Genomic DNA, 42216 nt, shown 5'->3' with positions numbered 1-42216 from the left:
TCGCCATGCTCGGACTCGCCCTGCGCCAACGAGACCGCCGCGAGGCGATCGGCCAGATCATCCGCATCATCGTCGCCGCGCCCGGATCGACGCTCGGCCGCTACCCCGAGGGCAACACCGGGCGAACCCGTGCCGGGCTCATGACGGCAATGCCCCTCTCGGCCGAGATGTCAGCGCTCCTGGCGCAATCGCCCTAGCGGCCATCCTCACGGGAACCGTCGCACCGCCGGGCAGTGCTCTCGCCTGTGCGCGTTAGCGTCTGTCCCGCAGGACCTGGGCCAACTGATCGACGGTGGGCGATCCAGCCAGCCCGGCCGCCGTCGAGTAGATACGGCACGCGAACTCGGCCACCGGTTCCGCCCCAGCGAACGCGTCCGTGCCATCGATCAGGATCGTCGGGGAACCGGCGAACGGCAGCGACGCGGCCTCTGTCTCCGTCTCGATCCGCCGATAGCCGATCTCGACATCGGACAACCCGACGGATTCAGCCGCCGCCCGGACTCGGGTACCCGCGTCCTGCCAGTTCGGGCAGCCATCGAAATACAGAATCTCTACCTTCATACCTATATCCTGCCTCGCCGTGTGGCCTTGGGCCTCAGCTGTTGGGTACCCCCCGTCCCCGGCACGAGCCAGTCCTCGTAGCGACGTCCGGGGAAGATAGGCACGCGTCGCCGCAGCCCATGGTGACAATCACGTCCGCGGCACGCAGGATCTCGTCAGTCCACAGTTTGGGGTGCACCCCCGACGGGATCAGCTCTTGTCGTAGATCTCCCAGAATCGGGTGCGCAGCTGATTCCGGATGCCCTCGTCCAAGTCGTATAGCTGCATGAGGTCGGAAGCGTCCTGGAGTAGGGCGCGGTCGACGTCGCGGGAGATCGATGGCCGGGCACGCTGGAGCTCAAGCTTGTCCTCAGAGCAGGCACTCTTAAGGAATGACGTGATCACCCGTCTCACGACCTCGTCGATCAGGCGATCGTGGTCGGTGTACCCGGGGAGCACCTGGGCGACCGTGCCGGTCGAAGCGCTGTAGGCGAGGACGGATTCCTGGCGGGGGAAGGCGGGAACCGGGGAGATGGTGGAGGCCAGATCGAGCGGGGTCCGGACGGCGGGCCGCGGCGCAGCGGCGACGACTTGATGCGGTGCAGGCCGGGGAGTGGGCTGCGGAGTGATTAGCGCATGTTCGGGTTCGGGTTCGGGTTTGCGATCGACCTTGAGCACCGCGGCGTCGATCGCGGCACCGTCGATGCTGTCGAGCTCGTCCGCGGCCCGGATCAGGTGCCGGCTCACGCCGTGGGGTTTGCCCGCGAGGGTGGGCACCGCAAGCAGCACCACCTGGATGCCGTGGACCTGGGCTTCTTCGACGGCCTCGGCGAGGTCGTCGTCGCCGGAGACGAGGAAGAACACATCGGATGCGCCGTTGCGGGCGTGGGCGACGAGGTCGAGGCCCATGCGCAGGTCCACGCCCTTCTGCTCGCCGTTGACGCCGAAGCGGCCGAGGCGGAGTTTGACCTTGGACAGCTCGCCGATGCGCTCTTGCTGGGTGTCGGGGACGCCGTTGCGGGCGGAGTCGTACCAATGGACTCGCAGGGCCGGCAGGCCGGAGAGTGTTTCGGCGGTGTCGATGAGGGTGCGGATCAGGGGTGGGTATTCGACGTGGATGCCACCGCGCAGGGAGGTGCCGGTGACCCGGGTCGCGGCGGAGGCGAGGAGGTAACCGGCATCGACGTAGAGGGAGCAGGTGGACCGCATGTGCTCACTATTGCACGGGTGTCCGACAGCTATCGGGAGCTCGCGATTTAGCCGGTGGCGGCGCCGGTGCACGGGCCGTGTGGGAGGACGGGGCGGAAGGAGTGGGGCGCTCGGAGTCGGTGTCGTCGGTGGCGAGGTTGGCGATGGTGCGCACCGGCGTGGTCATTGGCAGCCCGTCGACGATCTGCAGGGTGGCAGGCGTGGCGACTATCGATCATCTGGGGTGCACCTCAGACTGACGGATTCGAGCAGGGGAAATATCCGTCAAGTTGAGGCCAAAAATGGAATTTATTGACACTTGCTCGGTGGGCTCTTAGCCTTCAACCTGACAGTTTGGTCGGGTGGAGGGGGTTTGGCGTGCGGGTCGGGTACATCAGGGTCAGCACCGTGGAGCAGAACACCGCCCGGCAGCTCGACGGCGTCGACGTCGAGAAGACGTTCACGGAGAAGGCATCCGGCCGAGATACCGCTCGCCCGGTGCTGGAGCAGATGCTCGGCTTCGTCCGCGACGGTGATGTCGTGATCACGCATTCGATGGACCGGCTTGCGCGCAATCTCGATGATCTGCGTCGGCTGGTCAAGACGCTCACCGACAAGGGGGTGCGGGTCGAGTTCGTCAAGGAGTCGTTGACGTTCACCGGGGAGGACTCGCCGATGGCGATGATGCTGCTGTCCGTGATGGGGGCGTTCGCCGAGTTCGAGAGATCTCTGATCCTGGAGCGGCAGAAGGAGGGGATCGCGAAGGCCAAGCAGCGCGGCGTCTATAAGGGGCGCAAGCCTGCACTCACCGCAGAGCAGGCCGTCGAGCTGGCGGCGCGGGCGAAGGCCGGCGAGTCGAAGACCGCGCTCGCGAAGGCCTACGGGGTCAGCCGGGAGACGGTGTACAACTATCTGAGGTCACAGTTCACTGCACCAATATCGGAGTCGCCAGAATAGCCGAATTCAAGAGCCGGGTAGCGTCATCGCTATGATTCGCAAGCAGACCGCCCAAGTGTTCGGGGTTTCTACAGAGATCCTCAAGGACTCATACGTCGACCGGGGGGCCCTCGATGAGAAGATCAAACAATATTTGAAGCGGGATAATCACATTGCAATACGTGGGGCTTCTAAGAGTGGAAAATCTTGGCTTCGGCAGCGAATTATTGGCGATGCGATCACAGTGCAATGCCGATGGGGAAAGTCTGTCGCAGATATATACCGTGAGGCTCTAGGACAGATTGGGGTGAAGCTGGTCACCAGCGAGAGTAACTCTCGATCCATGGAAGGGACTGTAGAGGGGGAGACAGAATTCGGTGTCGGTCTCATTGGAAAGGTGAAGGTCAAACTAGGTTTGACTAGCACTTTGAGTGGGAGCGATTCTAAGGAATCGTTACGGCAGAACATCAACGATCTCGATTTCATCTGTCAACTAATTAGAGAATCTGGAAAACGCCTTATAGTAGAGGATTTTCATTACCTGGACACAAAAGAACGAACGAAGCTCGCATATGACCTAAAAACTATGTGGGACCTAAGGCTATATGTCGTTATCATTGGAGTTTGGAGCGACAATAATCTACTTTTGAACCTTAATTCTGAATTGACTGGAAGAGTGAGGGAGGTATCAGTAGTCTGGAACAGTGAAGAGCTTGCGAAGATTCTTGAAAAAGGATGCCAAGCGCTTAATTTAGAGCTTTCCGCGGGGGTCCGTGATGAGTTGGTAGAGATCGCATATGGTAATGCTGGAATCTTGCAACGCCTCGTTCTCGATACTTTAGATGACGCGAACATAACCCGACAGAAGTCTGTAAGGCAAGCTGTGCATGACATCAATCATGTGCACAATGCTGCAATGTTTTATGCAGATGAGCTGAACAGTGTGTATCAGACCTTCGCAAGCAGGGTATCATCCGGAATTAGAAGCCGAAAGAACTCGACGGGGATCTACGCCCATATTCTTGCGGTAGCCCTTGAGTCGACAGATGATGACCTGATCGCTGGTGTGCCACGCAGTGAAATACTTAGGGTTTCGAAGGCTCGCGAACCGCGGATTCAGCCTGGGAACCTCAAGCTCGCGCTAGGTAACTTGGAACGACTACAAGTCGACTCTGATGGTCGAGGGCTCGTACTGACTTATTCGGATGGTCGGGTCCGCCTGGTTGATCAACAACTCCTTGTGTATCGGCGTTTTGCAACGGTCCGGTGGCCGTGGGAAGACATGATCGAGGAAGCTGATACCGCTGGCGAGGACTATTCGACCGTGGTCAAGGTAGATGACCTGGCCGGTTGACGCGGGTGTTTAGCGCGGGCTTGTTACCGACCACAGGCTGTCGATGGGTGGGCGACGCCGTCGTTGGGTGACATGGTCCAGAAGATGTTCAGGGAGAAGGGGGTCGGCCGGGGTACTGCCCGCCCGGTGCTTGAGGAGATGCTCGATTTCGTTTGCGACGGTGACACGGTGATCGTGCAGCAGTCCCCCTCGATGGACAGGCTTGCTCAAATCTCGATGATCTGCGCCAGCTGGTCAAGACGCTGACCGGTCAGTTTTCTGGTAGTTCCAGGAGGTCGCGGAAGAAGCTGAGAAGCATCTGGGGGGCCGCATCGTGGTTGGTGAACTCTGCTCCGCCGAAGCGAAAGACTTCGTATCCGGCGAGGCGGAGCTTACGGTCTTCGACCATCATTTGCGCGTACAGGGTGGGAGAAGCCTGTCGGTCGGTTGACGCGTAATGCTGCATTCCGTCCAGCTCAAGGACTATGCGGCGGTTGCCGGGGAGAAGCAGCAGGAAGTCCATTCTCTGCCGGGGAAGCGTTGCGCCGGCTCCCTTCGTGTACGGGTCGTAGTGCAGGTATACCTGCGGGATCAGAGCCGGAACATTGAATCCGTGGGAGCCATACAGGGAACAGTACGTTTTGAACATCAACTGTTCTGCGCCGTTGCCGTTCATAGAACTCATCAGTCGGTCGTACAGTTCCAGCGCTTTCGTTCGTTCAGTCTTAGCGTCGAGGGTGTCGCTGCCAGCCCACCATCGTGTGAGGTCCCGCCACGTCAATCCGTGCTCGCTGAGTGGTTGGTCGAAGACGAGGCAGTATTCCTCGTTCTTGGTGATCCGGATGACATTGTTGAGCGCGTCGTCGAGGACGATCTCCGGCTTCGGGCCATCCGCAGCGAAAATAAGGTTCTTCATCTCGCCGTCCACTCCGCGTATGCCTGCGAGGGAGAGCAAGTGAGAAAGCGGGGGTGCGTCATAGTCAGCCGTGATTTTTCGGGCAAGATCCACCATGGCGGATAGATCCATTGCGGTGGTTCGCCGGTTGACGTATGCACGTTTACTCGTGTACGGGTCGTCTTCGTCCTCGACCTTTGCCGCCATCCCGAGACGGCAGCATTCGGCCTCGAGGTCGTACTCTTTGTTTTCGCACAACGCGTCTGTAATTGCGGCAGCGAGGTTTCTTCGCGTTACTCGCGTGGGCAGAGCAGGCTCGGAGTTGGCGATGGGCATAGACGTAGCGAGCAGCCCCTCAATAGACAGGGGGTGCGGATCACCTGACGGCGGAATGATGAAGGTCATCGATCACATTCTGCGAGTGCATCAATGATCTCCATGGTCCCGACCGCGACAGTGGTGACCCGATTGATCAGATCGACGATGTAGGTGGGGTCCTCGTACTCGTCGCACCAGTCGTTCGGGTCGTTGACGATCCCCGATGCCTTGTCGGTTTTGGCCTGGTAGCGGTCGATGATCCACGCCAACGCCGATCGGGAGCCGAGCATGTAGCGTTCGGCCTCCTCCGGGATGCCGCAGATCGTGATCTTTGGGTTGTAGATGATGGTGGTGCGGTCGTCGACGTTCTTGCCGGTGGCAGGGTCTTTCTTCTTGCCCCACTTCATCTTCTGCACTCGCCACGTCTCACGATCCCCCGCGGATACGCCGGGCTTGATCTGCACGTCGACGTCGTACGGCTCCACGGCCTCGTAGTTCATGTGCAGTTCGGCGAGCTTGCGGCCGATGGCGGTGGGCTTGTCGAACTGCTGTCGGGTTTCGGGGGTGGGGATGTGCGGGAGCATCTTCCTCAGGTCCGCCGCGTACATCTCGCGGTAGGCGGGGTCGTGGAGCAGGCCGTAGACGTAGTAGAAGATGTCGTCCTTGGCGACCTGCTCGCCGATCGCGGCCTGGTAGAGCGCGTGGATGCCGTCGGTGATGTTGTCGACGCGGCGGTATCCGTACTCGTCGGCCGTGTCTGCCGCCGCGAACTCGAGCTCACCACCTGACGGTTCAGACCGCACGTAGGTCCAGCGGGGGAAGAACTGGCCGCTGCCGGATCCCCAGAACGACAGGTCAGGAATCGAGTCCGTCATCAGCACCGAGAACGGCTTATCTGATCCGGTACCGACCACATAGAAGCCGAGGTTCTCATGATTCGGGGTCGGGAACATCGACGGTATTTGTCCGCGCTCGTGGTTGAGGTGCGCATCGAAGTAGGCGTGCTGTTTGCTGAACGGTCGGTAGAGGCTGACGACATGCCCCTCTGCCCGGCGCTCGACCTGCGCCCGACGGGCGAGGTGGGTGCGCAGGCTCCGCGACCACTTGATGTGGTCCGCTTCTGCCACATGCGGATTCGCTGTCAGATACGCGGTGACCGCAGCCTCGTTCGCTCGGGTGACGCCAGCAGCACGGCAGTACTCCGCGAATGGGGCGTGCTGGGCCTGGTAATTGCCGATCATGCGCCGCACATTTCCCACGAGCCCATCCCGCGAGTAGTTGTACACCCACGCGTCCCGGGTGGTTTCAAGCCCGCGGCTGAACGTGGTGAAGACGGTGGTGGTGGCCTGCTTCGCGTTCTTCTCCCCGATCACCGGCCATGCCCCGTACGTGTCGTCGCGTTGGTTGACCCAGTCCCCGTGGCTGTTTGGGGTGATGTCCTGCCACTCGACGGTGGTCAGGTCGCCGTCGTCGACGATCTTCAGTTTTTCTTCGCTGGTCAGGTAGTCGCCGATGTCCCGGTAGAGAACCTCGCAGCCGCCAGTGTGGGCGGGGTCCTTGACTCCGATGAGGATGGCGACGGTGTTGCGGCTGCCGGAGCCGAAGACTTTGCCGCCCTCCTTGCGGGAGAGCTCGCCGGCGGTGCGCTGGTTGCCGCGCAGGTTGTAGACGTAGATCCGCGAGTATTCCTCGGCGAGGGAGAGGCGGATGCCGTCGGCGGTGTTGCCGTCGATCCAACCGCCGTTGGAGACGAATGCGACCACGCCGGTGTCGCCGATGCGGTCGGTCGCCCATCGGAAGGCCCGCAGGTACGAGTCATAGAGGCTGTTCTTATTCGTCGCCGTCGAGCGTTTCGCGTAGGTGTCCGCGATGCGGCCATCCAACGTCGGGTAGCCGATGTTCGCGTTCAGGTCGTTCGCCGACGTCTGCCCCACCGAGTAGGGCGGGTTGCCGATGACGATGTTGATGGGGATCTTGTTCTGACGGACGATGCGGTCGTTATTCTGCGGGAACACCTTGAGGTCGAGCTCGTCTCCTTCCTCGGTGATCTGAAAAGTGTCGGCGAGAACGACCCCCTCGAACGGGCTGTACTCGACGCCCTCTACGCCGGGGAGGGCGTGGTAGGTGGTCTCGATGTTCACCGCCGCGATGTAATACGCCAGCAGCATGATCTCGTTGGCATGCAACTCATTCGCGTACTTCCGCGCCAGATCTGCCGGGGCGATGAGACCGGACTGCAACAACCTCGTCATGAACGTGCCGGTGCCGGTGAACGGGTCCAGGACGTGCACGCCCTCATCGGTCAGGCCCCGGCCGAACGCGTCCTTGGAGGCTTGGTCGGCGGCGCGGAGGATGAAGTCGACGATCTCCACCGGGGTGTAGACGATACCGAGGGCCTCGGACTGTTTGCGGAAGCCGATGCGGAAGAACTTCTCATACAGATCCGCGATGACCTGCTGCTTGCCCTCCGCGGTGGTGACCTCCGCGGCGCGGATGCGGACGGAGTCGTAGAACCCCTCCAGGTGCGCGGTCTCTGCTTCCAGGCCTGCGCCGCCGAGGGTGTCGACCATGGCCTGCATGACGATTGCGACGGGGTTGTGGGTGGCGAAGTCGTGGCTGGCGAACAGTGCGTCGAACACCGGCTTGGTGATCAAGTGCTGCGCCAGCATGGAGACGGCGTCGGCGTGGCTGATGGAGTCGTTGAGATTGTCGCGCAGCCCGGTCAGGAAATCCTCGAACGCCTCCGTGATTTCTGGTTCCGCGGCGGCGAGGATGGCGTCGATGCGGGTGGTGAGGGCTGCGGCGATGTCGGCGACGTCGCCGGCCCAGTCTTCCCAGTAGGCGCGGGTTCCGACCTTGTCGACGATCTTCGCGTAGATCGCCTCCTGCCACTCCGAGAGGGAGAACAGCGCCATCTGCGTGGCCATCTGACCGCCCGAGGCATCAGTCTCGACCGTCGCCGCATCGGTGGACCCGTCTGTGGATCTATCAGCGCCGTTGAGGCGCTCGTCGCCGGTGAGCGCGCCGATGTGCCCGCCGAGGAGCCGATCGGTGCCCTTGCCATCCCCCGCACCAGGGTTGGCGGCGTTGAGGGCGATGGAGTTGACCATTGCGTTGAACCGATCATCATGCGCACGAAGGGCGTTGAGGACCTGCCACACGACCTTGAACTTCACGTTGTCGTTCAACGCCGCTGCGGGGCTGACACCGGCGGGGACGGCGACCGGCAAGATGATGTAGCCGTAATTCTTATCGGGGGATTTGCGCATCACGCGGCCGACGGACTGCACGACGTCGACCACGGAGTTGCGGGGGTTGAGGAACATCACCGCATCCAGCGCTGGGACGTCCACGCCCTCGGACAGGCAGCGGGCGTTGGTCAGGATCCGGCATTCGCCCTCGGGCAGTGGGGCTTTGAGCCAGGCGAGCTCGCGGTTGCGCTCGAGTGCGTTGAAGGTGCCGTCGACGTGCCGGACGGCGCAGGTCAGGTCCAGGTTGGTGGCGTCGACGCGGTTGCCGTCGTCCTCGCTGGTCGCTAGGAGGTCTCGGTAGGCGTCGACGACGGCGGGGAAGACTTCGGCGACCTGCTTTGATGCGGCGATGTCTTTGGCGAATGCGACGGCGCGGCGCATCGGCAACTCGCCTGGCTGAAAGCCGGTGCCGTCGGGGGTTTGGCCGGCCCGTTTGGCGAGGCCGTTCCAGCAGCCCACGATCTTCGACGCGTCGTCGAGGCGCAGTTCCCCGTAATCGCCGGCGAGCTGGCCTTGCAGCGGGGAGGCCATGACGGACTCGTCGACGGTCAGGACGATGACCTTGTAGTCGGTGAGCAGGCCTCGGTCCACGGCCTCGCCGAAGGAGAGCCGGTGGAACTCGGGTCCGTAGGTGTCCTCGTCGTCCATGGAGGTGATTTCGGCGGAGTGCTCGTCGGCCTTGGCGCGGACGTTGTCGTCGAAGATCCGGGGTGTGGCGGTCATGTAGAGCCGGCGGGTGGATTTGAGGAAGTCGCCGTCGTGGACTTTCACGAAGTTCGACTCGTCATTGCCGAACAGAGTGACACCGGTGGTGCGGTGCGCCTCGTCGCAGATCACCAGGTCGAACGGGTCCACACCCTGCGTCTGCGCTGCGGCGATCACGGGCAGGGACTGGTAGGTGGTGAACACGACCGTCAGGCCCTTGGCGCGTTTACGGTGGCCCATCTCGACGGTCAGGGTGGCCGGGTCGGTGGTGACGGGGATCGCGACGTCGTAGGCGTTGATGTCCTCCGCCGAACGCGAGACTTTCTGGTCGGAGCACACGGCGAATGCCCGCAGGTCGAGCTTTGTTTGCGCGGTCCATTCCCGCAGGGTCTGGGAGAGCAGGGAGATGGAGGGGACGGCGAACAGGATGCGGGCGCTGCCGCCGTTCTCCGCCGCGGTGCGCTCGGCGATCTTGAGCGCGGTGAACGTCTTGCCGGTGCCGCACGCCATGATCAGCTTGCCGCGATCATTGCCGGCGCCAAAGCCGCCGAAGACGGCGTCCATCGCCTCTTGCTGGTGCGGGCGTGGCTCGTGCTTGACCGCCTCGGTGAGGGTGACGTGGAAGTCCTCGTCGGGGCGGGCGATGTCCCAGTTGATCGGGGACTCGGCGATTTCGGCGAGGCCGATTCGCTGCACGGGGATCACCTGGTCGGCAAGTGCGGCTTCAGCGTTGGATCCCCAGCGGTCGGTGGTAGAGATGATGAGCCGGTTGCTGAAGGGCTTCTTGCCCGAGGCGGTGAAGAACGAGTCGATGTCGCCCTTCGACAGTGTCGAGGTGGGCTCGTAGAACTTGCACTGGATCGCGGTGTAGGCGCCGGTGTCGCGTTCGCGGGCGACGAGGTCGATGCCGGTGTCGGGTTTGCCATCACGTCCGGGCCAGTCCATCCACCGCCAGACCTGGTCGTACTGCTGGTTGAGGGTGGGGTCGAGTTGGAAGTATCGGACCATGAGATGTTCGAACTTGGTGCCGCGTTCGGAGTTCGAGGGGGCTTTGCGGAACGCCTCGATCACTTCGTGCACTGACGCCACTGCGCCCACCTCGCTCTTTCCCGGCCGGAAACCTGTTCGTGTTCCTGCCACCGGGCAGGTCGTGTGACCATCATGGCAGTGGCCACAGACATGCTCGCTGGTCGAGTCGACCAGACTCCCGAGATACGGCGATTTCAGTAGGGCTTGAGACCGGCTGCGCACCACGCGCCGATCACAACGCTTCCGAACCCATCGTCGATGTGTGAGTCTGCGCCGAGACCATATTGCCCAGTTCATCGGTGGCCGTCCCGGATCCATGGTCACCGTGAATCCTGGCGGGACTCACTCCCCCGGCTCAGCCGTCTCACCCATCACGATGAACAGTCCCAGGCTTCTTGCCGATCACGACATCGGCGAGTGCGTCGACTCGGGACGTTCATGGCTTCGGCCGAGGTGTACTGCCCGTTATTTCAGCAAACCCGTCGGGAGTCGAGCACTTCTTGATCAAGTACTTCACGAACGCTCTGGTGTATCGGTAGGACCTGGTTGGCTCGTCGTATTCGCACCAGTCGGGGTTGGTATGTGTGGGGTCCTTGGCACCAGGCGATGGCCGGGCCTTGAGATTCTTCCATGCAGCGGTGAAGTGGTGCTGGCCGAAGATGTAGGGAAGTTCCTCCTGGATTTCTTGGGCCGCTGCCTTCGGCATCAGCCGACCGTATCCGGACACCGGCTGCTTCCGGTCTCGGATAATGACCTGACCCTTGCGCCCCATTTCCTCGACAGCTTCCCGCTCAGCCTCCGTCATGTCCTTGTAGGAAGTGAACTGGATCGCAACAGCATCGGGGTCCTTGGGGGCTAGTTCGATGGTCGCGCGCAGCCGAAACTCGTAGCGTGAATCCTCTACTACGCCCGACTCCAGCCCCGCCTCATATTCTGTAAGGAAGCCATGGAGGTCCTTGGGGAGGGTCTTACGGAGACGGCGGAGGGCCTGCTCTCCCTGGTGGCTGAATGTACCTACGAAAAGCGGGATGCGGAGGCGGAGGGCCAGCGATTGTTCGTCTCCGAACTGACCCGTCATCTCACCTTCGTAGTTGATTAACAGTGCGTGCGCGTTGCCCGCCAAGGTCAACATCAGAGCTGAGTCTGCGTGAGCGTGCCTGTGTTCTAACCGGTTGCGGAGGCGAATGAAGAGGCACAGGTTGGCCCTCACCGGGTCGGTGTCGTCAGGCCACCGCTCCTTCATTGAGCGTTCGAGCTCCCACCTCTTGGCTTCACCATCGACCTTCAAGAGGCGATTTTTGTACTGTTTGTCCCAGTATCGATAGTCCGTTCCGTCACGGAGGAACTCGGCGTGGAGAAGGTAAAGCCAAGCGAGGTGCATGTGAATGACGAAGCCTTCGAATGCCCGACTTTCTGCGGGATCGTTGTAGAGTCGGACCGCGAGGCAGGCCTCTTCGATGCTTGCGTTGAGGGTCGATTGCCATCGCGGAGGCCGGGCCATGACTGGACTCTAATGGCTGTCCAAAACGTCTACGCATGGGCCTGAGAAACTGCACACCGTCGGAAGTGGCCGGCGAGCCCTTCGCTCATTGGGGACAGGAGGCCGAGCCCTGTCCGATGCCGTGGCCTGCAGCGGTGACCCGCTCAACCGCGCTGGGGGCTGCACCCCTGCCTGGTAGTTTCCGGCTAGGGCCCTTTCAGGTGGGCGAATGCGAGGGGAAATCAATGATGGCCGATTCAGCACACGCCGACGGGAACGGGGAAGTGAGGGAGTCGGGCCCGGATCCCTCCGGACCGGAATCTGCTTCGCCGTCAGAGTCTAGGGGCTCATCGTCACGTGACCGTGCTGAACGGGCAGCGGCTCGAGCATCGAGGAAGAGCGGACAATACTCCGCCCGGACGGCTGACTTCGTGGCCCAGGCAGCGACTATGTCGAAGGCGCTCGACATGGCGAAGCTGATCGACCCGGAGGTGCTGGACCGAATGGTTGGCCCATCCAGTGTGGCGGCTTGGGCGGCAGCTGTGGCGAAGATGCCGGACGTCGCGGACCTGATTGACCAGGACGTATTGGAGCGCGTCACGAGGGCCAGAAGCGTGGGTGCCTGGGCGGCGGATGCGTCAATGACGCCCGGCAGGGCACAGCTGATTGAACAAGACGAGTGGGACCGCATCGCTGGTCGAACCGCCATCACTCGCACTCCCGAGTTCCCGGTCCAGGCGGCGGCCATAGCTAAGGCGATCGATGCGATCCCGCTTCTTGCTGCGGGCGTTGGGCCAGCCACCGCCGCGGCTCACTCCGCCGCGGCCAAAATATTTGGTGCGACCCTCCCGCCGGCAACTGCCTTCGCTGGGGTCGCGAGCAGGCTCAGCGAAATATCGAGCGAACTAGACTTTGATCGGATGCTCGGGATTACCCGGAGTCTGTCGAAGCTGTCTGAGGCGACGATTGCGACTGCGGTGGAAGCGTTGATGCCGCCGCCTGACGTACTAGCCCGACTTGCCGCCACCATGGACGACGTCGACGAGGACGACGAGTTTGATGCGATTGCGGAGGATATCGAGGGCGACCCCGTCTGGAAGGAGATTGTCTCCCGGCTTGCCGAGAGTACCGCGTTCCGTGCGACTTTTAGCAGGAAGAACGGGCGCAGGGCGGCGATTCTCTTGATCATGACGTTCTTTACGTTCCTCCATGTCGTAGCCGGGGTAGTGCCTTTTGCCGGCGGCATCCCCGGTGCGCTCGGTGTTCCTGGGGGAAAACCAGCCGCGGATTATGCGGCCCGAAAATTCGATGAGCGCTTCCCTCAGGAAGAATCGGGACAGCCTGGGCCCGAGTAGCCCGACCATGGAGTGGTCCTGTCCGTCAGTGGTGCAGTGCCTCGTAGCAGACGAGGATATGCAGGCAGTTTTTCTGACATAACATCTGGTCATCAGGCGCCAGACTGGTCAGCGGTCAGCTCCAGGGGCTTGTGGGCAGGCGGCGCTGCGCGCAGGGAGTCGAGGAGGTCCTTGTCCCAACTTGGTATGAGATCGGACCGGCGAACGCTGATCGTCAGCCCCTGAAAGTGGCCTTCTCCGATCACAGCCCGCGCGGCCTCGGCCAGCTCGCCGCGGACGTCCGCGGCGGCGTCGAACATGTCCGCGGGAAGTGCGAGATCGACCTCGTACTGGCCGCCATCCCAGTTGTCGACCTGATTGCGGCGATACTCGGCCACGGCGACGAGTGCGGCCGCGATCGACTCGCCGCGAGCGAGGAGCAACTCGGCAAGAGTCTTTCGCTCCTGCTCCCACACCAGGGTCTCGGTGTTCTCGTCCGAGACGTCATTGCTGGTCCACGTCATGCTCACTCCTCGTCGATGGTGTCGCCCATGATGGCAGCAGGTACTGACAAGAGGCGGCACGACATGGACAGGGAGCCTCGGCTGCCGAACGCAAGCGGGGGTCTCCACGAACGTGAACACCGCAGTGACCAGGGGCGATGTGATATCGCGCGATTATCGGATGGACTCCTCGGTGCTTTCGGGGGTGCTGCGGTTGTCGCCGGTCGTGCTATACACTTTGGTATAACGCCAGGCTGGAAGGAGAACGCAGTGTCCATCGCATACAGCCCAGACATCGATCGCCAACTTAAGGCGGTGCCGGCGCTCACCGAGCTCGCGAAAATCCTCAAGCTCCGCGCCGTCAACGTCGCAGTCCAGGCTGGACTAAGCCAGACCCAGATCGCGGCCGCGATCGGCGTCACCCAGCCCGAGGTCAGCCGCCTGGCCAAAGCCGCCCGGCTCACTCCCGCGGCGTGCGAGCGCGGCCCCCGGGAAGTCCTACTCGAGTACGCCGCCGGCCGCATCGACCACACGGCGATGATGGACGAACTCGCCAGCTGGCGCTACACATTCGGCCACACCGATCCCACCGGCGAGGTCTACCTGCCGGGCACCTGGGACCAAATCGAGCGGGCCGGAGACCTGCTCTCCGATGACGACTACCAGCGGCTGTTCGCGCTGACCGCGACCCAGCGCGCGGGCGCGCGCGCATAGTGGCGATCGATCCCCGCGCCGCGACCGCCGCGGCGCTCGAGCGCATGTGTCGTCCAGGTGGCGTCCTCGACCAGAACGGCGCCGCCGCCTCGCACCGTCTGCACGCGGACAACCCCCATCGGCGCCGCACCCTCGACCGGATCATCGAGAGCTACCTCGCCGAGCAGGACAACGTCGTGATCGGCGGGCAATTCTGCGCCATAGCCACAGCAGGAGTGCCGGGCGCCGGCAAGTCCACGAGCATCGAGCGGAACGGACTCGCGGGCCAAGGCTGGCGTGTTCTGGACGCGGACCGGGTCAAGGACTACCTGATCCGCGAAGCGCTGGAGGCTGGCGTCTACCGCGACATCGTGTCGATGGGGCTGCCGGACGGTGGCACCGTGATGGCACGGGAGCTGGCGACGCTGGTGCACACCGAGTCCACGAAGATCGTCGACGCGCTGCAGGAGCTATGTATGGGCCGCGGTGAGAACCTCGTCATCGAGGGCACCTTCAGCTGGCCGGGACTCGGAGAGCGGCTGTTGCGGCATCTCGGCGCGGCCGGCTATGAACGGTTCACGATCATGGACGTCGAGGTTCCCAGTGAGCGAGCCCAGGAGCAAGCGCTGGGGCGGTGGTGGACCGGGCGCACTGGCGGGGACGAGCTCGGTGGCCGATTCACGCCGGCATCGGTCATCGCAGGCTTGTATCCGGCGGGAAGTGCGGAGTCGATCTGCGCGACGAACGCCCGCGCGGCATTCGAGCACCCCCTCGCCGCCCAGATCGACGCCGTCGAGCTCTGGGTGGACGACTACACCAGCGGGGTGCTGGTAGAAAAGGTGTCCACCAGGCACAAAGGCATCATCAGCTATGAGCCTGATGTGGCGGCTTCCGAATCGTAGGGAGCGAAAATGGGCCGGGGTGCTCGGCTGTCCCCGGCGGATCGCCCTCATAGCGGGGAGATGCCGTCTCAACTGGTCAGAGTGCAAAACGATGCGGTTGATCGACTTCTGACAGGCTGATGAAGGTCCGGTCGCGAACAGTTCCCGCGCGTCTATGCTGCGGGTGTAATCCTGGACCCGACCAGCTGAGATCGGAGATCGTGATGGCGAGAATCGCATCGACCCCTGCTCGTGAGCGCGCCCAGGTGCGCAGTAGTCCGTATGAGCGTGCCGCCGTCAACACCACCGCGGCCATCCGCAAACGGCTCAAGACCGGCGCGAAGACCGTACTCGTGGACACCGACGGGCAGGTCCTCGAACTAACTGACGCGGATCTCGTCGCCGCCGGCCAGAGTTGGACGTTGCGCATCGTCGGTCAGTCGCAGGTGCGGATTCATCTACAGAAGCCCCTCCCCCGCACCGCACAATTGGTCGCCACGGACGCGAGCTTCGTCGAGGTGACCGGGCATGTGGCGGTTCACGCCTACACCCGGGCGACGGTGCATGCTTTCGACCACTGTGTGGTCTACGCGCGTAATCGCGTCACGGTGCTCGCGTGCGATCAAGCGTCGGTCAACGCCCAGGACGAGGCCGAGGTGTTCGCCTATGACAAGGCGCGTGTGCGCGCAAAAGGACACTCGGTAGCAGTCTGCGCGGGCATCGGCGAGCTATTCCTCGAGGATCAGGCGTCGGGCATCGTATCTTCCGGCGTTGCGGTTGGCGGTCCCTCGCAGGGGAACGCGAGTCCATTCCCCACTGAGGATGTGATCCAGTGAGGGGCAAGCACCCTTGAATGTAAGCATGAAAACAAGTTTGAATTCTTACATTCTTACAATCCATCACTGTGTTGATCAAGCCAGAGCTGGAAGGCTTCCGCTGTGATGCTCTGAACCGTGACACCACGGGTCACGGCTGCGATCTTTACCTTTCGGAGCAGGTCAGGGTCTATACGTGCTGAGAACGGGGTTAGTTTCGCGTCGGAACTAGCGGTCGGAGGGACAGTCGGCGTGGCTCGAGGGGCGAGAGGATGCGTATCGGCGTCAGGGGCCTTGGTGAGCTTTTTGGCGGCAAAAGCGCCGACGGGCTGATGCTTGGCAGACATGATTATCCCTTCGAGGAGATTCGGCCCAAAAAGGCGTCAAAGATTGCGATGAGATCAGTGGCACGGCTTCCGTATGAGTGGATCGGGGCGCGAGCACCACGTGACTCAGCCAGGACTGTCCGCAGCGGAATCACAGGTTCCCAGAGCTGGTCTCCGAGCACGTCACTCAGCTCTGTGGCTCGGTAGTCAGCTTCCCGGCTTCGAGGTGGAACCTTGTTCAGCACAATCCCGAGCACTTCGAGATCTGGGTTGTAGTGCTCGCGGACGGTATCGATGGTGTTGAGGATGTTAGCCACACCAGCGCTTGCATCGATGCTGGGTTCGGTGACGATGAGGACACCGGTGGAGGCGATCAGCGCATTAGAGACGAGCTTGCCAACTGAAGGTTGGCAGTCGATCAGGACCAGATCAAACCTGGCAGACAGGTCGGGGGAATCCAGAGCTTTGCGTAACCGCATTTCCGCGCCAAGCTGCTGGTCGGCGTCTCGTTGAGCGAGTGACAAGTTGGCTGGCACGACAGATACCCCAGGCCAGAGCGTGGGAGTGACAGCGTCGAGAGCAACTCCTGTCTGGTCTGCATAGAGGACGTCGTTGATGTTGAGCTCCGTATCAACGACGCCGAGCCCCGATGTGCTGTTGCCCTGAGGGTCCATATCGATGACAAGGGTCCGTAAGCCTGCGGCGCTGGCAGCCGAGGCAAGCCCTAGCGTGACCGCGGTCTTCCCTACGCCCCCCTTCTGATTCGCCACAGCGATGATGGGAATAATTGAAGTCATGTTTTCAAGGATACATGACTTCAAAATATATTGAAAACATGAAAACATGCTTGAAAGAATTCAAGCTCAAACTTGGAGCAGGGGCAGGTTTCTCGGCAATTTGTCGGGGACAGATTATGGGACCGTTGTCGGCGTGTCGCGTAGTAACTTGCGTCCACTACCTGCACGATCAGTGGTGTGATTGGAAGCGAGAAGAAACGAGGCCGCGGGCGCCCGAGTAAGGGTGTGCGCGCTGAGGTGAAGCTGCGCGTGCCTGTCCCGATCAAAGAAGCAGCCCAGGAGGCAGCACGGGAGCAAGGTCTGTCTGAGAACGACTTCTACATGGCACTAGCGGCCAAGTACGTCGGTCTGCAGCAGCTGGCCCCGCGACTGCCGGCCCGCAAGGCAGCAAAATCACGAGTTGACGAGGCACAGGAGGAACTGCAGCTTCAAGATATCGCCTGACGCCGGAGGCTAAGCACCTCCCGACATCTTCATAGCCGCAGTACGCACAGAAACGAGAAAACCCCGGCTGGCCGGCCGGGGCTCTCGAAGATGTGAGAACGAGTTCGTAGCTCGCTCTCGGTACTGCACGACCCCCGAAGGGATCACTCTTGCTGGAGTGCTCTCAGGGTAGCCCATACCCTGTTACAAGCTCAACCATCACAGGGCGTGTCGAAACCAGTAACACACTGGTTTCCCCCCATACACGCCGCACTTACCGCGGTCACCGCGGCAGCTCCAACAGCCCGGTGCTGTTCACGCTGCCACCGCTACGCCAGCCCATCCCGGATGGGACCTTCACCAGTAGCAACGCTGTCTGCTGGTGGTCCCGCGACCGGTGGCTCACCCATGTCGAAGCCCTCTACGACACCCACTACCGACGTCTCCGAGCCGCGGGCCTGATCCCGTCGGTCGCCAAGCAGACGTTCATGACGGTCATGGATGTCATGTCCACCGACGCGGACAACGACACCGGGCGCGGCTGTCGCACCCCGGTGGGGGACACCCGCCGCGATGGCACCCGCACGGGCCTGTGCGCCCACACCAAGCGCGCACGGCGCACCGTCCAACGCGCCCGCGAGATCGCCCGCCACCTCCAGATCGCCACCGAAGTGATCCCCGGCCGACACCGCACCCTCACCGAACGCCTCGAATCCTGGAAACGCGGCGACACAGCCCGCGGCTGGTGCGCCGTCTACGCCCTCCACGACACCACCCGCACCGACCTGCCTGTGGATAACTCACAGGACCTTGACCTGCACACACACCAGAATGTCACCCCACCACGTAGTGGCCGCTTTACAGCTTCTACTTCCAGTAGATCTGTGGTTACTACAGCAACAAACGTGCAAGGGCGACGCGCTCCGCGCGGCCCAGCCACTAAAAGACAGGGCAAACGGGCCGCCGCGTTCGATCCACGGGCACTACTGCTGGCCTCACGCTGCAGTCAGCACCCGAACATGCCCAGCTGGGTCCGGCGACACGGCACGAAAGCATGGGCCGCGGTCCTCACCAGACCCGCAGCGCACGGGTGGGATGTGGACGACGTCCTGGCCGCGATCGAGGACTACGCCCTAGGCCGGAGGATGCTGACCAACCCGGCCAATCCGTTCGGGTACCTCGCGGCGATCCTCGCAGGCTGCGACCTCGACGCGCCCCCCGCCGCGCACCTGAAAGCCCAAGCGGCGGAAGAGGACGCGCGGCGGCGGGCCGAGCAAGAACGGCATCGGGCCGAGATCCGGCGCCGCAACGCCAACGCGGCCCCGGTGGGCAGCCCCGGACGTGAAGCCGCGCTCGCTGTCGCCCGTGCAGCCCACACCCGCACCGACAAGGCCAAGCCGTGACCACCGGCCCAGAGCAGGGCGACGCATCTGCGGGGAACCGCGTAGATGGCGGGAACGTCGAACCTTATGTGATCGATGACCCCATCCCGGTGCCGCAACTTGGCCCGCCCTACAGCGCCGACTTCCTCGCCCACCTGCATGGCGGCATGTACGAGGACCTGCCCGAACACGCCCAACTCTGGCAGCAGGTCCGCGCCGACCCCGATGCTGCACACGTCCTCACCGCCCTCGATGAGGTCACAGCCCAGCTCCACGCCCTCAGACGTGGGCAGTAGCCATGGCGCGAGCGCGACCAGCCGGCCAGCAGTCGCCCCCGAAGCCCTCCGAGCAGGCGGAGAATCGAATAAGATTACGTTTCGTTTCATGAAACGTAACTAGATACGAAATGAAATATGTAACGTAACATGGTAAAGTGTGGTGAGCATCGATGAGAGGACCCCTCCTGTGACTGACGAGCGCCGGCCTGGCCGCCCCCGTATCCACGACACCTCGGCTGACCGGGTGCGTGCGCACCGCGAGCGCAAACGTGCCGAAGCCCAAGCGGCGGCGCTCCCGGTCCCGCCGGCGGCCGATGACCCCGAGGCCGCGGTCTCCGCGCTCGTCGATGTCCTGCCCAGGCTGCGGCAGGAGGCGGAGACGTTGGCGGGGCGGATGACGGCGATCGCCGCGCAAATCACCGCGGCTACCTCGGTGCTGGGGGATAAGACCGCCCTCGACACCCATCTGCGCCGCGCCCAGGCCGAGGCCGCGAAGGTCCGCGCCGACGCAGATGCCGAGCTCGCCGATATGCGCGAGAAGCTCGACGCCGCGCTCGAGGACCGGGCGAACGCGGATGCCGCGGCCGACACCTCCGATGCGGACGCCGTCGCCGCGCTCGAGGCACTCGAGACGGAGCGTGCCGCGCACACCGAGCAGATCGAGACCCTCACCGCCGGCTACCGCCAAGACCGGGACGAGGCCCGCGAGGAGCATGACCGGATGGTGCGCACTCTCAAATCCGACGCCGTCGATATCGGTATCCGGCATAAAGTCGACGTCGACACCCTCACTGCACAGATCACCACCGCTGTGGCCGAGCGTGACGCGATGGCCGAGCAGCGCGACGCCGCCCGGCTATCCGCCGAACGCGACAGTGCCGCGACGGCCGCGAGTATCGCCCGCCTCGACGCTGATCTTGCGGACGAGAAGCAGGCGGTGCAGGCTGAGCGGGACCGCGCCGACATAGCCCGCCAGGAACTCAATGCTGCGTTGATTGAGCTTGCGGAAGCTCGTGCACAGGCGGCCGCGGCGCGGGAACGCGCCGATGAACTGCGTGGCGAACGGGACGCGCTCCGCACGCAGAGATAAGCCATCCTCACCGGGGAGAGGAAGACCAGGCGGGGTAGTCCGATGTCTGTCTATGGTCAATCAACGCCGTGCGCACGTATCGGCCGGATGTGGGAACCTACGAGCGACGGAGCCGGACATGAGCCAGGACCCCTACCCAGTTCTCGCAGAGTGGGCCGAGCACGAGATGACCCTTAACCCTGATTCGGCGACGGCTCTGCGCGGCGGTGACGCAGCCGCGGTGGGCCGAGCGCTACTCGATCAGGTGGCAGGAAATGCCTCCCGCAGCACCGGGGAAGGGCAGTCTCCGCTCCGGGATGTGCCGCTCCCGGCGCCTAAGGCGGACGTCCTGGCGCGGGTGTGCGGGGCGCTCACCGCGGGGGACACCGTGGGTGGGGAGCAGATCCTGCACGCCGAATATCCTTTCGTCCCGTTTGAGAAAGTGCGCCGGCAGTACACCGCCCGCACCTGCCTGCGCGTGTTCTACCGGGATGGTTTCCTCGACCGCTACAGCGGTGCCCGGTTGGTCAACCCCGGGGTGCTGCGGTTGCTGTCGGTGCTGGTGCCGGAGGCGTTCCCAGCGCATCCGAACTGGGACATGGGGCAATCGCACATCGGGTTCTGGGAGTTGTTCCCCACCATCGACCACGTCCTGCCCATCGCCAGGGGAGGGGCAGATCAGATCGAGAATTGGGCGACGACCTCGATGCTGCGCAACTCCGCGAAAGCCCACTGGACCCTCGAAGAATTGGATTGGCAGATGGCCCCCGCTGGCGATCCGGCGCTGTGGGATGGCCTCTCGGGCTGGTTTATCGCATACGCGTCAGCCCATCCCGAGCAGATCGCGGGCAACACCTACATCCGCAAATGGCTAGCAGCGACCATCGACATCGCCCGGGAACACACGCAGGCGTAGCCGCCGGACACGGAGACGTAGCGCGACACACGGGCACAGGACCGGACCGCGCAGAAGTGCCGGTGCCGGAGGGGCTCGGGTGTACTTCTGCGGAAGGGTTCAGGAGTCGACGGCGAACTCGAACCCGCCCGGCGGCATCTCGTAGACGAGGACCTCATTGCCGTCGCCGGTGACGATCGTCAGATAGAACGTGGGCACCTCGTCGATCCAGACGCAGGAGTTCATGCTCACCCCGCGACGGCGCGGAACCTGCCGAAACACTGTCTCGCCGCCCCGCACCACCGCGCCCGGGTGCAGGGACTGCGCGGCGGTGAGGACCGTGCGGCGGATGACGTCGAGGTCCACGAGTTCGGCATCCCCAACCTGTGAAGGCTGAAAATCGCGCAGCGGGAAGGGCAGAGACAACAGCGTCGGAGCCGGCGACGGTGGGGCAGGGTCGTCCGAGTAGTCGACTTTCCAGATCAGAGCACCATCGTTGAGTGTCGGCGTCAGATAGGAATGCTCCGCCCCCGATTCGACACTGCGGCGAACGGAATCGATGTAGTCGGCCAGCGATGCGAAGATCGGTCCGCCATCATCAGCGCCGTCCGCGGCGAAGTACCGAACGCAACCCCGATGTTCGCCGCGGCGGGTATCGACATACCGGAAATCGCCGGCCCCGTCCTCAGCGAAGGGGACATAGGCATCAAGAAACATTGCCGCTTCATCACCCGCAACCTGCGCCTCGACGGTGGCCGGCCAGTCCGGCCTGAGGTCTTGGGCCAGGTGCAGGTTCTCGCGGGAAAAGATGTGCTGGGCCACCATCTCGTCGATGGACAGCAGCCTCAGATCTGGCAGCATCGTCCCGAGGAGAGAGCCGTGATCGTCGCGGTCGGGTTGGCCATCGTGGAGGGCGAAGAACTCGCGGAGCTCCGAAGTCCATCCGGTTGTGGCGCGTTCTGCATCCTCCCGATCAGCTAGTGGCCGCGGTGGACGCAGGGCCGCCGCCGTCACAGGTGCGCGGTCCCGAAGGACCTCCATGTACGCGAGCCAGGCGTCGGTGAGCGTCATGGCCTGAACCTATATCGGCCACGACGACATTGAGAGAATCAACATCGCAGACAAGAGCCTCACCGGGCACCGCGAACCGGAGCGAGAGCTTCTCTCCATCGCCAGCGGCGTCCCCGCGGAACACCCCGACCGCGTCACCGGCGATCAGTCCCACCAGCGAACCTGAAGTAGCGCTTCACGGACTACGGGGATGGGCCCGAGACAGGGCAGCGCTCGCGATTTTCCGGTGTGGTGATTGTCCAACAAGCTGTTGGACAATCACGACACCGGAGCCGCCTCAGACGCACTTTCGCTGTCGGCCAATGACTAGAACGGCAATCGGTCCGCGGGCGTCGCGGCGATCTCCGCGCACACTATCGCCTCGAGCACCGGGGCGATCGGGGAGACCGAAGTGGTCGGGGTCCGTTGATTGTCTTCCAGCCGTTGCTGCACCAGGCACTGTGCCCGGACTCGAAACGCCCCGTCCCGATGTAGCCACACCCGGTCCACGATCTTGCATGCCAGCGGTGTCACGTTGACGTGAAAGTCCTTCCACCGTTCCGGGTCTTTGCGCTCCCTCCGTTCGGCGATGGTCTGTGTGAGCATCGCGGCGATCATGGCGTCGGTTTCCTTGATCTCGGCGATGATCTCCGGGGTGACGCGCGGATACAACTCGACCTCGAGAATCTCCTTCCGTGCCTGATCCCACGTGTCCTGCCGCATCGCGGCCGTGTCCGACGACGTCGGCGTACGGCCCGGATTCGCCGACAACCACCTCTGCCGAAGTACGTCCTCGAGCTCCTCGGCGCGCGTTTCGGTGAGCTGCTGGAGACGCCGGGCCTCGGCGGCGACTGTGGGGTTGGTGTGGGGGATCGCGAGCCATTCGCCCATGATCCGGCGGGTCTCCCGCGCGATCACCACATCAACACCGCCATCCTCCCGCGGCCCATCCGGGCCATCGAGGACAGTGCTCTCCGGTTTTGTCCCGGTGTCCATCGGCGTCTGCTCACTCATCGTTGTAGCTCCCCGCTCTTTCGTGTATTGGCGGCACCAGATGCCGAGATTCTCGGTCCCGGCGGCCGCCGTTGACACGGCTGCCCATCGGCACTTCCGCAGGCCCGTGGCTGCCGCCACGGGCCTGCATTTCGGGAGGTGTCGTTGTGCGCAATCCGCCTCACAGTCAACTCCTCGGCTCCGCTGAGCGGAGCCGGAAACCGGGGTGGGGAAGCTGCCGCGGCGACGGCTCCGCCGCCCGCCTTGCCCACGAAACCCGACCCCCACCCTCCTCATCACCATCCCCTCCTATCCCTCAGCCTCCCACCCGTCCCTGACACAACCAGCCCCACACCAAACGCAGAACCATGAAACCCCAGAACAGTCATCTACGACGACCTCAAACTTTACACACCTCTGTCAGCGCACTGTGCCGTAGGTCACACCATGAGTTGTGGGGTGGAGATTCTGCCCGTACGCTGAGCGTCATGATGAGCCTGTCCGTCCTGCACGCGGGGGACGGCTACGCCTATCTGACGCGTTCGGTGGCGACGGGCGACCGCAACCGCGGCCCTATGTCGCTGGTCGACTACTACGCGGAGACGGGAACGCCGCCGGGACGCTGGTTCGGCAAGGGTCTGGACTCACTCGCGAAGGGGCACCCGGAGCTGCGGAAGCAGCTCACAGTCTCAGGGCAGGTGGACGAGAAGCAGATGTTCAACCTGTTCGGGTTGGGCCTGCACCCGAACCAGGAGGCGATCCATCAGGAGCTGCTGGACCGCGCGTACACCCCGCTTCAGGTCATGAGGGCAACTGCCGGCGCGACGAAGGTTGCCAAGCTTGGAATACAGTTCACCACCTACACCAACGACATTCCGGTCCTGGTGGCCATCAAGGCCGCGACGGCGGAATGGGAGAAGCGCGAGGGCTCCGCGCCGACGCCCGAGGTCCGTATGGCGATCGTCTCGGAGGTCGCCCCGAAGTTCTTCGCCGAGGCCAAGGGCCGCGAGCACGCGAACCTGCGCGAGCTGCATTCGTGGGTCGCCCACCAGCGCCGTCAGGTGCGCCAGCCCGTCGCCGGATTCGACTTCACCTTCACACCGCAGAAGTCGGTGTCGGTGCTGTGGGCGCTGGCCGACAAGGAAACGTCCGCGAAGATCCTGGATCTGCATCACCGTGCCGTCGATGATGCTTTGACGTGGATGGAGTCGGAGGCGGCATTCACGCGCTCGCATTCAGGTGCGGCGCAGCTCGATGTGGAGGGGCTGATTGTGGCCCGGTTCGACCACTGGGACACCCGCTCGGGTGATCCGAACTTGCACACGCACTGCGCCGTGTCGAACAAGGTCCTGGCCTCTGACGGCACCTGGCGATCGCTGGATTCGCGGTCCATTCACCGCAGCGCTGTCGCCGCATCCGAGCGGTACAACGCCCGCATCGTGGAGCTGATGGAAGCCGAGATGGGTGTCGAGTTTGAGGCCCGCGAACCGGCACCGGGCAAGCAGCCGGTGATGGAGGTCGTCGGCGTATCCGACGAGCTGGTGGCGGCGTTCTCCACCCGCCGCTCGGACATTGAAGTGCGCCGCGACGAGCTGGTCCAGGGGTACCGAACCAAGCATGGCCGCTCGCCGTCGAAGGACACTGAGTACAAGCTGCTCCAGCAGGCCACGCTGGAGACACGCGAGGGAAAGCAAGAGCCCAAGACCCTGGACGAGATCCGCGACGGGGCGATGGATCGGGCCGCGCAGATCGTGCCCGCCGCAGAGCTGGAGGACTTCGCCGAGACCGTGCGTGCTGGCACCAGCGAGCTGGGCTTGCCCGATTACCTGACGATGCACCTGGACGAGACCGTCGCGGCCGAGGCTGCCGCGCAGCCGGGCCGTAAGCCGGCGTGGATCGGCCAGGAAGCCGCGGCGAATGCCGTCGTCGCCTTGGTCTCTGAGCGCAGGGCCGACTGGACCCCGGTGCATGTGCGCGCCCGCGCCGAGGCAATCAGCGCGTACTTCGCGTTCGCCACCGAGGACGAGCGGCGGGAGGCGATCGAGCAGACCGTCACCGCCGCGATCGCTGAGCATTCGGTGCGCCTGTCCGTGGACGTGGACACCGGGGTACCGGCCGCGTTGCGCCGCCGCGATGGGCAGTCGGTGTTCGCCCGCCACAACGAACAGACCTACACGTCCGTCGAGATCTTGGAGGCCGAGGAGTCCCTGCGGGTCGCGGCCTCCGAGCCGACGGTCTACAGCGCCTACGACGCCAGCGCCGCCGCGGTGTTCGCACAGTTGCGGGAAGAGTCGGGCCGAGACCTCAACCCCGGCCAGGCTGCACTGGTTGGGCACTTCTGCCAGTCCGGCACCGCGCTCGCTGTCGGCACCGGCCCCGCCGGCGCCGGAAAGACCACCGCTATGTCCGCCGTGGTCCGCATCTGGAAGGCCGAGGGCCGCGACGTGATCGCCCTCGCCCCGTCGGCGGCTGCCGCGACGGTGCTCGGCGATGAGGTCGCCACCGACGGGCGCACCATCGCCTCGATGACCTACGCCTGGCGCGGCCTGCTCGCGAACAAGGGCATCCCGGCACGGACGCTGCCGAGGGGCATGACCATCGCGCCGGGCACGATGTTCTTGGTCGATGAGGCCGCGATGGCGTCCACGAAAGACCTCGCCGCCATTGCGGAGATCGCAGCCGAGTACGGCGCTGTGGTCCGTCTGCTCGGTGACCCGGCGCAGCTCGACGCCGTGGAGACCGGCGGGGCGCTGCGGATGCTCGCAGGTGACACCCATGCCCCCGAACTGTCCGACGTGGTGCGGTTCGGCGCGGACGCCGAGCAAGCAGAGAACTCGCTGCTGCTGCGCCAAGGCGACCCAGAAGCGCTCGGCATGTTCGCGCAGCGCGGATGGATCACCGCCGGCACCACCACCGAACTCCTCGACAGTGTCTTCGCCGGATTCGTTGCCGACACGGAGGCCGGGGACAAGTCGCTGATGCTCGCCTCGACCAACAACGAGATCTACGGGCTCAACTCCCGCGCCCAACTGTGGAACCAGGACCGCGGCGCAGTCGCCGACGACGGCACGACCGCCGCGCTGGCGGATGGACAGTCCGCATTCGTGGGCGATCGCGTGGTCACCCGCTCGAACAACCGGCAGCTCCGCACCGTCGGCGGCACCCGCCCCGGCGCCGCCGTCCTCAACGGCGACCTCTGGACCGTGAAAGCCGTCAACACCGATGGATCGCTGACCGTGCGGCACATCGAGCACGAAGGCTCCGTGACCCTTCCGGCTACCTATGTGCAGAAGTTCACCCAGCTCGGCTACGCCTCCACCATCCACCGCGCCCAGGGCATGACCGTCGATATCTCCCGTGCGGTGATCGGCAAGAACACCGACCGCGCCGGTGCCTACGTCGCGCTCACAAGGGGCCGCAAGAGCAACCACGCGTATGTGTCAGACTCGATCGACCTCGACGCCGATATCGAGGTCCACCAACTCGACGCCGAGCCCGACCAGCTCGACGCGCTCACGCGCCTGACGGCAGTGCTCAGCCGCGACGACCACACCGTCGCCGCCTCCGTCCAGATCCAGAACGCACTAGAAGAGGCGACCAGCCGCAAGGCGCAACTGACCGCCTACACCCACGGGCAGTCATTGCTGCGGGATCAGTGGATCAGCGGAGTGATCGCCGGCGTGCTCGGCACCGCGGATGATGACCGCGCTCAGGCACATCCCGAGGCCTACGAGACGCTGCGGGCCGCGCTCGGCCGTATCCACGACGCCGGCCACGACCCGCGGTCCGCACTCGAAAGCGCGCTGTCCCGCGGCGAGATCACGACGGCCGAGAATGTGGCCGGCGTCCTTGGCGCACGACTTGGTGCGGAGAGCCGCGTGCAGGCGATGGAGGTGCCGCCCATGCCGCCGGCCTACGCCGGGATGGACCGCGACCTCGCGGACTGGGCACGGCAACTACGCGCCCACCTGAACAACCCGGTGCCTGTTCCTGAGCGGGAGCCGGCGACCGCACCGACCCTGCCAACCGGTGCTCTGGCCCGGCTCACCGAAGCGGAACTGCGCGGCGCTTACGACCAGCACCGGTCCCAATGGAAGGAAACACGGAGCGGACGGGGCGAGGCGGTGGCCGAGCGGGAGCGGATCATCACCACCCGGCCCGAGGTCACACGGGCACAGGCAGTCCTGGCAACACGGGAGGCAGCACAGCAGATCGACGCGATCCGCGGGCTCGACTACGAGATCGCGCAGTGGCGCAAGCGCCTCGCCGCGGAGACCGAGACGCCGAAGAAAATGTTCCGCAAGCACCGCCCCAACACGGCGTTGGCCGCGATCACCGCACAACTGCAGCCGCTCGAGGACCGCCGGGCACGGTGGGCCGCGATGATGCCTCCGGAAGACCAGTGGTCCCGGATCGAGGCCGACGCACGGCATCTGAACGTGCCGGACCTCGCGGCCGCCGCGGCGATGGACAAACGTGAGGTTGCCGCGCTCGATGCGCAGATCAGCCGCGCGGACACCGCGATGCGGAAGATCAAGGGCGGCGCCGCCGGGATCAGGGCGGAGGTGGACCGGCGAGAAGCTCTCGCGCCCGCGCACAGGGCGGCGGAGGACCGTGCTCGCGCTGACCTGCCCACGGAGCCCAGGCCAGCGGATACCGCCGCAGGGGCCGACAGCGATGGCACTCCGGCACAGAAAACAGCACGGCCGAAGGGCGAGATCTCTGGCTTGTCTACGGCGGCGCAATCGCATCCCCGCTCCATACGCGACCTCCTCAACAGACCCGGAGCCAGCAGAGACGCAGAAGAACCGAGGACCGTCTCGGAGCCGTCGCACGACCGCGCGACCGGATACGACCTCGACCTCTAACGGCGGAGCAACGACATATGGACAGATCGTTGCGGCGTGGCTGTGCTGATCCAGCGTTCGACACAGTCCTCGGTGCCCGTTGCCATGTGACTCCCGATGTGCCTAACATGCTGGATGTAAGCCTTTGCGGACCGATGACGTTGTCATGTTGCTTAGGCCACGATCTGGAAGCCTCGGTACTCCGCTCGCGGACCCGGGGCTTTCGCCTTTTCTATGTGGCGGGATCCGCCGTGCGGACGTCAGCACTCGGCCTGTCCTGCATCCAGGTGCGGCGCTGATGGTCCCACTCAGCGTTTCGCTGTGCTGTGGGCAGTGCAGCGAGGATGTGGTTGTAGCAGTTCCCCGCCACGGCGAGAGCGGTGTCGAGGTCGTGGTGTTCGCTGGTGAGTGGGCTTTTCTTGGCGTTCGCCGACCAGTGGGTGGTCCAACTCGGGCCGGGGGAGACGAGGGTGGTGGGCAGTGCGGGGATTCCGCGGACAGTGCGTTCACGCTCGACGGCTTGGGCGGTGGTGGCGAGGTCGATGGGCAAGAACATGGCGATCAGGAGAAGGTCGACGAGGTCGCGGTAGCGACCCGACGCGGTACTGGCCGCCCCATGGACCTCGTACATCGCGCACAGCTTGTCGGCGATCTGATCCGCCAGGGGATAGAGCAACACGCTGGTCTCAGGGGTGAAGTCGTCGGTGTCGACCAGCCGGGGGATCGGGTGGCGCTCGACCTGCCCGACGAGCTCGCGCCGACTATCGACGATGTCGATGGAGAACGTGTCGAATGTGCGGCCGCCGAGCAGGGCGATGACCGTGACTTTGGAGCCTTTTTGATCGGCGAGGGGGCGGGGTGGGCCGACTTCGAAGCGGAAGTGGTCGAGGTGGTGATCGCGCACGGTGCGTCGCAGCTCCTCGATGGGATCAGCGGTGTCGTTTGCGATCAGCAGGTCGATGTCTTTGCTGTAGCGGGACTGGGGGAGTCGGACCATCATGCCGATCCCGCCCTTGAGGATCCACAGATCCGGGTCTGCGTCGAAAACGCGCGTGAGGAAACGGCTCATCACGAACTGGCGGCGCACGAGGTTGACGCTCTGCCCGGTGGCTTTCGCACGTGCGCCGAGTCGGTCGGTCAGGCTTGCCCGGACAGCGGCTGGCGAACGCGCGGGAGTGCTCACTGCTGGTGGCCTTTCGATAGAGGGGCCGCATTCAGGAGGGCCTCAAGGCCAGCTGGGTCCGTGCGGGCCGCAGCGAGGAAGGTGTTGAGAGAGTTCGGCTGCGGAAGCTCGCGCAGGACGCGGGCGATCTCCTTCAGCCCTGTTGCCGAGGACAGTGCCTGGGTGAGAGCGCCGGTGGCAGAGGCAGAATCGGCGATATCGTCCATCGTGGGCGAGGCCAGGCGGGCGAGCTCGGCGGTGAGTTCCTCGAAGTGCTGCGCCGCGAGATCGGCCGAGATAGCGCGGAGGAGATCTGGGCGGACGGGGGAGACCGCGGCGGAGAGTCGGCGAGTGATATCGGCCAGGGCCAGGGTGGTGGCCGGCACGCCTGCCTCCTGGATGAGCGAGTCCAGGAAGCCTGGCCCGTCGAGAGCGCGGTGGCCATAGGCGAACGCGTGCGGTGCGAGAGCCGCGGTGGTGTCCTCGATGGTGGCGAGGTCGCGGGCCAGCGTGTCGCGGACGACTGCGGCGAGGTGTCCGGAGTCGGTGCCGGCGGCGGCGAGGTCGGCGATGGTGCGCACAGGGGTGGTCACGGGCAGTCCGTCGATGACCTGCCAATTATCGCGGGCGAGCGGGCCGCGGTAGATGGCGACGTCGGGGATGGACAGGCGGTGCCGACGGAGTGCGGTGATCTCGACGACGTCGGCGTCGAGATCACCGAGCTGGTGCAGGTGTGCGGCGGTGCGGTGCGAGAGCACGCCGGTGGGCACATCTTCGTCGAGGCGTTCCCACATCACCCGTGCTGGGTCCAGGGCCAGCCACGCGACCCGCTCGTTCTGGTGCTCGTCGTGGGGGAAGCGGGCGAGACGGTAGATGCCGTGGTGTAGCCGCTCCAGATAGCCCGCGTCAGCCATGCGTTTGAGCTGCTGGGGGGTCACCGATGCGGCGGCGCGGGCCTGGCGGCTGGTGACCAGACCCCATTGCTCCGAGGCAAGACCCACCACACTATCGGCGGGGCTATCGCTAACCATGGCGCAATAATACCATCCTGGGTGTAATTATTTCGCCATGTGATGTTTGGTTGCTGTCGGCGGGGCAGCCTTGGGGAGGGCCGTTGTCGCGTAGAGAGTGCGGTGGCTCCCGACTGGGGAGTCGGGGTCGGGGCCTTCATCCGGGGGGATGTCAGGGCATCTATGAGTGAATCACTCATATCTGCTCATAAACAGTCATACATCGCCCCGGCGCCGGCCAGGTCGACTGGCGGCCACCAACATCCCAATCGGGCGCGACGACCCGTGGGCCGTTGCCGGAGCTCGCGTCGCGGTGTCCGTCGAGTGAATTGGACACGTGCTCACGGTAGAGTTACTGACGTATTCCCGGCCTGGTCCGGGTTTGTTGAAACCGCCGTCGCCCGGAAGGGAACGGCGGCTTCCCTCGTTTCTAGTCCTGATCGGGGCGCTCTCGCGTATCTGCGGTCGACGGCGGGATGTGGTTGGCGTCGCCGCCGATCCTGGCTTGTTCCTGTTCCTCGGCCAGGGAGGGCTGCCGGTTCGGACGGCTGCCCGCCACCCCGGAGGGATACGGATCTTTCTTGCTGTCCTCGGACTCCTCACGCAGCCGAGCCGCCAGTTCAGGGTCAATCTTCTTAGTCATCTGGCCTCTTTCCGGTGCTGCTTCCAGTCTGCCCTGCTGGGCGGAGCTAGGCGTTGATCCCGCGAGATCGTCGCATGGCCTCGGCCAGGGCATCGTGTGCTGCGGCGATGGCGGCATCGCGGTTCACCGTCAGCCGCTGGCTCAGCCGCCGCGTGGACTCGGGGACGCCGGCCTCGGCGAGGAAACGATCCAGTAGACCTGAGCCATCACCCAACGGGGCGCCGTAGGTGTGCGCGTAGGGGCGAAGGGCAGCTGCGGCGTCGTCGGGGTCGAGACGGCAGGTGATGACCGCGTCGCGGACAATGCCAGCCAGGTGTCCGCCGTCGAGGTGATCCGCGGCGAGATCCTCGACCGTCGAGAGCACCGTGGTGACCGGCAGCCCGTCGATCAGCGTCCACCTTTCCGGTGCGAGGGCCGCGACGCGGTACCGGACATCGGTGAGGCGGGACTGCTTGCGGCGGGCAACGATGAATTCCATGACATCGGCATCAGCGTCTCCGAGACCATGAAGCTTCGCCGCGGACCGATGAGAGACAACCGCCGGTTGCTGCTGGTTGAGCTGGTCATCCGCGGTGGCTGCGGGCTCGATCATCAGCCACGCCGCCCGAAGCTGCTCCTCGCGCGAGATGGGGGCGCCGCTGATGCGGTAGGCGCCGTGGCGAAGCCGCTCGACGATGCCGCGCTCGGCGAGCCGGGCGAGCTGCTGAGGCGAGACGCCGACGGTCCGGGCCTGGGCGGTGGTGAACAGGCCCCATTGCCCGGCAGCGAGTCCTGCCAGGTCTAGTGCTGAAAAACTCGCGCTCATGCTGCAATACTAACAACAGGAGTGTAACTTTTGCAGAAGTATCATGAATTTTTGTAGTTTTTGGCGCATGCGATGGTGGACGGTGTGACTGGAGCGATGGTGATGATAGATACGGAAAACACCTCCGGTGGTGCGCGAGGCGGGGCGCGTCAACGTCCCAGGGCCTCGGCGAAGTGGGGAACTTCGTACATTCCCTTACTTGCACCTCCGGAGGTGTTTGTGAAGGCCCACTCAATACATATCAGAACTCGCCGTCGGCCACGATCCGGTGCGTTACCGACAGCTGGTTGCAGTGCCGAAGGCCAAGCCCACCTCGCCCGTCCTCCTGGTGGCGGTGGCCGCCCGCCCAGTCTGGACCGGCCTCGCGCATGTCACCCGTGGCGCAACGAATTTGAATAGTGGTCCGGTCAGCTGAATAGCCCAGACCAGCCTAACGGGGACAAAGGCCACCGGATATCGCCGACGGTGACGGTGTCCGGTGCGCCCGCCTTTTAGAGGCTCGGGGGCTCTGGGCTATTCAATCGCAGGCAGTCGCACGGTGAACGCCGCGCCGCGGCTCGGCCCGTCGCTGTAGGCGGAGACTGTGCCCCCGTGCGCCTCCACCAGTGCGCGGGTGATCGTCAGCCCGATCCCGCTGCCGCCGTGCCGGCGATCGCGAGCGGCGTCGGCCCGGTAGAACCGGTCAAACAGATGCTCGAGATGATCCGGAGCGATCCCCTCGCCGTTGTCAGCGACGATGATCTCCACGTGGTGGGAGTCCGCCATGCGGCCGGTGACCGTGACCGCGCCGCCGGTGGGCGTGTGGCGCAGGGCGTTGTCCAGCAGGTTTCCGAGTACCTGGCCCATCCGGTCGGGGTCCACGAATACTATTGCCGCGCCCCGCGCGTGCCCGCTCAGTGCGACGGCCTTGTCGTCGTAGCGCTCCTGGACACTGCGGATCGCGGTGTCGATCAGCTCGGCCGCCGGGATGGAGACCGCAGCGATACGGTCGCGGCCCTCCTCCGCGCGGGAGACCGCGGTGATGTCGCGGGCCAGGCGGCCCAGGCGATGGGTGCTCAGGCGCAAGATCTCCATCGTGTCGGCGTCGAGCTCGCGGACGCCGTCTTCGAGGGCCTCGAGGTACGAGTCGAGGGTGGCCAGGGGCGTGCGCATTTCATGGGCGAGGTCGGAGAGCATCTGCCTGCGGGTGCCCTCGGTCTCCTCGAGCCGGTGGGCGAGCTCGTTGAAGGCTGCGGTGAGCTGGTCGAACTCGCGGCCCAGACCGGGGCCGGCGACGCGGACCCCGTAGCGCCCGCCCGTGATCTGCGCCGCGGACGCGGTCACAGCGGCGATAGAGCGTTGGACCCGGCGCGCGATGACCCAGCTGACGACCAGGGCAAGCAGCACCGCGACCGCCAGCGCGATCGACCAGGTCAGGATCATCGACCAGGTGTAGGCCTCCTCGACATGGGCGGCCTCGCCGGAGTGCTGGTCGATGCCGGCCCGGCCGAGGTGGTCGTGGAAGATGCCGGGCGCGACGGCGGCCGCGACCAGCCATGCGCTGACGGCGCAGCCGACGACCACCGCAGTCACCGCGACGAGAAGCCGGGTGCCGAAGCTGGTCGCGGCGAGCTTGCCGGGCGGGGTCACTGCGCCGTTCCCCTCTGGCCCGTGCCCATTCGGTAGCCGACGCCGCGGACGGTGCGTACGTAACGGCCGAGGGTGGCGTCGTCGCCGAGCTTGCGGCGTAGGTGGCCGATGTGCACATCCACCAGGTGCTCGTCGCTCACCCACGACGGCCCCCACACCGCGGCGATCAGCTGGGCGCGGGAGAGCACGAAGCCGGGGTCCTTCGACAACGCCGCCAGCACGTCGAACTCCGTGCGGGTCAACGACACAGGGGCATCGTCGACGGCCACTTCGCGGGCGTCAATGTCGATGGACAGGCCCCCGATGGCGCGGACCTCACGCTGGCGTGACCCCTCTGATGGGTCTGCGCCCGGTGAGACGGCGGCCCGCGCGCGGGGGCGGCGCATCATGGCCTGGATGCGGGCCATCAGCTCGCGGGGGCTGAATGGCTTTGTCTGGTAGTCGTCGGCGCCGACGGAGAGCCCGATGACGGTGTCGATCTCCTCGGCGCGGGCGGTGAGCATCACGACGTACGCGTCGGAGAACGTGCGCAGCTGCCGGCAGACCTCGACGCCGTCTAGACCGGGTAGGCCCAGGTCGAGGACCACGATGTCGGGGTCGAATTGCCGCGCGAGGTCCAGCGCGTCGTGCCCGTCGCCGGTGATGGCCACCTCGAATCCGTCGCGCTCCAAATATGAGGAGATGAGTACTGCCAGCGACGCCTCGTCCTCGACGACCATCGCCCGCAGCCCGGTGGGCAGGCGCGTCTCTGAGGCTGTGGGGTTGGTCGTGGCGACGGTGTCGGGGTGGGTGGCCATGGCTCCATCATCGCCAGCACCGCCCGGCCGCGTAGTCCCGGTCGCCCTTCTTTACCAAACCTTCATGAAACACACACCCGAATCACGGGGTCCACGTATCAGGCTGTGCGGGACACAGCGGCGGGAGAAGCAGGACATGACGGGCAGGGGCGCGATGAGCTGGATCGGATGGTCAGCGATCGCCATCGTGCTCGCATTGTGGGCGTTGGTGATCTGCCTGATCACCACCCTCTTCCGTGGCGCGGACCATGCCGCCGAGCCCGGCCCCGATGCCCCCCTCCGCACCCCGAACAAAGGACACCGTGACATGAGCAAGAAGACTCTCGCCGCCGGCGCCGCCGCTATCGCCCTTGGTCTGGTCCTGACCGCCTGCGGCAGCGGCGGCTCCACCACCACGGACGCGACTGCCACTACGACGACCAGCGCAAGCGCCGCGGAGACGTCCGCGGCTGCGGAGGCGCACAACGATGCGGACGTGATGTTCGCGCAGATGATGATCCCGCACCACGCCCAGGCTGTAGAGATGAGCGACATCCTGCTGGCCTCCGGCGGCATCTCCGAGCCGATGGTGGCACTCGCCGAGGAGATCAAGGCCGCCCAGGGGCCGGAGCTGGCGCAGCTGACCGGCTGGCTCGGGCAGTGGGGCGAGCCTCTGGAGATGCCCGGCATGGGCCACGACATGAGCACAATGGAGGGCATGCTCAGCGAGCAGGACCTGCAGGATCTGACCGACGCCCAGGGCAATGATGCGTCGAAGCTGTTCCTCACGCAGATGATCGGCCACCACGAGGGCGCGATCACCATGGCCGAGGACGAGCTGGCCGACGGCCAATTCCCCGACGCCCTTGAGATGGCGCAGGTCATCATCGACACGCAGAAGCAGGAGATCGACGTCATGCGGCAACTGCTGACCACGCTGTAAAAGGCTAGTTCCCACCCGACCATCAGGAGACTCGCCCATGGCCAGCCCCGAGCACGGACACACCCATCTTCCCTCGGGTCTGGCCGAGCACAGTCATCCCGAGCACGCTGGGCACGACACCGCGCCCCACGCCGGGCACGGAGGACATGACAAGCATGCCGGGCACGGTGCGCACGGCGAGATGTTCCGCCGCCGCTTCTGGGTCTGCCTGGCCCTGACCGTGCCGGTCGTGGTGTTCAGCCACATGATCGCCGACCTGCTCGGCTACACCATGCCCGAGTTCGCCGGCTCGATGTGGATAGCCCCGATCATCGGCACGGGCATCTACCTCTACGGCGGCCTGCCGTTCCTCACCGGCGGCTGGCACGAGGCCCGGACCCGCCAGCCCGGGATGATGCTGCTCATCGCCATGGCCATCACCGTCGCGTTCGTCGCCTCGTGGATCACCACTCTCGAGATCGGCGGGTTCAACCTCGACTTCTGGTGGGAACTGGCGCTGCTGATCGTGATCATGCTGCTGGGGCACTGGCTGGAGATGCGGGCGCTGGGCTCGGCGTCCGGCGCCCTCGACGCGCTGGCGGCGATGCTCCCGGACACCGCCGAGCTGATCACCGCGGACGGTGTCCGCGAGGTCCCGATCTCCGATCTCGCCCGCGGTGACCTGGTGCTCGTGCGCGCCGGCGCCCGGGTGCCCGCCGACGGCGCCGTCACCGAGGGCCGCGCCGAGGTGGACGAGTCGATGATCACCGGCGAATCCGCACCGGTGATCCGGGTGCCGGGGGACACCATCGTCGCGGGCACCGTCGCCACCGACAGCGCTCTTCGCGTGCGGGTCACCGCGGTCGGCGCGGACACCGCGCTGGCAGGGATCCAGCGGATGGTCGCCGACGCGCAGGCCTCGTCCTCGCGCGCCCAAGCCCTCGCCGACAAGGCCGCCGCGTTCCTGTTCTACTTCGCGACGATCGCAGGCATCGCCACGTTCGTGGTGTGGTCGCTAATCGGCAACGTCGACGAGGCCGTCGTCCGCACCGTCACCGTCCTCGTCATCGCCTGCCCGCATGCGTTGGGCCTGGCGATCCCGCTGGTCATCGCCATCTCCACCGAACGCGCCGCCAAGGCCGGAGTGCTGGTCAAGGACCGGCTCGCGCTCGAGCGGATGCGCACCGTGGACGTGGTGCTCTTCGACAAGACCGGCACCCTTACCGAGGGCCAGCACCAGGTCACGGGCGTCGCCGCCACCGCAGGGGTCGGCGATCAGCAGCTGCTGGCGCTGGCCGCGGCCGTCGAGGCGGACAGCGAGCATCCCGTCGCCCGGGCCATCGTGGCTGCAGCGAAGGACCGGGTGCCCGCCGGCGGGCACCCGGCCGCGACGGACTTCCGATCGGTGCCCGGACGCGGCGTCCGCGCCACCATCGACGGCGACACCGTCTCCGTCGGCGGCCCGGCGATGCTCGCGGACCTCGGACTGGCCGCGCCCGGCGACGTCGCCGCGGTCACCGACGCCTGGGTGGCGCGCGGCGCCTCAGTGCTGCACGTTGTCCGGGGCCAGAGGGTGCTCGGCGCGGTGGCCCTCGAAGACGCCGTCCGCGAGGAATCCCGCCAGGCCATCGACGCCCTGCACGCCCGCGGGGTGAAGGTCGCGATGATCACCGGCGACGCCCAGCAGGTCGCCGACGCCGTCGCCGCGGACCTGGGCATCGACGAGGTGTTCGCGCAGGTGCTCCCCGAGGACAAGGACGCGAAGGTCGCCGAGCTGCAAGCCCGCGGGCACCGGGTGGCGATGGTGGGCGACGGCGTGAACGACGCGCCCGCGCTGGCCCGCGCCGACGTCGGCGTCGCCATCGGCGCCGGTACCGATGTGGCCATCGAGTCCGCCGGGGTGGTGCTCGCGGCGAACGACCCGCGCGCGGTGCTCTCCATCTTCGTGCTCTCCCATGCCAGCTACCGGAAGATGTGGCAGAACCTGGTGTGGGCGGCGGGCTACAACGTCGTCGCCGTGCCGCTCGCCGCCGGCGTCCTCGCATTCGCCGGGGTGGTGCTGCCCCCGGCCGCGGCCGCGGTGCTCATGTCGGTCTCGACCATCGTCGTGGCCCTGAACGCGCAACTGCTGCGCCGCTTGGACCTCGACCCTGCCCGGCTCGCCCGCACCTGACACTTCCCCGGATCTGTAGAAACGAGAACAACAAATCATGTTCGGATCACGCATGTCTCGACTGCGTCCCCGCGCCCTGGCGGCCCTGGCAATCCCGCTCGCCGCGGTCGTGCTCGCAAGCTGCGCGTCGGCGCAGGATGCCCCTCCGGAGGAGGCCGGGCCGGGATCCGCGTCGGCGCATTCTGCGTCGGCGCAGGTGGCCTTGGACCCGCCGCTCGATCACTTGCACGGGCTGCACCTCGACGCGGACGGCACGGTGCTCGCCGGCACTCATACCGGGATGTTCGAGGTCGAGATGTCCGGGCGCACAACGAAGATTGGCGACTCGGACGACGACTTCATGGGCCTGGCCGGGGTGCCGGGCACCAACGACCTTTTCGCGTCGGGCCATCCCGGGGCCTCCAGCACTGCCCCGAACCCGCTGGGGCTGACCGCGAGCACCGACGGCGGGCGCACCTGGGAAACGCGATCGCTGCTCGGGGAGGTCGACTTCCACGCCCTGGCCACCGACGGTGAACTGCTGATCGGCTTCGACGGCGTCACCGGCCTCATTGTGTCCGCCGACGCCGGCACCACATGGACGCCCGGGGCTGCGATGGGCGCGGCTGCCCTCGCCGCCACAGACGGCGGTGTCTGGGCGGCGACCGCCGACGGCTTGCAGCACAGTGCCGACGCTGGACTCACCTTCGCCGCCGTGCCCGGCGCCCCGGTCCTGGTGCGTATCTCCGCCGCCGCGGACGGATCGCTGTGGGGCATCGACACCAGCGGCGTGGCCTGGCGCAGCAAGACCGGCGAGACGTGGGAGCAACGCGACGTTGTGGGGCCGGTGGAGGCGGTGCTCGCCGTCGACTTCAACACCGCGTACGCCGCGACTGCGAAGACGCTGTACACGCTGGGCTGAGTCCCGCTACTGGGGCGCACGTGCCCCTGCCTCGTGCCCAATTTTCCTGTCTAGACCGAGCGTTGGCCATGGACCCGCCACCACCTGAGCCGATCCCCGTCGAGAAGTAGAGAAGCAGAAACACAGTGACTGATCTCATCCTTGCCGAAGGCATCGGCGACGCCTTCCAATCGGCCGCGATCAGCGGTCCGCTGCTGCTCGCGGTGCTCGCTTGTGTCGTCGCGGGCCTGGTGTCCTTCGCCTCGCCATGCGTGGTGCCGCTGGTGCCCGGCTACATGTCCTACCTGGCCAGCGTGGTGGGCGCAGACGCTCCCGCCGTCACGGTGGAAGAGGCCAAACAGGTCCAGCGGGCTGGCCGCTGGCGAGTCGCCGGCGCTGCGACGCTGTTTATCGCCGGCTTCACCGTCGTCTTCGTCCTGGCCACTGCCACGATGTTCGGGGCCATCACCTCTCTGACACTGAACCGTGAACTGCTCGAGCGCATCGGCGGCGTGATCACCATGGTCATGGGCCTGGTGTTCATCGGCTTTTTCCCCATGCTCCAGCGGGACACCCGGATGGCCCCGACCCGCTTCACATCCCTCGCGGGAGCCCCGGTGCTGGGCGCCGTGTTCGGCCTCGGCTGGACCCCCTGCCTGGGGCCCACACTGACCGGCGTCGTCTCCGTCGCCGCGGGGACCGAGGGCACGACCGCGGCGCGCGGAGTCCTCCTGATCTTCGCGTACTGCCTGGGGCTGGGTCTGCCGTTCATCATTCTGGCGCTGGGCTCGGCCCGTGCGCTGCAGGGCGTCGGCTTCCTGCGCACACACTCTCGGACCATCCAGATCGTCGGCGGCGTCATGCTCGTCCTCGTCGGTATCGCCCTCGTCACCGGCATGTGGGGCCTATTCGTCGACTGGGTCCGCATCGCCTTCATCTCCGACACAGTGCTGCCGATATAAGCAGCACGGAAGATCCCACAATGGTCTTCACGACGGGAGCGGTACGCAACCCGTGGCGCTCGCTGACGGGCATGAGCACCGCGTTGGTGCTGATATTCATATCGCTGATTGGCTGCATCACCCACAGGGTTGCCGAGCGCCCATTCTGGCTGTGCGCGTGGATCGTTTGAAGCCGGCCACACGCCCGTCGTCGATGGAGAGGCAGACCGCCCTGTCATATCATCGCTAATTATGACTATCATCGTCTTATGACGATAGATGATGTGAGTGGTTGCCAGGCAGCTGTATGCGCGGGGACCGGGCTCGATGCCGCGGTGGCGCTGTTCCACAGCCTCTCCGACGGCACACGGCTCGCGATCGTGCGCCGCCTTGCGGACGGGGAGGCCCGGGTGGCGGACCTGGTAGGTGAGCTTGGCCTGGCCCAGTCCACGGTGTCGGCGCATGTGGCGTGCCTACGGGACTGCCACCTCGTCGAAGGTCGGCCGGAGGGTCGGCAGGTGTTTTACTCCCTCGTCCGCCCGGAGCTGATGGACCTGCTTGCCGCCGCGGAGACGCTGCTGGCGGCGACGGGCAACGCGGTCGCGTTGTGCCCGAACTACGGCATGGACACGGGGGAACGGTCATGAGCGACGCCTGCTGCGGCTCTGACGAGCCTCGCCCCGGCGGCGATGCGACGGATGAGCAGGGGAAATTGTGGCAGGTCACCGAGATTCGGGCCGCCGCAATCGCCGGAGCGCTGCTGGTCGCCGGGCTGGCCATCGGCTGGACCGGCGGCCTGGATGCGCTCACACTCGTCCTTGAATGGGCGGCGTTGATCGTCGCCGGCTACACCTTTATCCCCTCGACACTCACACGCCTGGCCAAGGGCAAGATCGGCGTCGGCACCCTGATGACGATCGCCGCCGTCGGCGCGGTGCTGCTCGGCGCGGTCGGCGAGGCCGCGATGCTCGCGTTCTTATTCACCATCAGCGAGGGCCTCGAGGAATACGCCGTCGCCCGCACCCGCCGCGGCCTACGTGCCCTGCTCTCCCTCGTCCCGGACACCGCCACTGTGCGCCGGGGCGGCCGCGAGCACACAGTCGCCCCGGCCGAGCTGCGGCTCGGTGAGACGATGATCGTTAAGCCCGGCGAGCGGCTCGCCACCGATGGAATCATCCGCGGCGGGCGCACCGCGCTGGACACCTCGGCGATCACCGGCGAGTCGATGCCGGTCGAGGCGGGGCCGGGGGATGAGGTGTTCGCCGGGTCGATCAACGGCACCGGGGCCCTTGAGGTCGAGGTCACCGCAGGGGCCGAGGACAACTCCCTGGCCAAGATCGTCCGGATCGTCGAGGCCGAGCAGTCCCGCAAGGGCGAGGCACAGCGCCTGGCCGACAAGATCGCGAAACCGCTGGTCCCGGGCGTGATGATCGCCGCCGCGGTCATAGCCGCCGTCGGCAGCGTGCTCGGCGACCCACTTGTCTGGATCGAGCGGGCGCTGGTCGTGCTGGTCGCCGCCTCCCCGTGCGCGTTGGCAATCGCTATCCCGGTGACGGTGGTCGCCGCGATCGGCGCCGCCAGCAAGTTCGGCGTCCTGATCAAGGGCGGTGCCGCGCTGGAGGCCCTCGGCCGGATCCGCGGTGTCGCGGTGGACAAGACCGGCACCCTGACCCGCAACCGGCCCGAGGTCATCGAGGTCGACGCCGTCGACGGCGTCACCGAGGCCGAGGTCCTGGCAGTCGCCGCCGCGCTGGAAGCCCGCAGCGAGCATCCGCTCGCCCGGGCGATCCTCGACGCCGTCGACACCGTCGTGCCGGCGGAGAATGTCGACGCTGTCGTCGGAGCCGGCCTGACCGGCGCTATCGACGGTGTCTCGGCCCGGTTGGGCCGGCCCGGGTGGATCGACCCCGGCCCGTTGGCCGGGGCTATCGAGCGCATGCAGCACGCCGGCGCCACCGCGGTGCTGATCGAACGCGGCGGCGTCCTGATCGGGGCGGTCGCGGTGCGCGATGAGCTGCGCCCGGAGGCCCGCGAGGTCGTGGCCGGGCTGCGCCACGGCGGGTATACCGTCGCGATGCTCACCGGCGACAACGAGCGGACCGCCCGCGCCCTGGCCACCGAGGTCGGCATCGACGAGGTGCACGCCGACCTACGCCCTGAGGACAAGGCCCGCATCATCGCTGCGCTGCGCGCTGACCGGCCGACGGCGATGGTCGGGGACGGCGTCAACGACGCCCCGGCCCTGGCCACCGCCGATCTGGGGATCGCGATGGGCGCGATGGGCGCGGACGTCGCGATCGAGACTGCGGACGTCGCGTTGATGGGCGAGGATCTGCGCCACCTGCCCCAAGCGCTCGATCATGCCCGTCGTGCGAGAAGGATCATGCTGCAGAACGTCGGGCTGTCCCTGGCGATCATCACGGTGCTGATGCCACTCGCGTTATTCGGGATTCTGGGCCTGGCGGCGGTGGTCCTCGTCCATGAGGTCGCCGAGATCGTCGTGATCGCCAACGGCGTCCGGGCGGGCCGCGCACGAGGACTCGCGGCCATGCCGACACCCCGGGTTCTTGAACCGGCTGGTGGATCCCGGTCATGACGTCTGCCGAGAGCCCCGCGCGGCCGCGCACGAGCCGCCGCGCCATCCTGGTCGCCGCCGGCCTCTTGGCCGCGGTAGCGCTGATCGTCGATCCGGTGGCCCGCGCCGGCCTCGCGGGAGGGGGAACCATGGGCCTTGGGGTGCTGGACCTGCGGCTGGTCTATAACAGCGGGGTCGCGTTCAGTCTCGGCGCGCAGCTCCCCACCGCCGTGATCGTCGCGGTGACCGCCGCAGTGACCGCCGGGATCGGCGTGTTTGCCTGGCGCACCGCACCCGGCAGCCCGAGGCTCCAGAGCATCGGCCTCGCCATGACCGTCGCCGGCGCCGCCGCCAACGTCATCGACCGGATCCTCGACGGCACGGTCACCGACTATTTCCACACCGGTTGGTGGCCCACCTTCAATCTCGCCGACGTCTACATCACCGGCGGCGTTCTGCTCGTGATCTGCGCGCTATTTCTCGACACCGCCACCATCAGAAAGGAGCCCATGTCATGAGCGGAATGCCTGGGAAGCTGCGCGATGCCTACGCCTCGGAGATGGCTGCCGCCCGAGATGCCGGTGAGGCCGGCGAACGGTGGCATCACCTCGAACGCGCCCACATCATCTCCCAGCCCTACCCGTGGCCGCACACCCGCAATCACATCGCCATGCTCGGACTCGCCCTGCGCCAACGAGACCGCCGCGAGGCGATCGGCCAGATCATCCGCATCATCGTC

38 protein-coding genes and 1 pseudogene are annotated in these 42216 nt (G+C 65.7%); 23 read left to right on the top strand and 16 right to left on the bottom strand.

Going from position 1 to position 42216, the window contains the following annotated elements:
• Nucleotides 1-197: DUF3703 domain-containing protein (locus tag TBIF_RS07380; RefSeq protein ID WP_024794192.1), on the top strand; the 197-nt coding region annotated here is incomplete at its 5' end.
• A 55-nt stretch (nucleotides 198-252) separates the two neighbouring features.
• Here TBIF_RS07380 and TBIF_RS07375 read toward each other — a convergent pair.
• The 3 genes and pseudogenes from TBIF_RS07375 to TBIF_RS07370 form a co-directional block, all read right to left on the bottom strand.
• Entirely contained in the window at nucleotides 253-561 is a 309-nt protein-coding gene (locus TBIF_RS07375) for an alkylmercury lyase (protein ID WP_024794191.1), read from the bottom strand.
• 29 nt (nucleotides 562-590) lie between these two features.
• Nucleotides 591-745: pseudogene (locus tag TBIF_RS26190) on the bottom strand (arsenate reductase ArsC); the annotation flags it as partial.
• A 5-nt stretch (nucleotides 746-750) separates the two neighbouring features.
• Entirely contained in the window at nucleotides 751-1749 is a 999-nt protein-coding gene (locus tag TBIF_RS07370; protein ID WP_024794190.1) for an NYN domain-containing protein, read from the bottom strand.
• A gap of 357 nt (nucleotides 1750-2106) precedes the next feature.
• Between TBIF_RS07370 and TBIF_RS07365 the strand changes: the two genes are divergently transcribed.
• From TBIF_RS07365 to TBIF_RS25650, 3 genes are all read left to right on the top strand, one after another.
• On the top strand, nucleotides 2107-2685 hold the full coding sequence (locus TBIF_RS07365) for a recombinase family protein (protein ID WP_024794189.1): 579 nt from the start codon (nucleotides 2107-2109) through the stop codon (nucleotides 2683-2685).
• 31 nt (nucleotides 2686-2716) lie between these two features.
• Nucleotides 2717-4018 carry a hypothetical protein gene (locus tag TBIF_RS24865; RefSeq protein WP_084611597.1) on the top strand — a complete coding sequence of 434 codons (1302 nt, stop codon included), beginning with the start codon at nucleotides 2717-2719 and terminating at the stop codon, nucleotides 4016-4018.
• 72 nt (nucleotides 4019-4090) lie between these two features.
• Nucleotides 4091-4264 (top strand): recombinase family protein, encoded by a 174-nt coding sequence (locus tag TBIF_RS25650; protein WP_158506325.1) that lies wholly within the window; start codon nucleotides 4091-4093, stop codon nucleotides 4262-4264.
• A 4-nt stretch (nucleotides 4265-4268) separates the two neighbouring features.
• On the opposite strand, the gene TBIF_RS23170 is transcribed toward TBIF_RS25650, so the two are convergent.
• The 3 genes from TBIF_RS23170 to TBIF_RS07345 all read right to left on the bottom strand — a co-directional run bounded on the left by TBIF_RS23170 (nucleotide 4269) and on the right by TBIF_RS07345 (nucleotide 11696).
• Entirely contained in the window at nucleotides 4269-5297 is a 1029-nt protein-coding gene (locus tag TBIF_RS23170; RefSeq protein WP_024794188.1) for a putative endonuclease domain-containing protein, read from the bottom strand.
• Nucleotides 5294-10255: a DEAD/DEAH box helicase gene (locus tag TBIF_RS07350; RefSeq protein WP_024794187.1), complete on the bottom strand. Its 4962-nt coding sequence runs from the start codon at nucleotides 10253-10255 to the stop codon at nucleotides 5294-5296. Before TBIF_RS07350 ends, TBIF_RS23170 begins: the two co-directional genes overlap by 4 nt.
• 376 nt (nucleotides 10256-10631) lie before the next feature.
• Complete coding sequence (locus TBIF_RS07345) at nucleotides 10632-11696, bottom strand: DUF3644 domain-containing protein (RefSeq protein ID WP_024794186.1); 1065 nt, start codon at nucleotides 11694-11696, stop codon at nucleotides 10632-10634.
• A 446-nt stretch (nucleotides 11697-12142) separates the two neighbouring features.
• Here TBIF_RS07345 and TBIF_RS07340 point away from each other — a divergent pair, with 446 nt between their 5' ends.
• Complete coding sequence (locus TBIF_RS07340) at nucleotides 12143-13030, top strand: hypothetical protein (protein ID WP_148302198.1); 888 nt, start codon at nucleotides 12143-12145, stop codon at nucleotides 13028-13030.
• 92 nt (nucleotides 13031-13122) lie between these two features.
• On the opposite strand, the gene TBIF_RS23165 is transcribed toward TBIF_RS07340, so the two are convergent.
• A complete protein-coding gene (locus TBIF_RS23165; RefSeq protein WP_024794184.1) occupies nucleotides 13123-13533 on the bottom strand; it encodes a hypothetical protein in 411 nt (136 codons plus the stop codon).
• 249 nt (nucleotides 13534-13782) lie between these two features.
• On the opposite strand from TBIF_RS23165, the gene TBIF_RS07330 reads away from it, so the two are divergent.
• The 3 genes from TBIF_RS07330 to TBIF_RS07320 all read left to right on the top strand — a co-directional run bounded on the left by TBIF_RS07330 (nucleotide 13783) and on the right by TBIF_RS07320 (nucleotide 15922).
• Nucleotides 13783-14226: a hypothetical protein gene (locus TBIF_RS07330; protein ID WP_307810596.1), complete on the top strand. Its 444-nt coding sequence runs from the start codon at nucleotides 13783-13785 to the stop codon at nucleotides 14224-14226.
• Entirely contained in the window at nucleotides 14226-15107 is an 882-nt protein-coding gene (locus TBIF_RS23160; RefSeq protein WP_024794182.1) for a zeta toxin family protein, read from the top strand. Before TBIF_RS07330 ends, TBIF_RS23160 begins: the two co-directional genes overlap by 1 nt.
• Nucleotides 15108-15310: 203 nt before the next feature.
• Nucleotides 15311-15922, top strand: a complete 612-nt coding sequence (locus TBIF_RS07320; protein WP_051461408.1) for a hypothetical protein — start codon at nucleotides 15311-15313, stop codon at nucleotides 15920-15922.
• A 328-nt stretch (nucleotides 15923-16250) separates the two neighbouring features.
• Here the strand turns inward: TBIF_RS07320 and TBIF_RS07315 are convergent, their stop codons facing one another.
• A complete protein-coding gene (locus TBIF_RS07315; RefSeq protein WP_051461407.1) occupies nucleotides 16251-17024 on the bottom strand; it encodes a ParA family protein in 774 nt (257 codons plus the stop codon).
• A 225-nt stretch (nucleotides 17025-17249) separates the two neighbouring features.
• Between TBIF_RS07315 and TBIF_RS07310 the strand changes: the two genes are divergently transcribed.
• The 5 genes from TBIF_RS07310 (at nucleotide 17250) to TBIF_RS23155 (ending at nucleotide 21092) form a co-directional block, all read left to right on the top strand.
• A complete protein-coding gene (locus TBIF_RS07310) occupies nucleotides 17250-17468 on the top strand; it encodes a hypothetical protein (RefSeq protein WP_024794179.1) in 219 nt (72 codons plus the stop codon).
• A 287-nt stretch (nucleotides 17469-17755) separates the two neighbouring features.
• Nucleotides 17756-18850 carry a Replication protein Rep gene (locus TBIF_RS25335; RefSeq protein WP_148302196.1) on the top strand — a complete coding sequence of 365 codons (1095 nt, stop codon included), beginning with the start codon at nucleotides 17756-17758 and terminating at the stop codon, nucleotides 18848-18850.
• The gene (locus tag TBIF_RS07300; RefSeq protein WP_207165748.1) at nucleotides 18847-19125 is read left to right on the top strand and encodes an RsmA family anti-sigma factor; all 279 of its coding nucleotides are present in this window, start codon (nucleotides 18847-18849) and stop codon (nucleotides 19123-19125) included. Before TBIF_RS25335 ends, TBIF_RS07300 begins: the two co-directional genes overlap by 4 nt.
• Before the next feature lie 169 nt (nucleotides 19126-19294).
• On the top strand, nucleotides 19295-20197 hold the full coding sequence (locus tag TBIF_RS07295) for a coiled-coil domain-containing protein (protein WP_024794176.1): 903 nt from the start codon (nucleotides 19295-19297) through the stop codon (nucleotides 20195-20197).
• Nucleotides 20198-20315: 118 nt separating this feature from the next.
• Nucleotides 20316-21092 carry an HNH endonuclease gene (locus TBIF_RS23155; RefSeq protein WP_024794175.1) on the top strand — a complete coding sequence of 259 codons (777 nt, stop codon included), beginning with the start codon at nucleotides 20316-20318 and terminating at the stop codon, nucleotides 21090-21092.
• Nucleotides 21093-21191: 99 nt separating this feature from the next.
• On the opposite strand, the gene TBIF_RS07285 is transcribed toward TBIF_RS23155, so the two are convergent.
• Together TBIF_RS07285 and TBIF_RS07280 are read right to left on the bottom strand one after the other, a co-directional pair.
• Nucleotides 21192-22142: an SMI1/KNR4 family protein gene (locus TBIF_RS07285; RefSeq protein WP_024794174.1), complete on the bottom strand. Its 951-nt coding sequence runs from the start codon at nucleotides 22140-22142 to the stop codon at nucleotides 21192-21194.
• Nucleotides 22143-22448: 306 nt separating this feature from the next.
• Entirely contained in the window at nucleotides 22449-23135 is a 687-nt protein-coding gene (locus TBIF_RS07280) for a hypothetical protein (RefSeq protein ID WP_024794173.1), read from the bottom strand.
• A gap of 467 nt (nucleotides 23136-23602) precedes the next feature.
• On the opposite strand from TBIF_RS07280, the gene mobF reads away from it, so the two are divergent.
• Nucleotides 23603-27982 carry a MobF family relaxase gene (mobF, locus tag TBIF_RS23150; protein WP_024794172.1) on the top strand — a complete coding sequence of 1460 codons (4380 nt, stop codon included), beginning with the start codon at nucleotides 23603-23605 and terminating at the stop codon, nucleotides 27980-27982.
• A 211-nt stretch (nucleotides 27983-28193) separates the two neighbouring features.
• On the opposite strand, the gene TBIF_RS07270 is transcribed toward mobF, so the two are convergent.
• The 6 genes from TBIF_RS07270 to TBIF_RS07245 all read right to left on the bottom strand — a co-directional run bounded on the left by TBIF_RS07270 (nucleotide 28194) and on the right by TBIF_RS07245 (nucleotide 33929).
• Nucleotides 28194-29144, bottom strand: coding sequence for a nucleotidyl transferase AbiEii/AbiGii toxin family protein (locus tag TBIF_RS07270; RefSeq protein WP_024794171.1), 951 nt, complete (start codon nucleotides 29142-29144; stop codon nucleotides 28194-28196).
• On the bottom strand, nucleotides 29141-30154 hold the full coding sequence (locus TBIF_RS23145) for a type IV toxin-antitoxin system AbiEi family antitoxin domain-containing protein (RefSeq protein ID WP_024794170.1): 1014 nt from the start codon (nucleotides 30152-30154) through the stop codon (nucleotides 29141-29143). Before TBIF_RS23145 ends, TBIF_RS07270 begins: the two co-directional genes overlap by 4 nt.
• 409 nt (nucleotides 30155-30563) lie before the next feature.
• Nucleotides 30564-30776: a hypothetical protein gene (locus TBIF_RS07260; RefSeq protein WP_024794169.1), complete on the bottom strand. Its 213-nt coding sequence runs from the start codon at nucleotides 30774-30776 to the stop codon at nucleotides 30564-30566.
• 46 nt (nucleotides 30777-30822) lie between these two features.
• Nucleotides 30823-31581, bottom strand: a complete 759-nt coding sequence (locus TBIF_RS07255; RefSeq protein ID WP_024794168.1) for a type IV toxin-antitoxin system AbiEi family antitoxin domain-containing protein — start codon at nucleotides 31579-31581, stop codon at nucleotides 30823-30825.
• Nucleotides 31582-32094: 513 nt separating this feature from the next.
• Nucleotides 32095-33210: a sensor histidine kinase gene (locus TBIF_RS07250; protein ID WP_024794167.1), complete on the bottom strand. Its 1116-nt coding sequence runs from the start codon at nucleotides 33208-33210 to the stop codon at nucleotides 32095-32097.
• Nucleotides 33207-33929, bottom strand: a complete 723-nt coding sequence (locus TBIF_RS07245) for a response regulator (RefSeq protein ID WP_038170268.1) — start codon at nucleotides 33927-33929, stop codon at nucleotides 33207-33209. Before TBIF_RS07245 ends, TBIF_RS07250 begins: the two co-directional genes overlap by 4 nt.
• A gap of 232 nt (nucleotides 33930-34161) precedes the next feature.
• Between TBIF_RS07245 and TBIF_RS07240 the strand changes: the two genes are divergently transcribed.
• The 9 genes from TBIF_RS07240 to TBIF_RS07200 form a co-directional block, all read left to right on the top strand.
• Complete coding sequence (locus TBIF_RS07240) at nucleotides 34162-34929, top strand: DUF305 domain-containing protein (RefSeq protein WP_307810597.1); 768 nt, start codon at nucleotides 34162-34164, stop codon at nucleotides 34927-34929.
• Between the two features lie 37 nt (nucleotides 34930-34966).
• On the top strand, nucleotides 34967-37081 hold the full coding sequence (locus TBIF_RS07235) for a heavy metal translocating P-type ATPase (protein WP_024794164.1): 2115 nt from the start codon (nucleotides 34967-34969) through the stop codon (nucleotides 37079-37081).
• A gap of 52 nt (nucleotides 37082-37133) precedes the next feature.
• Nucleotides 37134-37982, top strand: a complete 849-nt coding sequence (locus TBIF_RS07230) for a F510_1955 family glycosylhydrolase (RefSeq protein ID WP_038170264.1) — start codon at nucleotides 37134-37136, stop codon at nucleotides 37980-37982.
• Nucleotides 37983-38107: 125 nt separating this feature from the next.
• Nucleotides 38108-38923, top strand: a complete 816-nt coding sequence (locus tag TBIF_RS07225; RefSeq protein ID WP_024794162.1) for a cytochrome c biogenesis CcdA family protein — start codon at nucleotides 38108-38110, stop codon at nucleotides 38921-38923.
• Nucleotides 38924-38943: 20 nt separating this feature from the next.
• A complete protein-coding gene (locus tag TBIF_RS25645; protein WP_158506324.1) occupies nucleotides 38944-39093 on the top strand; it encodes a hypothetical protein in 150 nt (49 codons plus the stop codon).
• 78 nt (nucleotides 39094-39171) lie between these two features.
• Complete coding sequence (locus tag TBIF_RS07215; RefSeq protein WP_024794161.1) at nucleotides 39172-39549, top strand: ArsR/SmtB family transcription factor; 378 nt, start codon at nucleotides 39172-39174, stop codon at nucleotides 39547-39549.
• Nucleotides 39546-41498, top strand: a complete 1953-nt coding sequence (locus tag TBIF_RS07210; protein WP_024794160.1) for a heavy metal translocating P-type ATPase — start codon at nucleotides 39546-39548, stop codon at nucleotides 41496-41498. The genes TBIF_RS07215 and TBIF_RS07210 overlap by 4 nt, the downstream gene beginning before the upstream one ends.
• Nucleotides 41495-41995, top strand: a complete 501-nt coding sequence (gene lspA, locus TBIF_RS07205; protein ID WP_024794159.1) for a signal peptidase II — start codon at nucleotides 41495-41497, stop codon at nucleotides 41993-41995. The genes TBIF_RS07210 and lspA overlap by 4 nt, the downstream gene beginning before the upstream one ends.
• Nucleotides 41992-42216, top strand: a 225-nt coding sequence (locus TBIF_RS07200; protein ID WP_024794193.1) for a DUF3703 domain-containing protein, incomplete at its 3' end; no start/stop codon positions are given. The genes lspA and TBIF_RS07200, both read left to right, overlap by 4 nt.

The organism is Tomitella biformata AHU 1821 (assembly GCF_000524475.1).
Classification (GTDB): domain Bacteria; phylum Actinomycetota; class Actinomycetes; order Mycobacteriales; family Mycobacteriaceae; genus Tomitella; species Tomitella biformata.
Note: the sequence above shows the minus strand (reverse complement) of the source record. Positions and strands in the feature narration are given on the sequence as shown.

Excerpts from the sequence above, each read along its gene's own strand:
- TBIF_RS07375 (WP_024794191.1), bottom strand. The coding sequence starts at position 561 with ATGAAGGTAGAGATTCTGTATTTCGATGGCTGCCCGAACTGGCAGGAC.
- TBIF_RS07370 (WP_024794190.1), bottom strand. The coding sequence starts at position 1,749 with ATGCGGTCCACCTGCTCCCTCTACGTCGATGCCGGTTACCTCCTCGCC.
- TBIF_RS24865 (WP_084611597.1), top strand. The coding sequence starts at position 2,717 with ATGATTCGCAAGCAGACCGCCCAAGTGTTCGGGGTTTCTACAGAGATC.
- TBIF_RS25650 (WP_158506325.1), top strand. The coding sequence starts at position 4,091 with ATGGTCCAGAAGATGTTCAGGGAGAAGGGGGTCGGCCGGGGTACTGCC.
- TBIF_RS23170 (WP_024794188.1), bottom strand. The coding sequence starts at position 5,297 with ATGACCTTCATCATTCCGCCGTCAGGTGATCCGCACCCCCTGTCTATT.
- TBIF_RS07345 (WP_024794186.1), bottom strand. The coding sequence starts at position 11,696 with ATGGCCCGGCCTCCGCGATGGCAATCGACCCTCAACGCAAGCATCGAA.
- TBIF_RS07340 (WP_148302198.1), top strand. The coding sequence starts at position 12,143 with ATGGCGAAGCTGATCGACCCGGAGGTGCTGGACCGAATGGTTGGCCCA.
- TBIF_RS23165 (WP_024794184.1), bottom strand. The coding sequence starts at position 13,533 with ATGACGTGGACCAGCAATGACGTCTCGGACGAGAACACCGAGACCCTG.
- TBIF_RS07320 (WP_051461408.1), top strand. The coding sequence starts at position 15,311 with ATGGCGAGAATCGCATCGACCCCTGCTCGTGAGCGCGCCCAGGTGCGC.
- TBIF_RS07315 (WP_051461407.1), bottom strand. The coding sequence starts at position 17,024 with ATGACTTCAATTATTCCCATCATCGCTGTGGCGAATCAGAAGGGGGGC.
- TBIF_RS23155 (WP_024794175.1), top strand. The coding sequence starts at position 20,316 with ATGAGCCAGGACCCCTACCCAGTTCTCGCAGAGTGGGCCGAGCACGAG.
- TBIF_RS07285 (WP_024794174.1), bottom strand. The coding sequence starts at position 22,142 with ATGACGCTCACCGACGCCTGGCTCGCGTACATGGAGGTCCTTCGGGAC.
- TBIF_RS07280 (WP_024794173.1), bottom strand. The coding sequence starts at position 23,135 with ATGAGTGAGCAGACGCCGATGGACACCGGGACAAAACCGGAGAGCACT.
- mobF (WP_024794172.1), top strand. The coding sequence starts at position 23,603 with ATGATGAGCCTGTCCGTCCTGCACGCGGGGGACGGCTACGCCTATCTG.
- TBIF_RS23145 (WP_024794170.1), bottom strand. The coding sequence starts at position 30,154 with ATGGTTAGCGATAGCCCCGCCGATAGTGTGGTGGGTCTTGCCTCGGAG.
- TBIF_RS07260 (WP_024794169.1), bottom strand. The coding sequence starts at position 30,776 with ATGACTAAGAAGATTGACCCTGAACTGGCGGCTCGGCTGCGTGAGGAG.
- TBIF_RS07255 (WP_024794168.1), bottom strand. The coding sequence starts at position 31,581 with ATGAGCGCGAGTTTTTCAGCACTAGACCTGGCAGGACTCGCTGCCGGG.
- TBIF_RS07245 (WP_038170268.1), bottom strand. The coding sequence starts at position 33,929 with ATGGTCGTCGAGGACGAGGCGTCGCTGGCAGTACTCATCTCCTCATAT.
- TBIF_RS07240 (WP_307810597.1), top strand. The coding sequence starts at position 34,162 with ATGAGCTGGATCGGATGGTCAGCGATCGCCATCGTGCTCGCATTGTGG.
- TBIF_RS07235 (WP_024794164.1), top strand. The coding sequence starts at position 34,967 with ATGGCCAGCCCCGAGCACGGACACACCCATCTTCCCTCGGGTCTGGCC.
- TBIF_RS07230 (WP_038170264.1), top strand. The coding sequence starts at position 37,134 with ATGTCTCGACTGCGTCCCCGCGCCCTGGCGGCCCTGGCAATCCCGCTC.
- TBIF_RS25645 (WP_158506324.1), top strand. The coding sequence starts at position 38,944 with ATGGTCTTCACGACGGGAGCGGTACGCAACCCGTGGCGCTCGCTGACG.
- TBIF_RS07215 (WP_024794161.1), top strand. The coding sequence starts at position 39,172 with ATGACGATAGATGATGTGAGTGGTTGCCAGGCAGCTGTATGCGCGGGG.
- TBIF_RS07210 (WP_024794160.1), top strand. The coding sequence starts at position 39,546 with ATGAGCGACGCCTGCTGCGGCTCTGACGAGCCTCGCCCCGGCGGCGAT.
- lspA (WP_024794159.1), top strand. The coding sequence starts at position 41,495 with ATGACGTCTGCCGAGAGCCCCGCGCGGCCGCGCACGAGCCGCCGCGCC.